This window comes from candidate division KSB1 bacterium, assembly GCA_034506395.1.
Taxonomy (GTDB): domain Bacteria; phylum Zhuqueibacterota; class Zhuqueibacteria; order Thermofontimicrobiales; family Thermofontimicrobiaceae; genus Thermofontimicrobium.
On record JAPDPQ010000010.1, the window covers coordinates 1 to 57,671 of the forward strand.

At 46.5% G+C, this 57,671-nt stretch carries 37 protein-coding genes (1 of these 37 running past the window's edge); 29 read left to right on the forward strand and 8 right to left on the reverse strand.

Annotated elements, in window-relative coordinates; genetic code table 11:
* Window positions 1-160: 160 nt before the first annotated feature.
* The 6 genes from ONB37_08265 to ONB37_08290 all read right to left on the reverse strand — a co-directional run bounded on the left by ONB37_08265 (window position 161) and on the right by ONB37_08290 (window position 8,018).
* Window positions 161-1,216 carry a 6-bladed beta-propeller gene (locus ONB37_08265; GenBank protein MDZ7400140.1) on the reverse strand — a complete coding sequence of 352 codons (1,056 nt, stop codon included), beginning with the start codon at window positions 1,214-1,216 and terminating at the stop codon, window positions 161-163.
* 111 nt (window positions 1,217-1,327) lie between these two features.
* Entirely contained in the window at window positions 1,328-1,573 is a 246-nt protein-coding gene (locus ONB37_08270) for a hypothetical protein (protein ID MDZ7400141.1), read from the reverse strand.
* A gap of 11 nt (window positions 1,574-1,584) precedes the next feature.
* Complete coding sequence (locus ONB37_08275) at window positions 1,585-1,818, reverse strand: hypothetical protein (GenBank protein ID MDZ7400142.1); 234 nt, start codon at window positions 1,816-1,818, stop codon at window positions 1,585-1,587.
* A gap of 50 nt (window positions 1,819-1,868) precedes the next feature.
* Window positions 1,869-2,282, reverse strand: a complete 414-nt coding sequence (locus ONB37_08280; GenBank protein MDZ7400143.1) for a hypothetical protein — start codon at window positions 2,280-2,282, stop codon at window positions 1,869-1,871.
* 600 nt (window positions 2,283-2,882) lie between these two features.
* Window positions 2,883-6,128, reverse strand: a complete 3,246-nt coding sequence (locus ONB37_08285) for an efflux RND transporter permease subunit (GenBank protein ID MDZ7400144.1) — start codon at window positions 6,126-6,128, stop codon at window positions 2,883-2,885.
* 606 nt (window positions 6,129-6,734) lie between these two features.
* Window positions 6,735-8,018: an efflux RND transporter periplasmic adaptor subunit gene (locus tag ONB37_08290; GenBank protein MDZ7400145.1), complete on the reverse strand. Its 1,284-nt coding sequence runs from the start codon at window positions 8,016-8,018 to the stop codon at window positions 6,735-6,737.
* A 989-nt stretch (window positions 8,019-9,007) separates the two neighbouring features.
* Here ONB37_08290 and ONB37_08295 point away from each other — a divergent pair.
* A complete protein-coding gene (locus tag ONB37_08295; protein ID MDZ7400146.1) occupies window positions 9,008-9,904 on the forward strand; it encodes a homocysteine S-methyltransferase family protein in 897 nt (298 codons plus the stop codon).
* Window positions 9,905-10,318: 414 nt separating this feature from the next.
* Here the strand turns inward: ONB37_08295 and ONB37_08300 are convergent, their stop codons facing one another.
* Window positions 10,319-11,254, reverse strand: a complete 936-nt coding sequence (locus ONB37_08300; protein MDZ7400147.1) for a Clp1/GlmU family protein — start codon at window positions 11,252-11,254, stop codon at window positions 10,319-10,321.
* Window positions 11,255-11,372: 118 nt separating this feature from the next.
* A complete protein-coding gene (locus ONB37_08305) occupies window positions 11,373-12,404 on the reverse strand; it encodes an SPASM domain-containing protein (protein MDZ7400148.1) in 1,032 nt (343 codons plus the stop codon).
* An 811-nt stretch (window positions 12,405-13,215) separates the two neighbouring features.
* Here ONB37_08305 and ONB37_08310 point away from each other — a divergent pair.
* The 28 genes from ONB37_08310 to ONB37_08445 form a co-directional block, all read left to right on the forward strand.
* Entirely contained in the window at window positions 13,216-13,866 is a 651-nt protein-coding gene (locus tag ONB37_08310) for a TetR/AcrR family transcriptional regulator (protein MDZ7400149.1), read from the forward strand.
* A 455-nt stretch (window positions 13,867-14,321) separates the two neighbouring features.
* A complete protein-coding gene (locus tag ONB37_08315) occupies window positions 14,322-17,114 on the forward strand; it encodes a TonB-dependent receptor (protein MDZ7400150.1) in 2,793 nt (930 codons plus the stop codon).
* Between the two features lie 237 nt (window positions 17,115-17,351).
* Complete coding sequence (locus ONB37_08320) at window positions 17,352-19,190, forward strand: T9SS type A sorting domain-containing protein (protein ID MDZ7400151.1); 1,839 nt, start codon at window positions 17,352-17,354, stop codon at window positions 19,188-19,190.
* A gap of 110 nt (window positions 19,191-19,300) precedes the next feature.
* Window positions 19,301-20,812, forward strand: a complete 1,512-nt coding sequence (locus ONB37_08325; protein MDZ7400152.1) for an alkaline phosphatase D family protein — start codon at window positions 19,301-19,303, stop codon at window positions 20,810-20,812.
* Between the two features lie 384 nt (window positions 20,813-21,196).
* A complete protein-coding gene (locus ONB37_08330; GenBank protein ID MDZ7400153.1) occupies window positions 21,197-22,120 on the forward strand; it encodes a dihydrodipicolinate synthase family protein in 924 nt (307 codons plus the stop codon).
* 28 nt (window positions 22,121-22,148) lie between these two features.
* Window positions 22,149-23,576 carry a hypothetical protein gene (locus ONB37_08335; protein MDZ7400154.1) on the forward strand — a complete coding sequence of 476 codons (1,428 nt, stop codon included), beginning with the start codon at window positions 22,149-22,151 and terminating at the stop codon, window positions 23,574-23,576.
* A 282-nt stretch (window positions 23,577-23,858) separates the two neighbouring features.
* Window positions 23,859-25,448 carry a hypothetical protein gene (locus ONB37_08340; GenBank protein MDZ7400155.1) on the forward strand — a complete coding sequence of 530 codons (1,590 nt, stop codon included), beginning with the start codon at window positions 23,859-23,861 and terminating at the stop codon, window positions 25,446-25,448.
* A 164-nt stretch (window positions 25,449-25,612) separates the two neighbouring features.
* Window positions 25,613-28,450 (forward strand): VCBS repeat-containing protein, encoded by a 2,838-nt coding sequence (locus ONB37_08345; GenBank protein ID MDZ7400156.1) that lies wholly within the window; start codon window positions 25,613-25,615, stop codon window positions 28,448-28,450.
* Window positions 28,451-28,746: 296 nt separating this feature from the next.
* Entirely contained in the window at window positions 28,747-30,420 is a 1,674-nt protein-coding gene (locus ONB37_08350; protein MDZ7400157.1) for a right-handed parallel beta-helix repeat-containing protein, read from the forward strand.
* 279 nt (window positions 30,421-30,699) lie between these two features.
* Window positions 30,700-32,280 (forward strand): sodium/solute symporter, encoded by a 1,581-nt coding sequence (locus tag ONB37_08355; GenBank protein MDZ7400158.1) that lies wholly within the window; start codon window positions 30,700-30,702, stop codon window positions 32,278-32,280.
* A 240-nt stretch (window positions 32,281-32,520) separates the two neighbouring features.
* Window positions 32,521-33,288 (forward strand): glucose 1-dehydrogenase, encoded by a 768-nt coding sequence (locus ONB37_08360; GenBank protein ID MDZ7400159.1) that lies wholly within the window; start codon window positions 32,521-32,523, stop codon window positions 33,286-33,288.
* 339 nt (window positions 33,289-33,627) lie between these two features.
* Window positions 33,628-35,058 (forward strand): sulfatase, encoded by a 1,431-nt coding sequence (locus ONB37_08365; protein ID MDZ7400160.1) that lies wholly within the window; start codon window positions 33,628-33,630, stop codon window positions 35,056-35,058.
* Window positions 35,059-35,232: 174 nt separating this feature from the next.
* Window positions 35,233-36,093, forward strand: coding sequence for a transketolase (locus ONB37_08370; protein ID MDZ7400161.1), 861 nt, complete (start codon window positions 35,233-35,235; stop codon window positions 36,091-36,093).
* 15 nt (window positions 36,094-36,108) lie between these two features.
* Complete coding sequence (locus ONB37_08375; GenBank protein MDZ7400162.1) at window positions 36,109-37,044, forward strand: transketolase family protein; 936 nt, start codon at window positions 36,109-36,111, stop codon at window positions 37,042-37,044.
* An 80-nt stretch (window positions 37,045-37,124) separates the two neighbouring features.
* Entirely contained in the window at window positions 37,125-38,165 is a 1,041-nt protein-coding gene (gene pdxA, locus ONB37_08380) for a 4-hydroxythreonine-4-phosphate dehydrogenase PdxA (GenBank protein ID MDZ7400163.1), read from the forward strand.
* A 256-nt stretch (window positions 38,166-38,421) separates the two neighbouring features.
* Window positions 38,422-39,981, forward strand: coding sequence for a sodium:solute symporter (locus ONB37_08385; GenBank protein ID MDZ7400164.1), 1,560 nt, complete (start codon window positions 38,422-38,424; stop codon window positions 39,979-39,981).
* Window positions 39,982-40,118: 137 nt separating this feature from the next.
* Window positions 40,119-40,904 carry a cupin domain-containing protein gene (locus ONB37_08390; protein MDZ7400165.1) on the forward strand — a complete coding sequence of 262 codons (786 nt, stop codon included), beginning with the start codon at window positions 40,119-40,121 and terminating at the stop codon, window positions 40,902-40,904.
* Window positions 40,905-41,032: 128 nt separating this feature from the next.
* The gene (locus tag ONB37_08395; protein MDZ7400166.1) at window positions 41,033-42,160 is read left to right on the forward strand and encodes a hypothetical protein; all 1,128 of its coding nucleotides are present in this window, start codon (window positions 41,033-41,035) and stop codon (window positions 42,158-42,160) included.
* 567 nt (window positions 42,161-42,727) lie between these two features.
* Complete coding sequence (locus ONB37_08400; protein ID MDZ7400167.1) at window positions 42,728-43,804, forward strand: uroporphyrinogen decarboxylase family protein; 1,077 nt, start codon at window positions 42,728-42,730, stop codon at window positions 43,802-43,804.
* A gap of 592 nt (window positions 43,805-44,396) precedes the next feature.
* Window positions 44,397-45,719 (forward strand): GntP family permease, encoded by a 1,323-nt coding sequence (locus tag ONB37_08405; GenBank protein ID MDZ7400168.1) that lies wholly within the window; start codon window positions 44,397-44,399, stop codon window positions 45,717-45,719.
* A gap of 233 nt (window positions 45,720-45,952) precedes the next feature.
* Entirely contained in the window at window positions 45,953-46,690 is a 738-nt protein-coding gene (locus ONB37_08410; GenBank protein ID MDZ7400169.1) for a glucosamine-6-phosphate deaminase, read from the forward strand.
* Between the two features lie 138 nt (window positions 46,691-46,828).
* Window positions 46,829-47,005, forward strand: coding sequence for a hypothetical protein (locus ONB37_08415; protein MDZ7400170.1), 177 nt, complete (start codon window positions 46,829-46,831; stop codon window positions 47,003-47,005).
* 105 nt (window positions 47,006-47,110) lie between these two features.
* Window positions 47,111-48,880: an SLC13 family permease gene (locus ONB37_08420; protein ID MDZ7400171.1), complete on the forward strand. Its 1,770-nt coding sequence runs from the start codon at window positions 47,111-47,113 to the stop codon at window positions 48,878-48,880.
* A gap of 55 nt (window positions 48,881-48,935) precedes the next feature.
* Complete coding sequence (locus ONB37_08425) at window positions 48,936-51,653, forward strand: HAD-IC family P-type ATPase (GenBank protein ID MDZ7400172.1); 2,718 nt, start codon at window positions 48,936-48,938, stop codon at window positions 51,651-51,653.
* Between the two features lie 52 nt (window positions 51,654-51,705).
* Window positions 51,706-52,767 (forward strand): hypothetical protein, encoded by a 1,062-nt coding sequence (locus ONB37_08430; protein ID MDZ7400173.1) that lies wholly within the window; start codon window positions 51,706-51,708, stop codon window positions 52,765-52,767.
* A gap of 305 nt (window positions 52,768-53,072) precedes the next feature.
* The gene (locus ONB37_08435; protein MDZ7400174.1) at window positions 53,073-54,254 is read left to right on the forward strand and encodes an acetylxylan esterase; all 1,182 of its coding nucleotides are present in this window, start codon (window positions 53,073-53,075) and stop codon (window positions 54,252-54,254) included.
* Window positions 54,255-54,547: 293 nt separating this feature from the next.
* Window positions 54,548-56,542 (forward strand): hypothetical protein, encoded by a 1,995-nt coding sequence (locus tag ONB37_08440; GenBank protein MDZ7400175.1) that lies wholly within the window; start codon window positions 54,548-54,550, stop codon window positions 56,540-56,542.
* Between the two features lie 227 nt (window positions 56,543-56,769).
* Window positions 56,770-57,671, forward strand: the 5' portion of a protein-coding gene (locus tag ONB37_08445; GenBank protein MDZ7400176.1) for an exo-alpha-sialidase. The gene runs 718 nt beyond the window's last position; only the first 902 of its 1,620 coding nucleotides appear in the window; it begins with the start codon at window positions 56,770-56,772; its stop codon lies off the right edge, out of view.

A 57,671-nucleotide genomic window follows, 5' to 3' on the forward strand; every position in this document is an offset into this window, starting at 1 on the left:
TTTTATAATCGGCAACGGCTGCATTCGGCGTTGGGGTATCAAACACCAGCCGAATATACCGTTTTAAAAAAAGCAGCCTAACTTAACTAACTGTCCATTTTTTTATTGCAATACCATATTAGCAATCGCTATTCAAGAGCAAAGCTTAAATAAAAGTTAGCTAATCTAAATAAGCTTCACAAACAACTACCTCTGGTCTTTCCTCTGCCTTTAAGATATAGAATTCATAAAAATTAGATTTGATTTTAATAACTTTAAAATCAGCGAGATAAAATGGATCTCCAGAATGGCTGAGCCGAAATCTCCGCAAAAATTCTCCTTCAAAATTAAATTGATCTATAATGATATCATCTGCATAGAGACCAAGAAAAATTCCTTCAGAATTTATATCAAAAGCGTTGAATAGAAACCTAAGCGATATTATTGTAGCTCCTCCTTTAATAATTGGCTTTACTTTATAATTATCAGATATTAATTTCTTATAATTAGCTTTCTCAAAATTATAACTATTAATAATTTTTCCATCTAAATCGTATATATTTAATTTGGGATAATACCTAAAAAGAACGTATAATTTATTATTATAAATTTTCAATAAACAGCTGCTTACAATCCAATTTATTTTCGTGTTAACAAATTCTATATATTCTCCGAATTGTCCTAGCTTTTTTCCCTCATTATCGTCAATGACCGAAATAAGAGCTGAGTTTCTGCCAACATCAGGTCCTGTCGCTAAATAAGAATAAATTTTGCCATCCTTATGAGCAATAGCTTCAGCGATATTTGGGGTCATAAAAGAAGATAGATATTGCCCTTCTTTATCAAATATCTGGATTCGACGATTTCCTTGATCAACGACAAATAAGCGTCCATTATTATAACAAAAAACATGCTGCCTATTAAATTCCCCAGGGCCTTGGCCTTTATGCCCTATTTGAGAGATAAATTTTCCCTCTTTTGAATACTTGAGAATCGAATTTAGCTTATAATCACAGATGTAAATATTATTTTGCTCATCAAAATCCATAGCCGTTGGATGCGCTAAGACGATTTCATCTCGTTCATTAGGAAACGAAAATTTTATTTTAAGATTATACTGTTTCATCCCTGCTATTGTAAATGCTTTTTCCCAAATTGGTAATAGAACAATAATAAAAAGAAGAACATTAAAAATGGTAAATAAATTCAAACCAACATTGATTTGCTTGATATTCATAACACATCTACCTATTCATTTATTTATTGGTTTTAATAAAGAAGTTATTAAATAACAAGCAATAATAGGCACCCAAAAGATGGGTGCCTATTTATTGCCTGTTGCCAATTACTACTCAAAATTACATAAAACTCTTGTTCCATCTTGACATCTTAGTATGCAAGAAGATTCCACTGAACCTTTACCGTTGCATCCAGCAGATCCTGTGCAACCAATAATATCATTACACCTTAGATCACCACGACTATCACACGCTAATGCCACCTTGGGCCCAAAATCGGTGAATGTGATGAATAAATTGAAGAAAACAATCATCAGCATAACCACCATCAAAGGCCAGGCAAATCTTTTATTCATAGCGTCCTCCTTCAGTTATGTCCTTTCTCATAAGCTAATTGAGGATAATTCCTTGTTAATTTATTCGACTCATAAAACCTTCTCGCCACCTCTCCCAAAAAATTGCTTCTCGGCTGGCCATGGGGCACAAGCTCTTGTCCCGTCTCTCGGTGAAGTAAGCCATAGCTGTACAACGTGGCAATGATCTCTGGCCGTGAGCTGATGTCATAACCCGCCCGTCTCCAACGCTGAATGATCTGCCTCATGTGAATGGCAGCTAACAGACAATTGGTCGAATCCGCTTTCAGTATGCGGATTAGATCCGCATCAGTTCGGTACTGAGGTGAGGCACCCAGCGATGATAGTAGCGCTCAATGCAATATTCTGATGAACTATCCAAGGCAGTTGCCACGATCCATTTCGCCGTATTGACCCTGATCTGAGCCAATCCAATGGAGGAATTGTGGCCTAAATACGCATAAACATCCTCAAACGAATCCACCAGGGTTACATTGAGCCGTTTCTCTGCATAGATGATGCTCGCTAATAACCGAGGGTCTATATCCAGTCGTTCGGCGCTGGTGCGGATCAATTCGGCTTTCTGACACAGCTCGGCTAAGATCTCCTGTTCAGGAGTACCAGTGAAAATAAAATATTCTTTGTATAAATACCACCCTCCGCCAAGAAAAAGACAAATGATGGAGAGCAATAGCCACATCGGCAGCTTCATAATGAGCTTTTCTATTTGAATTTACTATGAGATGGCGTTGTTTATTAATATGAAAACCAGAAAACCCAAATTGCACTCCTCACTCATAAAGGGACTGCAATTTGGGTTTTGTCAGGTGAATTTATTGTTATTCGCAACTATTTGATAAATAGATAAATGGGGGGGGGGTAAAAATGTACCCGCTGTTATCTGCTATTTGATTTATTTTTGCAAATGATTTGATCATAACCAAATTCCAAACACCGAATCAATTAATCGATCATTTCAGCTCTTTATTTGGAAATTTTCGAATGATAACCTTTGGGTGCTAAATTGCTTGGTGAGTTAATCAAATCAGGAAATGATGTTCAAGTTGCAAGATCAATCGCAGAACAATCATAATAAATTAGTTTTAAATTGTCAAGCAAAATTTGCAATGATTTAAAATATTTTGTATAAAATATTAGCGAATCTAACTAATTGATATATCAACTAAATAAACCCTGCTCAGTTGCGGCATAGGAACATCAAATTTGAATGAAATGTGCAATGACCAGCAAGAAACATTGCTTAAGTAACAGCTTTAGTTTATTATTTCACCTGCAGGTTGGCATTTGCGCTTTATTGCTTAATTTCCCTTGCCAGGAACGTATAAAATACGGGCACGGCCAATAAGGTGACAATGGTGGAAATGAACAATCCCAGGAGCATGGCGAGCGCCAGGGGCCGTTGCAGCTCGGCGCCTTCGCCGAAACCGATCGCCATGGGCAAGAGACCCAGAATCGTGGTGATCGAGGTCATGATGATGGGACGGAAGCGCTTCTCGCTGGCGTCAAAGATCGCCTCCCGAACCGAATAGCCCTCTCGTCGGCGCTGGTTGATGAAATCGACTTTGACGATGGAATCGTTCACGGCAATGCCTGCCAGAACGATCAAGCCGATAAATGAGATGACATTCAGGCCAAAGCCCGTGAGCCAGAAAATGATAGCGATGGAGGCTAAGGTCAAGGGGATGTCCAACAAAATAATAAATGGGTATTTTAGCGATTCGAATTGGGCGGCCATGATCATGTAGATCAGCACGACAGCCAGGATCATGGCGAAAATTAAGCTGCGGAACGAGCGATAGACCTCTTCCTGCTCGCCACCGATGACGACCTGGTAATCGGAGGGTAATTGTGTTTCCGATAGTATCTGGCGGATGTCCTGGATCACCGCGCTGAGGCTTCGGCCTTTGAGATTGGCCAGCAAGCTGATCTGACGGTGCTGTTCTTCGTGCCGGATTTCGCTCGGTCCGAATGATGGTGTAATTGAGATAAATTCCCGCAGGGGCACGCTAATCTTGCTGGCCGAAATAGGCAGATTCAACAGGTCATTTAAATTGTTGCGCTGAGCCAGGGGAGGGCGAACCATGATTGCGATCTTGCGGTCGAAGTCCTTGAATTCGGTGGCCTGCTGCCCAGCTAAATAATATTTGATGAAATTGGCGATCTGGGCCACGGAAAAGCCATAGCGCCCGGCCTTTTCGCGATCGATCTCAATGCGATATTCGGGTTGCCCTTCGATATAATCCGAGTGCAGATCTTTGAGTCCCCGAATCGTAGCTAATTTTGCCCTCATAGAATCCGCAATGGTTCGGCAGGCGGTGAGATCCGCGCTGCGAATTTTGATGACCACTGGTGGCGCCGAGGTACCGAGAATTTGCTGAATGATGTGTTCTCCGCTATCGATTGAAAATTCGAATTGGCGGATAGACTCGGCATATTGGCGCAGGGCAGCGATGACCTGGGCGGTAGATTGGGAACGGTTGGACTTTAAGCGGACCTGAATTTTGGCGCGATGGATGGCGGCCTCTTCGACCATTTGGGATGCTTGATCTTCGCTGATGCCAATGGTAGAGAAAACGGCGACGACATCGGGATGGGCGACCAGCCATTGTTCGATTTTCGAGGCAGCACGTTCCGTAGCTTCCAGAGTGCTGCCGACCGGCAATGACAGTCTAACGGTGAATTCGCCCTGATCGACCAGCGGCATGAGCTGACGATTCATGCGCAACATGCCAATGGTACCAGCGATGAAGATGAGCAGGACGGTGAGCAGGAACTTGCTGCGATTGGCCAGGGTCCAGATCAACAATTGATGATAGGAATCATAAATGCGCTTGAGCTGCCGATCGAAAAATTGGAATATTGGCTCGAACCATTGGCTAAGCCGTACATGGGTTTTATGCCTCACTTTTTGGATGCTCAAGACAATTTGCGTTTTTGCTGCTTTGAAAGAGTTGCTGAGATAATAAAAGACCGTCAAAATTGGGTTAAGTAGCCAACGCCAAGACCTTTTCTGAAATCGCTTCAGTTTTGTTGCTATTGAATCGGTGATGGTTGCATTGGGTTGTTGCCACTGAGCGCGGAAACGACAGCTCAACATGGGCAGCAACGTCAGCGCGATCACGAGGGATGCCAACAACGAAAAAATAACGGTGACTGCCTGGTCGCGGAACAATTGGCCAGCGACGCCATAGAGATAGACCACGGGCAAAAAAATGGCAATGGTGGTCAGGGTTGACGCAGTGATGGGCATGGCGACCTCTTTGGCGCCCAGAAAGGCGGCGTCGGCTAATGCCCGGCCTTCTTGACGATGGCGGAAGATGTTCTCCATGACAATGATGGAATTATCGACCAGCATGCCGACGCCCAGTGCCAATCCGCCCAGGGACATGATATTGAGCGTGATGCCAGCAAAATAGAGCAGGGCAAAGGTTGCAATGACGGAGATGGGGATCGAAAGGGCGATATTCACGGGATTTCTGAAGTCATGCAAGAAAACAAACAACACCAGAAAAGCGAGGATCGCCCCCAGGATGAGATTTTGGAGGACATTGCTGATGGCGCTGGAGATGAAGCGAGCCCCATCGTAAGCGACAGAGAGGTGGAGCGATGGATATTCACTCCGCAGTTGATCCAGAATGCGATGAATCAGTCTGGACACGATGACCGTATTGGCGCCAGCGTCCTTGCGAATGATGATGCCAATGCTCTCCTCGTTATTGAAGCGGGTGATGCTTTGGCGCTCCCGAAAACCATCGATGACGCGGCCGATATCGCTGATGCGGATTTGTGAGCCATCGGGATGATTGGCGACGACGACGCGCTCAATTTCCATGATGGATTGGAATTCGCCCAGGGTTCGGAGCGCATAGCGATAAAGCCCTTTTTTCACTGTGCCGCCCGCAATGCTGTAATTGGCCAATTCCAAGGCCTGAGCGATTTTCTCTGGGGCTAAATGAAGCGCAGTGGCTTTGGTTTGGTCGACTTCGACTTGAATTTCTCGATCGAAACCGCCAGTCACCGTTGCCATGGCGACGCCATCGATCTGTTCCAGCCGTCGTTTGAACACATTATGGGCCAATTCTTTGAGATGAACTAAATTGCTGCCAGAGAGAGAAATTGCCATGATCGGTTGGCTACGGGGGTCGATGCGAAGAATGTTGGGTCGTTCCACTTCCCTAGGCAAAATCCAGCGCAATTGATCCAGCTTTTCCCGGATGCTAAGCGTGGCAAAATCCATATTGGTCCCCCAAAGAAACTCGACGGTGACCAGTGATAGGCCGCTGCGGGAGATCGAATAGGTGCGCCGGATATTGGCGACCGTTCCGATCGCCTCCTCGATGGGATTGGTGATCATTTCTTCGACCTCACGGGGGCCCATTGCGGTCGCTGCGGTCCAAATGGTGAGACGAGGATAGGAGAGATCGGGCAGCAGATCAACGGGTAACTGAATTAGCGATATGATGCCAATGAGAATTACAGCCACGAAAAACATGGCTGTGGCGACTGGGCGATCGATTGAGAGTTGAGAGATGTGCATTTTTCTATGTTCAGCTCTGTTCTGTTTTTTTATCTTTTGAATTTTCTGTAAATGGGCAATTGGATATTTAGTTCTTAGATGGTAAAATCGTAATGCATCGGGCAAGAATACTTTGACCGCGAATTCCGCTAATTAGCTCTTGATGCAAAATCATCATAACCTGATAAATTGTCATGCCTATGCATGCAGACATCTCATTTTTTGGTTAACTTAAGCATCAGTCAAACAAGAGATTCCTGCATTCGCAGAAATGACATCGTTTCTTTTGATTTCCATTTTTGCAACAGAAACGAATTATTCGAATTACGGGACTCCGCCAGTTGGTTGATTAGCGAAATTGGCTTAATTCGCGAAATTAGCTTTTAAAAGCCTTTTTTGTTTTGGCTTGTCCAGCCTGATTCATCAGGTATTTGATTAATTAATTTTTATTGCAAAATGCGGAATAGGATTAAATCATGTCATTCCTGCGAATGCAGGAGTCTCTAAGCGGCTAACGTAATCATCCGAGGTGCCCGCTTGCGCAGATATGACAGTTTAACCTGCTTTTATTAGTTTCTCGAAAAAGCTAATGCGCGGTTAATATCACCATCCCCAAACATCCGACTCTTACTCGCCCTCATTTATTAGTTTCACTTCCGCATCGTGGGCGAGGGTGTAATGACCCGAAGTAATGACCAGGTCGCCAGCCTGAAATGGAAAATTGGTGTTCAGGATTTCGATATATTCATCATTTTCTAAGCCAGTTTCAACATAATTCCATTTGGCTAGCAGCTTACCTTCGTCATTTTTTTGGACCGCAAAAATTAAGGTTCGCTGGTCACGGGTTAAAACTGCCTCCCTGGGGACTAAAAGTCGATCGTGATAAATCTGGGCATCGATTTTAACGTAAGCGAACATTCCTGCTTTAATGCGATTGTTGGGATTGGGCATTTCGACGGTCACGCGACAGGTTTTATGGTCTGGATCAATAATGGGATTGATGGTGATGACGTTGCCCTCGAATTTTTCGCTTGGAAATGCGGGAAGTTCGATAGTAGCTTTTCTCCCAACTGCCAAATGCTGAACTTCGCTTTCGAGCACTCCGACATTGACCCGAAGCCGAGATAGATTGAGCAATTTGCAACATTCTTTCCCTGCTGAAATGAATTGCCCATTTCGAACTGAGAGATCTCCGATCTGTCCTGAGAATGGCGCTCGAATCTCGCATCGGGAGAGATTAAGCTGGGCCCGTTCATAATCGATGAGGGCAGATGAAAATCCAGTTCTACTCGCAACCATTTCTTCGTGGCGAACGCCGCGCAAAATTTGGGCGCTTTGATAATCCAGCCAGATTTTTTGATAGCTGGCTTCATCTAACTCACCGTCATGATAGCGTTGAAGGGCATCTTTCCACTGCTTTTCTAATTGTTCAGAGCGATTAATTGCAGACGAATCGATCAATTGATCGAGCGCTTTACGATCCAGTTTTTGCACCTCATATTCAGAACGCGCCTTCAGCAATTTTTGTCGTGCATCGTTCAGCGCGAGCTGATATTCTCGGTCGTCCAGTTTGATCAATAGATCTCCTGAGCTGACCAATTTTCCCTCATAAATGGGCAATTCGACGATTTCGCCGCTGATCTTGGGCATGATAGTGACTTGTTGAATCGCTTCAGTTTGACCAGACGCTGAAACGCGGATAATTAAGTCTCCGCGATGAGATGGCTTAGCAGAGACCATTACTGGAACGATCTCAGGTATGTTTCCTTCTTGGCTGCTTTGCTCAGCAGTTTTGTTCGATAAAGATGTGGAGTTCTTTTTCAATTTTGAGACGATAAATAGGGCAGAAGAAGCAAAAATTGCGCACAGCAACAGCACCAAAATAATAGAACGGAGGGTCTTTTTCGACATGATTTTCATTCCTATCAGCTTAATTGTCATTGAATTGATAAGGCAAAATATAAAATATTGCGAGCGATTCACTCAAAGCTTCATGGACAGAAAAGCATGCATTTTGTTTTTTTTTACTCATTTTGAGTAAATAGGTTTCGAGACATCTCTATTGTATTAGTGTCACAGGTTTACCCTCGGCATGTTCGGATCAGCTTGCCATGATCATCGCTATTCCTCACAATTTTGTTGATTGCGCGATTGAGCTATGGATTGAATTACCGAAAATTTTAGATGAATTCAATTTCAATTTAATAAGCTCTCTTGATTTGGTTTATTCAAAGATAAAAACAGGATCATAAAGCAAATCGACTTGACTTCTGAAAAAGGGGTGCTGATCCAATTGAAACGTTGATCTAAGGGATTAGAGCAACGGAATCAGCTTTTCGAATTTTTCCAAAATCAATTAGATGCGAACGTAAAATGCAATTGATTCTTTTAATTTCATTCGCGAATAGGATAGGGGAATTGGATTTGGTTTTTTGGTCTACCAAATTTCACCTTTTAGGACCAGGGATGAAATTTTCAAATTTTTTCTTGAAATTCTGATTTTATGAGTGTATATTTGCTGCAATTTTTTTGGGAATCCATGAGAAAAATGGAGAGGCTATTATTTGTTCAATACTTCAGGCTGGTAGGTTTGGGAGTGGCGAATAGCTTCATTGTATCGGAGGTTTATTTATTGCTTTTACCTTCATAGCTCTGATTGTGGTTTGAAAAATAAGATACTGAGTAGCGAGCTATATAGGGAGAGAATGCTATTTTTAGGATCCATCCTTTGTCTGATTGCTCGATCATGACCATCCAGCGCTTGTGAGTTCACAAATACTGCCAGTTGCCAAATTTAAAAGACGATTCTTTCGATTTGGCAGTATGTTTTAATGTAAATGCTGATTTCAAAATTGTAGATAAGAAAAAATTGTTTGCGAACAACAGAAGGGAGCATAATTATGAAGAGAGGGTCAATTGTCGCTGCCGTGAAAAGCGGCAAAATTCTCGTGTCCGATGGGGCTTGGGGGACGATGCTGTATAAAAAGGGATTGATGCCAGGGGATTGTCCTGAGCGGTGGTGTTTAGAGCGGCCAAGGGATGTGCTGGAGATAGCGCAAGGGTACATTGAAGCTGGGGCGGACATGGTGCAGACCAACAGCTTTGGTGGCACTCGGATCAAATTGGGCTATTGTGGTTTGGCCGATCGGGCGGCTGAGATCAATGAGATTGCGGCACGGCTTTCTCGGCAAGCGGCAGGGGATGATCATTGGGTCATTGCCTCGATGGGGCCGACTGGAAAGATGCTCCTCATGGGAGAGGTCACTGAAGAGGAGCTATATGATGCCTTTAAAGAACAAGCCATGGCGCTCGAGCGTGGCGGCGCGGACGCACTCTGTATCGAGACCATGATGGCGACTGATGAGGCTGCGGTAGCGATTCGGGCGGCGCGGGAAAATACCGATTGCGAAGTCATCTGCACATTTACCTTCGATCGAACTGTTTCTGGTGACTATCGGACGCTGATGGGGACGACTCCCCAAGAGGCGACTCGCGCTGCGCTTGATGCCGGCGCTCAGATCATCGGCACCAATTGTGGTAACGGATTCGAGCGGATGATCGATATTGTCCGAGCCATTCGGCAGGAAGCTCCAGACGCTCCGCTGCTGGTCCACGCCAATGCCGGTCTGCCCAAAAATATCAACGGCGTGGATGTCTTCCCTGATACTCCAGAACAAATGGGTTCGTTGGTCCCAGCCCTCATTGAAGCGGGAGCGAACATCATTGGTGGTTGTTGTGGCACAACACCAGATCACATTCGCGCGATTAGAGCCGCCGTGGACAGGTTGAAACGATGATTCTTTTGTTTGGGGAATCAAAAGCACTTCAATTTTAAACGTGCAAATGTTGCTTTCAATTTTGCATATTTTTATCTGATCCTTTCTCATGGGTCTGATGCTTAGAGAGAGATTGCTGCATTCGCAGCAATGACATCGTTTCATGGCATGGGAGGGGTTTTCTTTATCTGGTCGTTTCTCACGGGTCTGATGCTTAGAGAGAGATTGCTGCATTCGCAGCAATGACATCGTTTCATGGCATGGGAGGGTTTTCTTTATATGGTCGTTTCTCACGGGTCTGATGCTCAGAGAGAGATTGCTGCATTCGCAGCAATGACATCGTTTCATGGCATAAGTGAGTTTTCTCTATCAGGTCATTTAACATTTAAGGAGGCTTAGAAATTGAGCCGACTGGGAGTCATCAACTAGATCCGATCAGTTGCCTTTCTGAACGTTGGGGTTTTGATCGGCTGGCTTAGCTAATTCATGAATGCGCCAAGGAAAAAGCTGTTGTCCCTCAAGGTTCAAGTAGATCGAGCCAAATTGAAGGAAATGGATTTTCTCTGGATTGAGCTGGGGGGCATAAATTTGAATTTTTTTATTTACCAAATCAACGGATTGAATGATTCCTAGGGCTATCACAAAGTTATTGACATCGCAACACGCCACTAGCAGCGAGCGATACCGAGATGGGTCTTTTAAATTTGGAATTCGGCCATGAAAGCTGATCCCTTTTAGCGGAATATCCTGAGAGACGGCGGTTTCGAAGTAACGCTTGAATTTTAGCGTGCGGTATTCCTTTCGCATTGCTGGATTTCTCGAAATAATCGCTCTGGAAGGCTCGAGATGGAACAAGCGAATGGTGGGATGCTGTTGGTAGCTGTGCGTCCATCGGAGATCATTGTCAGGTCGTTGTAAGACGATGAGAAACCGAGGCTGCAGCACATCGATCACGCGAAATTGGAATTCTCGGGCGACTGGATCCAATACAAATCCTGAGGAATCGAGGACGATCCAATGGGCGCCAAGCGATTGGGCATGTTCGGTCAATTTCTTGATCCCAACCAAAGTTTGTAATAGGTGGCCTCGAGGTGTGGTCGATCCTACAAAGTACAGATAGATGCTGGGCGATGTATCCTTTGAATGAAACGGGATTTTTAGACCAATGGTGGTCGGCGGGCCAATGAGCGATTGTCCTGGATCGCAATCGATATAAGCGCTGAGATGGCGCTGAGCAAGGTTTTCAGCGAGATAAGTGCATAAGGTACTTTTCCCCGTATCATTGGCTCCGATGACGTAAATGATCCCGCCCCGTGATTCCTGTCTAATTTGATCAAGTAAGGCCTGCCAGTTTTGTTCGACAACGCCCATTGTGTTCTTCCAGCAAATTATTTCCGATGTGAATTTCGCTAGTAGTTGAGCAACTATGGCGCTTGGGCTATTTTTGAATTAATAATCGCTTCGTAGTCGTAGTGTAAGAGAATAATCCTCACTTCAGAAACAATTTGAAACTATTTGCCATGACTCCAAAATTGAACTCCCAAAACAATGATGATTCGATGACCCCGGAATCTACACAGCGCGAGCAATTTTCTGCCTGCTGCTGCAATTGTCTTAATTGAGGGGATTCGATAATGTCCCTGAGTGGTTGCTTATAGACATTGCCAAGCGGATGAGATCGGTTCTGGCAGTTAGTGACGCTGCCATCCGGCTCCACTCGGATGCTGATTTTCGGTGCATGGCAGCGATAGCGGACTTCGCCCCTAATGAACAAATTCAAATAAGCGAGCGAATTGTTAATAGCGTGGTGCTGTTTCTTGAGCAATAGAATCTCCCGAAATCGAGCGCGCTCCACTGGGACTGGTAGTCTCAGATCGACTGATGTCCGATCATCTTCCCGTGGAAATTCGACGAGTCCCTGGTTCACAGATTCGAAAGTGATGGAGAGATTCAATCGCTCCGCCAATTGGACTAATGGTTCGATCGCATCATCATTGAGGCGGCTGATCACCGAATTGATAAAGATTTTCAATCTGGGATTTAAGCGTTGCACCTGGTCGATTCCAGAAAGGGCGCGGTCAAATAGGCCAGGCACACTTCTCAATTCATCATGGCGCTGATCTGGAAGATCGATAGAGACGATCAGAAAGTCCAGATATTGAGACAAGTTGGGAGCTTGCTCGGGAAGAAAATAGCCGTTGGTGATCACCCCAGCCGCCAAACCAATGCGATGGCAATGCTTCAAGATGTCGACCAAGTCTTGACGCAGCAGGGGCTCGCCACCCCAAAATGTAGTTGCGATGAAGCCCAACGCCCGTGCCTGGGAGTAGAATTCGATAATTTTGGACGTATCGAACTGTTCGTGCGAGTGGCCGCGCCAGAGACAAGTTGGGCAATGGGCGAAACAGCGTGTGGTGATCAAATGGGAAATAAAGAATGGCCGATGGGTGCAAAATCGCGATCGAAGCACAGCGTGCATGGCGCAGGCAAATCTTCGCAAGCGATCAAAGCTTTTGGACATGACCTTCATCCCCAATTGATTATCTTGCGAACTATTTGAATTGTTCATAGATTTGAAAATGGCGCATTAGCGTAGTCATCAAAATAAAATTGGACAACTGAGAAACAACCAAATCTAAAACAAGGAGCTATTGCAGAATGATCCTTTTTTAGCACTGAGTTCACGCAAATGAACGGACAATTGAATATCGAAAATCATCCTTCTTTGATTTTCGCGCATGGCTAACCCAGCTTTATTGGAAATTCAGGTGATAAAAAAAAGACTTGACATTCAAGAAAAAATTATTATATTAATAGAGCATCGCTCTATTAAATATAGAGCGATGCTCTACTCCTTAAGATAACGGATCAATTCGAGATGAAGTTTGCAGACCTCGAACTGGAGAGCATATTTGATTTAGATATTTTCATCCTTGGAATTCCATCCGATCAAGATCGCTCGTAGGTCATGTTTCAGAGTTAATTGGCGTTTTGGACTTTCTTTTGAATATATTCGATGAAAAAAAATCGGATCCAAATTCGCTTTTCCTTCTTATGGCACCTAATTTTTTCTTTAAGCTACTCTACTCGTTTAACTGGCTATTTCATCAAAAGTTTTCCATCTCAACATACGCATTTAAATTTTTCTGGCAACAGGGCACAAAAAAGGGGCGAAATCATTCATCGCGAGCTCTTTCAAGCGCTCGAAGATGTAACAAATCTCTTTTCTTCATTCAACAAAAGGAGAGATCCGAACAACCGAGATTCTAATTTTGCGGATGAGGATTTTTTTCCAATAAATATCATTGGACAAATTCTTGGGAGAGATTCCTATGAAAAGGTCTGCTTCCAAAAAAAATCAGGACAAGTATGAAGATATCTTGATTGCTGCAAAAAGGTTGTTTTCGAAACAAGGCTACGAGAAAACTTCGGTGCGACAGATCGTTGAAGAAGCGAATACTTCAATGGGCAATTTGTATTTTCATTTCCCAAATAAATTGGCAATTTTGAAAACCATTTGCAAGAACTATATCAATATCCTTCGCCAACAAATTTATGAAGTCCATAAGCTATCGCTCCCCCCGGAAGTCGGCTTTGCATTAGATTTAAAGATCGGCTATATCAACACGCTCGAAAATCCCAAGCTTTTCCCACTCTGGTTGGTCATCCGTCGCATTCCTGAGATCCATAAGTACTCGCTGGAAAATAAAAAAATCCGATTGAAGACCTTCTTTGGGGATCAGATCCCAGCAGAGGAGTTGGATTTGCTGGCGATTGCGATTCAGGGGATTGCGGATTCTTTTTATGAACAGAAAAAGGCAGGAAAATTGCCGAAGAATTTAACGAAACCAGGTTACCAGATCATCGATTTTGCGTTGCGTCTGCTGGGCTATTCCCGGGAAAGGATTCGGGAAGTCATCGAACAGGTGGAAGATTATATTCAAAAAGAAAACATCACGATTGCCGATTATTTCAAGGATTAACGATGGCAGTTGATCGTGACCAAGCATCGAGCAAGAGGGGGTGATCATAGCACAGAGAATCAATGTCAAATCGTGCTGCTGTTACCGCTGGCAGCTATTGAGATAGGCGTGATCAGCCATTAGAAGCTTTCAAAGTGCTGATATTAAAAGCGAGTGGAGAAAGCGATTGTGACTTGTGATCAATGATAATTAGCGAGAGCGTAATACGGAGTCACGGCTCGAATTCGCGGAGAGCCAGACAGAACTGACCTCACGCATTGGATGATCGCATTGTTTTCTCTCGGGCGAGAATGGCCTAATTGAAGTTCGCGTTATATAGGTGTCTTCGGAATTAGCTGAGAAGGAGGTGAGGCAATCAAATCAAGAATGAATGATGGTCATAAAAAGTTACACTAAATAAGTCCCTAATCCAAGGATGTCTATCCACGCAAAAGCAGAAGGAGCAGGAGGATATTATGAGTCTGTCAAAATTAGCGATTTGGTTAGGCGTGCTTGTGATCGCTATTGGATTCTTTGTTGGCGATTTAAGCGCGCAGGTCAGCGGGAGAATTGTCGGTCGCGTGACCGATTCGAGCACTGGCAATTATCTTCCTGGCGCGAATGTGATGATCAAAGGGACCAATATGGGAGCGGCAACTGGGCGACAGGGAGAATTTGTGATTTCAAATGTTCCCCCAGGCAGCTATACTCTCGTTGTGAGTTACATCGGGTATGAGGAATTTTCGACATCGGTCAGCGTCACTGTCGGTGGTACCACGCGGCAGGATGTTGCGCTTAAGGTGAGCTATGTGGAGATGGAGCAGGTGGTCGTTGAAGGGATTCGGCAGGGGCAGGTGAAGGCGCTCAGCCAGCAGCGGACCTCAGCAACGATCCAGAACGTGGTAGCCCAAGAGATGATTGAGCGATTTCCCGATGAAAATACGGCTGACGTATTGAAGCGCATCCCTGGGGTCTATATTCAAAACAGCTTGGGTGAAGGAAGGTTCGCATTGATTCGCGGCACAGATCCGAGGTTGAATATTATTACTGTAAACGGCGAGAAATTAGCCACGAACCGCACCGAGGAACGGTATCCGCAATTGGACATTATCGGCTCTAGCCAACTGGCCTCAGTGGAAGTGACCAAAGCATTGACACCCGATATGGATGGCGATGCTATCGGTGGTTCCATCAATTTGGTCACCCGGAGCGCCTTCGATTATCCGGGTCGACGGATCGACATCACAGTGGGCAGTGGTTATGCGAACATCGATGCCAAGCCTATCGGTCAAGGCAAGATCCATTTCAGCAATGTATTCGGCGCCAATCGGAAGTTGGGCTTCAGTATTACTGCCAACTGGGATCAAAAAGAACGCGGCACCCATAATACCGAACCCCGCTGGGCGGATAAAGAGGACATCAACAAAAACAAAATCCCGTTCGCGTTGACCGAAGTGACCTTGATGGATTACAATTCCACCTTCACTCGATATGGTTTGGGCGGCAGCTTGGAGTATCGGCTGTCGGAGAACCATCAATGGAATTTACGCGGCTTGTACAGTCTATTTCGGGATGAGACTTTTCGTCCAAGAATGCGGCTGCGCGTCGATCGCGGCAAATACCTGAACCCAGAAGGAACGCTCACCCAGGATTCCCGGATCGTCCGGGATCACACCTGGCGGATCGAAAATTTGTACCAGCAAAATTACTCATTTGGCGGCCTGCATAAATTCGGCAACATGACGCTCGATTATACGGCGGCGTATAGTTATGCCGATGAAAAGCATCCCGACCAGTATCTTTCCGAATGGGATTTCGACAAAAAGGTCAACTTGGCCCTCGACCTATCTCTGCCAGAAGCCCCCAAATGGACTTTTGCTAATATCGCTGATTCATTACAGTACGATCCAACCCTCTATACACTAAGCCAGTTTGATTACCGCAGTACCACAGCTACGAATACCATCACTACGGGTGCTGCGAATTTTAAAATGCCATATAATCTCTTCAGCCTCCCTGCGGAATTGAAACTCGGCATCAAAGCGAATATGTCTAAAAAGGATCGGGATGAAGATCGCTGGCGCTATAAATGGACCGGCAAAACGAAGATCAAATTGAATCAACTGGCGAGCGATGAGGAAGAGAAAGATTTCTTCAATGGCGAGTATGAGATATTCGGACCTGTGCCTGATCAGAAGAAAGTGGCAGATTTCATCAAAGCTTACAAACCAGATTCAATATCAGCGGAGCTGCGTTATTGGGATTCTGAAGGGCAGAATTTTGTCGCCAATGAAATGGTTTATGCGTACTACGCTATGACAACGGTGAATGTGGGCAAATTCATGTTCCTCGGCGGCCTGCGCCATGAATTCACCCAGAACGAATACGATGGCACCCAACTCTTTTTCAATGATAAGGGTGCTTTCTCCAGTATGGAGCGGGTGAAAGCGAAGCGAGATTATAATAATATCCTGCCCATGGTTCATCTGCGCTATCGGTTGACCCCAATGACCAACGTCAGGTTGGCTTATACTCATGCGATTGCTCGGCCTAACTATTGGGATTATGCGCCGTACTTCTTCGTTGATCCCAGCGGCAAAAAGATCGATGCGGGCAATCCTGATTTAAAGCCTACTACTTCGAAAAACGTCGATTTGATGTTCGAGCATTATTTTGGTGGCATTGGTATCGCTTCAGGTGGCTTCTTCTACAAGAAGCTCGATGACATCATCTACGTGGAGACCTCCAAAGTCGTTGGCGGCACTTGGGATGGTTTTACCAAAGAGCAGGCCATTAACGGCGGTTCAGCCAATCTGTTCGGATTTGAGTTGAATTGGCAACAAGAGTTCTCCTTCCTGCCCGGTTTCTTGAGCGGATTTGGTATTTACGCCAACTATACCCATACCTGGTCCGATGCGGAGATGTTGGGACGGGAAGGCGTTCTGCCCGGACAGGCTGGCGATGTAGCCAATGCCTCATTGGCTTATGAAAAGTATGGCTTCTCGGCTCGGCTCAGTGCCAGTTATCGGGATAAATTTATTGTCGCTGTGGGCCAGGATAAACCGCGGGATGAGTGGATGGATAAGCATCTGCAAATCGATTTCTCCGCCACGTATAATATCCTACCGTGGATGCAGGCATATTTCGAAGCGATCAACCTCACCAACGAGCCCTCTTATAAATACTTGGGAGAGCGAAGCCGTCCATTGGTGGTGGAGTATTTCTCGTGGTGGATGAAAGGTGGGTTGAAGTTCAGATTCGGTAGCTAATTTATCAAAGGACCTTCACCTTAGCAGACCGTATCACAACAGATGATTATGTCATTCCGAACGGAGCGCAGCGGAGTGAGGAATCTTTATGTTCCAGAGACAAATTTGCTTAAAAAGATTCCTCGCTTCGCTCGGAATGACATTCTGAATGAAATCCTCAACGTTTTCAACCCTGCTGAAAGAGGTGACGGCCACGTTTGATGGAATACTCTATTCATGGCTTAGGAGGATCTTCCGATGAACCTGTTCAAGCGATGCCTCGCGTGTTGCTTGTGGCTGGTGATCATTTCGATGCTGGCGACAAAATCTTTTTCGCAGACGATCAATATTTCTCCGACCAGTCTGTACTTCGGAAAAATTCCAGAGGGCAAAGAAGCAGTAAGAGATTTGTTGCTCTTCAATATCAGCCTTCAGCCGCTGAAGATCAACAGATTGCGGATTCAGGGAACTGATGCTTCGTTATTTTCTCTGGTAACAGATCCTGGAACGGTGACGCTGAATCTGGCGGAGATGCTCATTGTGCCCATTAAATTTAAACCAGCCATCGAAGGGACGTTCTCGGCGCAAATTGTGGTCGAAAGCAATGCCAGCACGAGCCCGAACGTTATTGAAATGAACGGCGAAGGCACGGATCTCGATCGAGGAATGATCACGTTTGAACGGATCTTCGGAGGCCCGAATTTCGATGGCGCGGGCTCTGTCCGCATCACGGCCGATGGCGGTTATCTCATCGCCGGATCGACGATCCGAGTCGATCAGGAATATTCCGACGCTTTTTTGGCAAAACTGGATATTTATGGTCACATCGAATGGAGCGAATGGTACGGCGAAGAGGAATGGAGCGAAGGTTTTTCCCGAGCGATTAGTGCCCTGGATGGTGGCTATATTTGTGTGGGGTCTCACGCCAATAGCCAGGCAAAAGATGAACCCAACGTCTATATCGTCAAGACCGATGCCAAAGGAAAATTGCTTTGGCAAAAGTCTTACGGTCGCACACCTTTTAAGCCTGATGAGGGCTCGGATATTATCCCTGCCAGCGATGGAAATGGTTACATCATTGCGGGTCGATCGACCACGGCGCAGGATGAGAACGCTTATATCATCAAAATCGATGTAAACGGGAATCGCTTGTGGGATAAAGTCTATGGGGGGCCAGCGGGCGAAAATGCGGCAACGATTCAAGCAACTCTGGACGGCGGCTATATTTTTCTGGGATCGACCAGTTCCTATAAAACTGGAGGAGCAGGCGATTATGATTTTTATGTCGTCAAAATCGATGCTTCGGGCAATGTGATCTGGGAGAAAAACTATGGCGGCTCCGATTGGGATCGAGGTGGCTCGCTCATTTCTGCCGTTGACGGTGGTTATCTTTTATCAGGCTGGACCTCCAGCCCTGAATTTGGCGCGGCGGCTCGTGATATTTATTTGATAAAAATCGATGCCAATGGCAATAAACAATGGCAGAAGCTTTACGGCTGGGAACATCACGATTACGCTAACGACATCATTGCCACCCTGGAAGGTGGTTATCTCATGGTCGGAAGTTCGGAGCGCTATTACGATGCGCCAATGGAAACCTGGCGGGCAGATCTGTATATCATTAAAATCGATTTTGCGGGTAATGAACAATGGAGCAAACTCTATGGCGGTCTAAAGGGCGAGGGTGCTTCCAGCGTACGTCAGACCAGCGATGGCGGATATATCGTTGCTGGCGGCACGGGAAGTTATAGCAGGGATTCGGACATCTATCTGCTCAAATTGGATCGATCAGGTGGTTTTACACCAATCGTTAATTCACCAGAGGCCGTGCTTGGAAAATTTCATTTGGCGCAGAATTATCCTAATCCATTCAATAGCAGTACCAATATCCGTTATCAACTACCCCACAAAACGACGGTTCAAATTACAATCTACAATATTTATGGACAGATCATTCGGACTCTGATTCATGAATCTCAAACCGCAGGCTCATACCACATCCGAGTTGAAGCCGACGATCTGCCCAGCGGTCTGTATCTCTACCAAATCAAAACCAATGAATTTTCTGAGACGAAACGGATGTTGCTGGTGAAATAGTGAAAGATTATCCCTTGCATCAGGAGCGGAATGGAGTTTAGTCCTCAGGATTTTATTTCAAAAGCGAGAATAAAGAAATTTGTATATCAAGAGGAAATGCAATCATAATCATGCCGAGAATTTTGATCTTTATAATGACAGTGAGTTCCTGTTTCGTACTGCACCACGACGCCGCAGGAATTGATCGTAATGATGCTGTCTATTTTGCTACCGGATACAAGATTGGTGAAGTCACCTCAAATTCTGCCGTCGTATGGGCGCGCTTAACAGCCAGCCCTGAACGAAATTGGCATGGAATTGTCCCCAATCCCCACGAAAGTCCAACTCGAGTGATGCAGGATGTGCCCAATATCCCTGTGCGCCTTTGGGAAGGATCAGCCGCGGGCGCAGACGGAGAGGTTCGAATTATTTATTCAACTTCTCCTGATTTGAAGGGGGCTAAAATGAGCGCATGGAGAAGAGTAGATCCCAATGCAGACTTTACATATCAATTCAAATTAGATCAACTCGAACCCAATATGCGGTATTATTTGCAGCTTGAAGGACGCACCAGGGCAAATGGACCGATAACCAAGAGCGCTCCAGGTTCGTTTCGAACTGCCCCGGGTCCCGATGATATCCAAACAATCTGGTTTGCTGTTAGTTCATGCCAGATGTACTACCATCGGGAGCATCGTGACGGATTCACTATTTACCCGTCGATGATGCGGTGCTTTAAATCACTCCCCGATTTTATGGTGCGCATCGGTGATGCAGTGTACTACGATCGTGACAATCCGCGAGCTAAAAATGTGGAACTCTGTCGACTCCACTGGCAACGGATGTATTCCTTACCCTTTCTGAAAGAATTTCATTACAACGTTCCTTGTTACTGGATGAAGGATGATCATGATACGTTTTTCGATGATTGCTGGCGCACCTATGAAGCGCCCTGGATAGAACCGCTGACGTTCGAGGACGGTGAGCGTGTTTTCAGGGAACAAACTCCAGCATCTCCTAGTGGCGAATGGTATCGCACCGTACGTTGGGGAAAGAATCTTCAAATTTGGCTGTTAGAAGGCCGCTCTTACCGATCCCCCAACGAGATGCCAGACGGACCCGAAAAGACCATCTGGGGAACTGAACAAAAGTCATGGCTCAAGCGAACATTACTGGAGAGCAACGCTACGTTCAAGGTCGTTTTAAGCCCCTCGGCCATTGTCGGGCCAGACAATCCTGATCAGGAGGACAACCATTCGGACGATGCTTTTTTTCACGAGGGCAATGAATTCCGTCAGTGGACGAAGGAGAATCACCTCGACCACCTCTACATTATCAATGGGGATCGTCATTGGCAATACATGTCCACCGATCCCAAGAGCGGATTGCGCGAGTTTAGCTGTGGCCCTTCTTCGGACATGCACGCTGTTCAGGGTCCTGGATATAATATCAAGTACCATTCATTTTACCGTCCCAAAGGTGGTTTCATCAGTGTTACCGTATCAGAAGGTGAACAAAAAGTTCTGGCAAGGCCCCAGCGGATCGTTTTTGAAGCGAGTGTCCCAACAATCAATATCCGTTTTCATGATGTCGACGGGAACATCCTTTATGAATACCGCGATACCGCACTACCAAACCGATAAATGATTTCAGATAGGGTCAATATAATAGACTTCTGCAAAATACGCGAATCAGTCATTCCGAGCGAGGCGAGGAATCTCTTAATGATTTTAATAGTATTTTTCAGTTTGCTGGTAACTAATGTCAACCTAAGCGGATGATGTCATTCTGAGCGACCCCTGGGAGCGAAGAATCTCCTGTTTTAGCGAAATAGCGAGCATTTACCGGAGATATTCTTCGTCGCGTCGCTCCTCAGAATGACAGCAACTCCCCCATGTATTCGCACAGGTCGACGCCAAAGGCCTACTGCCAGATCCTCGCAATGAATGCTGAATCCTAAATTTGTGAATTTTCGCCCATATCACATTTGAATTGAGACTTGAATAACATAAAACAACGAGCGAGCATTGAAAAAACAAAAAAAATATTACGGCGTGATCGTCCCAATGGTCACGCCCTTTACTGAACAAGGCAAGCTGGATGAAGCCGCGACCATCAAAATTCTCGATCTCATTGTAAGCAATGGAGCCTTTCCGTTCATATTAGGGACGACTGGCGAGGCAGCCTCTATCCCGTTTCAAACTCGTGTGCAACTGAGCAAACTGGTTTTGAAACAAGTTGAGCAACGCACCACAATTTATGCAGGAATTTCTGACAACTGTTTAGAAAACTCAGTGACCTTAGCACAAGAATTATATAAACTAGGAATTCGTGTTTTTGTGGCCCATTTGCCCTCATACTACCCGCTCACGCCCGATATGATGCTTCGCTATTACGAAACTCTGGCAGAGCGATGTCCAGGTGAATTGATGATCTACAATATCAAATCCACCACCCACATGTCTTTACCGTTGGAGGTGATTGAGCGTCTCAGCCAGCATCCTAAAATCGTTGGGCTGAAAGATTCGGAACGTGACGTGGAGCGGTTGAATAGTCTCGCGGTAAAATTTAGTGGCCGTCAGGATTTCTGTTTGCTGTGTGGATGGACAGCTCAATCAACCAAGATGCTGCTGATGGGGTTTGATGGCATTGTTCCCAGCACTGGCAATTTGATCCCGAAAAAGTTTGTTGATTTGTATAAGGCGGTGCAACGAGGGGATATAACCATTGCAAACAAATTGCAAGCGGAAATCGCACCCATCGTTGATCTTCATCAAAAGGATATGCTCGGCAGTGAATCCATAGCAGCGCTCAAGGTGATGATGAGTGAATTGGGATTGTGTCTGCCATGGGTTCTGCCGCCATTGATCCGATTAAAACCTGAAAAAGAACAACAAATCAAAAACCAGATGCGAACCATCCTTTCAGGTAAACCCTTGCAAAAGTCATGAATCCTTTAAAGCGTGGTAGAACTGCACCATGAGAAATCTATCTATCAAGAATTTCAAATTAAGGTGCATCATCATTATTTTGATGCAATTCAATTTTCAAGTAGCTTTCACCCAATTTTCAAAAAATCCGATTCATTTAAAACCAGGCCCCCATCTTTTTATTGATGACTATCTCATCGAGTCGCAAATCTTCATCAGCCGAACCATAATCCACCCAGCGAAGCTGCCAGAGCCAATCATTACAGCCGGCAAAGATCGGGACCAATGTTTTCAGCCATACATGAGCGTGCTGCGTGATTCTGACACCAAACGCTTTCGCATCTGGTATAATACGCCTGAAACTGCCAGCCAATCGCACATCGGCTACATGGAATCGGAGGATGGGATCCATTGGATTCGGCCCCATCAGATATTGAAGGACCCACATCCGATTAAATTTGGCGTAACTGTCCTCGATCGTGGCAAAGATTTTGTCGATCCCAACCAGCGCTATGTGCTTGCTTCGTACTATAAAGATGGTGTAATGATCGCCACCTCGCCGGATGGCCTCAATTGGAAAGCGCTCGCTGACACTTCGGTGCTCAAACACAATCACGATATCACCTCATTGCACTGGGATCCGATTCACAAGCACTATCTTGCTATTGTCTCGGTCTGGCACCGAAGGGAGGACTGGCAGGATAACCAACGCATCCCGCATCAAAGCATCAGCCACGATCTGATTCATTGGGAGAAGCCCTGGCCCATCATCATGCCGAAAATCGGTGCCCCGATCGAGCAGGGTGAAATGCAATTTTATTCCATGTCGGGCGTCATTGCTCGGGGTGATCTGCTCATTGGATTGGTGAAAGTGCTCCGAGATGATCTGAACGCCACGCCTGGCAAAACGGCTAAGGAAATGGGTGATCTTGATCGCAAGGCAGCGGGCCTGGGCTATACCGTGCTCGCTTGGACCCGTGATGGTCGCACTTGGCAGCGGGATCACGAGCCGTTTCTGGATCGCACTTATGTGCCCGGTTCTTGGGATCATGCGATGGCCTGGGGCGATGAGCAAATCATCGTCGGCGATGAAACGTTTATTTATTACGGCGGTTATGCCCGAGGCCACAAAGTCGCCCGCTTCGATGAACGGCAGATCGGGCTGGCTCGGATGCCCCGAGACCGCTACGTCGCCCGAGAAGCGGATCTGAATCTGGGAACTTTGATCACAAAGCCTGTCATTTTGAATGCTGGCTCCATGACAGTCAATGCTAAAGTCATCGGCGAAATGCGGATTCGTTTGTTGGATAAAAATGCCAGTCCACTGCCCAATTTTGATTGGGTCGAAATCAAAGGCGACGGCGTTGCCCTGCCTGTAAATTGGAAGTGTGATCTCAGCGTGCTGAAAGGAAAACCCGTTCAGATAGAATTTCAAATGAAATTTGCCCAGTTGTTTGGGTTTGAGTTGCTTAATTAATTTTTCTGGAGAAGATATTTGGTAAGTCTACATTTTGACATTCTCCTCAATCACCTACCCGCTATTCGGCGGCTACTTCCTACAGTCGCTTCAAAGGGTGACTTTTTCAGTCTTTTCCCCTCTTTGAAGGGGGGTAAGGGGGATGTCGGTTTTTTCTGTGGAATGATTTTTTTCATCATTTCATTTTTTCTGCTTCAGTCAAACGTATGGTCAGGAAATCCAATACAAAATCCAATCATCACTATCCACCAGGATTTCAGCACCGACCCTGGCTGGGAGGGCGTGAACAATCGGGTGCAATGCCAGGATTGCCCGACCATCACGCAGGATTTTGGCTGGAAACCCACCAATCATAATGGCGATGGCATTGGCGAGATCAGTGGCGTCATCTGGCGATCAACTATCCCTGCTTATTACGCCATGCCCATTGGTCCGCTTTCGTTCAAAGATAGTTTCAGTGCATCGGGCAAATTAGCGGTGATCGCTCCGTCGGAGGAAGGCTTCGGTTTTTATATCGGCTTTTTCAATAGCGAGCGCCAGGGCTGGCGGGTCTGGTCGTCCTGTGGATTTCGAATGGGTGAAGTGATAAATGGAAGAGCACGCTTTCATCTGGATTACAAGACAGGAAAAGCGGCTGGCGCTATCCTCAATCCCGACATCGAAATCCCCTGCGATGGCTCAGTGCATCGCTGGGAATTGAGCTACGAACCTGATGTCACCGTGGCCGAGAGCTGGCCCGATCCTCGCCTGCCCAAATGGATCGGCAGCACCTCCAACGTTCATGAAGATGAAATTTTCATGCGAGCGAAAAAGGATGCGCCTTCGATAACGAAAACAGAATTGCACGAATTGCTTTTAAAAGCACGGGATGCGGGATTGGTGGATCACTGGTATCGCAAGGGCAGCTATCATCTCTGGAATATCGAAAAAGATGCTGCTCAGATGAAAGGTAGAATTACATTCAAATTTGATGATCATCCTGCTGTCAGCTATTTCCTTCTGCCAGGGCATCGGGGGCATCCCAGCGCCATTGACCGCTTTGGAGTGTACAACATGCAAATTTATCACGGCAGCATGGAATTTTATCTCTCCGATCTGATCGTCAACGGCGAAAGGATCGAATTGGCGCAAGACCCGCATTGGGTAGGGCTGAATCATCATATCACTTTCAAACAAACCGACTTTCATGCGGCGCAGAATTTCGGCTATTGTCAGACCAACTGGGCGGGAACAGGGCCAGGCGAGATCGGCGGCCGATTTTACGGCACCGAGGTGATCGATCCACTGCATGGCTATTACGCCGATGACATTGGTCATCTGACTCTCGATGATCCTATTTCATTTTCTGGCTGGATTAATTTTGTCGAAGGCGCTGTGGACGGCCGAATGCTGATCGGCTATTTCAATCGTGCAGCGAGGATAGCGGACATTCAAGGCGAATACAAAGGCAATCCTCCGCATGAGTTCATCGGCATCGAGGTGATGGATCAGACCAGAATTGGCTATTCTTTTACAGCGGTTTGCTCTCCCAGACAGGAAATTGCCATTGAACAACGAGGTCCGATTTTTATTCCCGATCGCATCAAGCGACCATTCTCATTTCAATATAATCCAGCCGCTGGACGAGCAGGCAGGATTACAATGACGCTGGCAGCAGACACATTTTCTGTGGATTTGACGCCAGAGCAACGAAAAATCGGGGCCTCGTTCGATCGCTTTGGTTTGCTCAATCCCCGCAAAGGCGGGAAGTATGTGGACGTCTATTTCGATGATCTGACCTATGTGACCAGGCGAGCTGTCGTTTTTCAGTCGAGGCTCTATCGACAGGAGATTACGATAGTTCCGTATCCGAAGATGGGGAGAAAATATTAGAGAAATTCCAAATGTCAATACTCAAAACCCAAATAATATCCAATTTCAAAATTTCAAAATTCAAATGATAATAGGATCGTCTAATATTCGCAGATCAAATATTCGATTTTAAGATTTCTTTGTATTTTGTCTTTTGATGTTGGAGATTTTTTCAGAGGGAAAAAGTGTCCAAATTCGCTTATATAATTTTTGCAGCGCTAATCACCTCATCAATCAACGCTCAAACGGTCTGGCGGGAAGCTACCTTTGAGGATTTCATCGACGGGACGTTCGATGATGCAGGCGCTAACATGTACGTCTCCAGAGCGGGCCGAATCCAGACTATCAACCGCTGGGATGTGAACGGCGATGGACATATCGATATCCTCTGCGTCAATTCTCACCCCCTGGTGGAGATGCTGGACATGTCCATTTATTGGGGCGATGGAAAAGATTTCAGCATTAAAAATCACAGCTACGTCCCTGCCGATGGGCCCATGTGGGTGGCTGCCGATGATTTGAATAACGATGGCGAGATGGATCTGGTGGTGGCGAATTATTCCAACGGTACATGGACCGAGATGGAGTCGTTCGTCTATTACGGCGGATTGAAGGATCGCAACTATCGAAAGAGGCCAGGCGAATGGGCGTTCTTTCCCTTTAAAGAATGCATCACGCTGCCCAGCGCCAATGCGCAAAAACCCGCCACAGGCGATTTCAATAATGATGGCTACAAAGATATCGTGCTCGCTTTTTCGGGCGGCTTCTGGGAGTATCGGGATAAGAATAAAAAGGATTTGTCGCCCTCCCGAATTTATTGGGGCAGCCAAAACGGATTTGATCGGGAACGATTCACCCATATTTGGACTAAAGGTGCTACAGATGTGGTTACTGCCGATCTCAACGGTGATGGCTGGCTCGACCTTGCTTTTTCTAATGGCGAAGGCGATGAATCGTTCATCTATTACGGCAGCGCCAGTGGATTTTCTGAATCAGCGTTGACCAAATTGCCGACCCGCAACGCCCATGCCGTCGAAATTGGCGATGTGAATAACGATGGCTGGCTCGATGTCGTTTTCGCCAATGAAGCTGGTGATGTTTCTTATGCGTATTTGAATCAAGCGGGAAAATTAACTCCTGATCACCGGATTGAATTTGAAACCCACACAGCCAAAGATCTGGTGATTCGAGATTTCAATAACGATGGCTACAACGATGTATTTTTCACCAATCATGAGCATTCGTTGACGGGCGATCCCAATCGGGCGAACCGCTTGATCGATTCCTATGTCTATTTCGGTTCGGCCAATGGTTTTTCCAATGACCATCGACAGTCACTGCAGACCATCGGCGCCTGGGGTGCCAATGCGGCTGATTTGAATTACGATGGCTGGATCGACCTGCTGGTGTGCAATTTTCAGGAGCATTATTCCTACGAAGTGCCTTCATTCATCTATTGGAATGGCCCCGATGGATTTCAGCTCACCCGACGCACCTGTCTATACGAGCACGGCGCCCAGGGCAATGCTATTGCAGATTTCGATGGCGATGGTCATCTCGACATTTTGATCACCTCGATGATGGGCAACTCCCGAGGCGATTACGATCCCAATTATCTCTATTTTGGCAATGAGCAAGGTTTGTACTCGTTCGAAAATCGGATCGAATTGCCGGGTCGGGAGGCGTATGAGCAGGCGTTCGCTGATCTGGATGATGATGGCCAAGTCGATATTCTGATCGTCAATCGGGGGGAGACGACACGGCTGGCCAATGAGGTCTGGATCTACTGGAATCAGGAGAATCGTTTTCACCCGTGGCGGATCACAGGGCTTCCAGCTTACGGCGGTATTGGCGCCGAGGTGGCGGATCTGGATCGCGATGGCTATCTGGATATCATCATCTCCAATTCCGATTCAAAGCAGAAATCCCCTGACGGCAAGCCGATCCCTGGCTCGTTCATCTATTGGGGCGATTCTGGCGGATGGTCTGTGACCGAGCGAACCGAATTGCCCATTGTGGAAACTCGTGCCATTGCCGTATGCGACATCAATAATGATGGTCATCTCGATCTGGTGTGCGGGCAGCAGCAGAATTGGGGGGATGCTTCGATATTTCTGGGCGATGGCACCCGAAAGTTTGGAGACGCCAGACGGATCCGCATCGAAGGCAGCAATGGCACAGGCACACCAGGCGTGGCCGATTTGAACAAAGACGGTTTATTAGATATCGCCTTTGCCCACGATAAAAATGTGCTGGTCTATTATCAGCAAAAGGATGGCACTTTTCCCAAAGCCAAATCCCAGACCATTCCTGTGCAAGCCAAAACCATGACCATAGCTGACGTGAACGGCGATGGCTGGCTCGATTTAGTTTGTCCGCTCTATAAAGAAAAAGGCAATCGATCGGGCTATTCGACCATTTTATTGGGAAACGAACGAGGGTACCATCTCAATCAATCCATTAAATTGCCCACAGATGGCGGCACGGGTTCAATTGTCAGCGATTTCAATCGGGATGGTTTTCAGGATGTTTTCTTCTTCTGCCACCGTGCCGATGGCAGCTTCGATGAGATCGGCAAGTTCGGCGATCATCACACCAATTCGTTTTTATATTGGGGCAGCGCCACCGGATTTGATGCAAACAATCGGCTGAAAATCCCCAGCATAGGCGCTCATTACGATGTCGGCGTCGATCTGGGACATATTCGGGATCGGAGTTTTGTGTTTGAGTATGTCTCTTCCGCTTTTGAATGCCAGGGCAAGAAGCCGATTCGATTGAAATGGGAAGGCGAAACACCGCATCGGTCGTCGATTAAATTTCAATTACGAGTGGCGAATTCGAAATCAGCGCTGGCAAAGGCAAAATGGCTTGGAGAAGAGGGCATTGGAACTTACTTTACGGAGCGGGATCAGACAGTGAAATCGATTTCTGCAGGAAAGTGGATTCAATACAAAGCGTTCTTTGATACCGAGAATGGGGCCTATTCGCCGATTTTAGAGACGGTGGAAATTGAGTTTGAATGAATTTGATTAAGGCATTAAAAGGCTAACGCCTTAACTCCATACATACGAATCTCAGTTTTCGGGGACTTATAACGGGGAGCATCATATGTATTACATTTGAATTGTCATTCCGAACGCAGTGAGGAATCTGGTTTTCAAGCAACTGTCGAATTTACAGATTTCTCCCTTCGGTCGAAATGACACCGATATGCTAACGCCTTAACTCCATACGCATAAATCTCAGTTTTCGGGGAGTTAAGTCGTAAGACTTTTATTAACGCCCAGCGATAGAGACTAAAAATTTAAATAGGAACATTATGAAAATAACCCTAAGCTCGATCTTGTTAATTCCAATTTTTTTTCTGTCGCTATATGCCGATGAAAGAAATTCACGGGACATCTCAAAAATTGGAGTTAAAACTGAGCCAGTAAATGGTGAGATTTATGAAAAGATTTACTATGTTTCAATCCAATCTGGCTCCGACAAAACCGGCGACGGCTCAAAAGCAAACCCCTGGCAAAGCCCAACATTTGCCCTCTCTATAATCAATGATGCTTCAGAATCAAACAAATATGCTATATTCGTAGCGGAAGGAATCTATAACTCAGGCACGATTGTCATGAAAGAATGGGTCGATCTCTACGGTGGGTTTGATCCGAAAAATTGGCAGCGGGATATTTTCAAGTATCGGACCATTCTTGACGGCGAACGAGTCCGTCGGGTCGTGGTCGGCTCCAACAATGCTCGCCTCGATGGATTTGTCATTCAACATGGCTTGAGCCGAACTCATGGCGGCGGCATCCTCTGCGATGATACGTCGCCGATCATTTCTAATAATTTCATTCTCGATAATTTCGTGCTGGAGCCAGAGGATTTCAATCACAACCGCATTCATCAGGCGGGACATCACGGTGGCGGGATCGCCAGCCTGTACAATGCCATGCCTGTGATTCGGAATAATGTCATTGCCAATAATAAAACATCCGTTGGCAATGGCGGAGGAATTGCTTTCTATGGCTGGCTGCGGTTATCGGGGGGTGCTGAGAAAACTATCAAAGGGAATCGATTGGAGATCGGCGTGCTGCAGCCAATAGTGGAAAACAATGTGATAATCGGCAATAGCGCTGGTGTGAACGATTGGAATCGCACCCGTAGCAGCAATGGCGGTGGCATCTCATGCGCTTATGAATCCCGACCGATTATTTGCAATAACATCATTGTCAATAACCAGGCAAAAGGCCGGGGCGATGGTGGTGGTATTTATAACGAATATTATTCCGATCCGCTCATCGAAGCGAATTGGGTCGTCGGCAATATCGCCGATGACGATGCGGGCGGAATTTACACCATGCGCATGGGTCAGCCGCTGATTCAGCACAATTTCATTGCGGGTAACTGGGCGCCCGAGAAAGGTGTCGGCGGCATCCGCCTGAGCAAAGAGGGGCGGGCTCGGATTATCGAAAATATGATTGTCAGAAATCTCTCTGGCGGAGGGATTCAGTGCGTCGATTCTTTCATGGAGTTAGAAAAGAATATCATCATGCACAATCAGGGCGGTGAAGCTGTGATGTTCGAAAACCGATTTTCCTATTTTATGCCAATTATCATCCGAAATAATATCCTGCGAGACAATGAGCAGGGGTCGATTTTGATCAAGAAGAACGACGGCCAGCCTCCCATCATTCAGGACAATAACATGCAGGGCGGCTTAGAGGGAGAGGGAAATTACGATCGAAAGCCCGAGTTTGTCGAGGACATGATCACAGGAAAAATCATTTCTGCTGACTTTGATCCCAGGCACTTTTTGACCATCTTTGTTCTTCAAAAGCCAATCGATAAAAACGATCAAGTGGCGGGACGGGTGATTCGATTGGGCGATCGTTGGAGCATTATTAACAATGCGGACAAAAAGAGTATCTCTGTGTGGGGTGATCTGCGGGATTTGAAAGATCAGGAGTTTGAGATTATTTCGGAATATCGATTAAAATAAGTGCGTGGGAATGCAATCCCTTTATGGATTGCACGTCCGGCCAATGACCATAGGCGTCAATTTAAGCGAATACATGGTGAGATGCTGTCATTCTAAGGACCCGCCAATTGACGGAGACGAAGAATCTCTTCAATAAACCCACCTAATTTCGTTAAATTGAGAGATTCTTCGCTCCCTGGGATTGCTCAGAATGACTTCTTACTCTTAAGTTGACACCAATTACCTCATGGCGGATAAAGGCGATGCACCCCGTCAATCACAAAACATTTGGAGGAAGGAATGACCCATCCAGGGCTACACACGATCGACATCATTATCGCTATCTGCTACATTTCGAGCATCATCAGCATTGGCATCTATTTGTTCAAAAAGAACAAGTCGACCAAAGATTTTATGCTGGCTGGCAAAAATATGGGCTGGCTCGCCATTGGCATGTCGCTGATGGCGACGCTGACCAGCGCCGTCGGTTACACGGCATTTCCCACCGGCATCATCAAATATGGTATCATCAATCTGTGGATGGCGATGGCGATCCCGCTTTCCTTCCCTGTTGTGGTATGGGTTTTTATGCCGTTTTATCACAAATTGAATTGCTACACGGCGTATGAATATCTTGAGCGACGGTTCAATGTTTCGGTGCGTGCATTGGCAAGTGGCATCTTTCTTTTGTGGCGACTTACCTGGATGGCGGCGGTGGTATATGTCCCTGCAATGATTTTGAATGTGGTTACCGATGGAAAAATTCCGATACTGCTCTCCGTATTGGTGCTGGGGATTATTACTACTATTAATTCAACGCTGGGCGGTATTCGGGCCATCATGTGGTCGGATGTGGTGCATTCGTTCGTTATGTTTTTGAGCATGATCGTTGGCGTAGTTGTCATTATCCTGGCAATTCCTGGCGGACTGCCTGAGATCTGGAGCAGCCTGGCAGCGGCGGGAAAAACCTCGATGACTGCCAATATCCCGGGCTTCAGCGAGGCAAATCTCTTCGGCAAAATGAAATTTTTTCTATACACGGACATCACGGTGCTCTCGTTGATCGTGACTTACACGATCCAAAAGATGGGGAATTATTGTGTGGATCAGGCGATGGTGCAGCGCTATCTCACCGCTAAATCGCTGAAGAAAAGCCGTGAAGGATTTCTCGCTAATTGTATCGCATATTTATTTTATATCTTTTGTGTTTCGGCGATCGGCGCTGGTTTGTTTGTCGTCGCCAAATATCATGCGTTTCCCGCCAGCTTAAAAAGCGATCAAATCTTTCCCTACTTCATCGCCAATATGATGCCCATTGGGATCACAGGTTTGATGATCGCTGCCATCTATGCCGCCTCTATGTCAAGCCTGGATTCAGGACTCAATTCATGCATTACGGCCATATTGAATGATTTTTATTCCAGGTTCAGGCTGAAAAAATATAATCTGGACGAGGGAAATCTCCAGGAGGCGGAACGATTGCGGCGCTTGCGCATCGCCCGTTTTTCAACGTTGATTCTTGGAGCGCTCATTACCTTCTTCTCGCTTTATGTGGGCAAGATGGGTGATATATTCGAGTATTCTCAAAAGCTGATTAATATGTTTACAGGCCCGCTGTTCGGCGTTTTCTGTCTCGGCATGTTCAGCAGGCGAGTCACCGCGCCAGCAGCGTTGGTCGGCGGATTCATCGGCTTTGCCATCGGCTCATTGAGCGTCTTTGCTAAATTCATTCACATCAAATCGCTCATGGTCGGCGTGCTCTGGCCTGCCACAATTGCTTTTGTGGTGACGCTGATTCTGGGATATGTGCTGAGTTTTGTGATTGGCAACAAAAATCCCGAAGCACCGAAATGGACTTGGCGAGGGGTGATGACGTCGTAAATCGCAAAATGCAAAAAACAGATATGAAATGAATGTCAAAATTAAAAATTTAATTTTCATTATACAGGTAGAATAACATCCCCCCTGCCCCTTACCCTGGCGGGTACCTCCTTCGGTCGCTTCAAAGGGGGGAAATGAAAAAGTCCTCCTTTGAAGGGGAATTTAGGGGAATGTCAAAATAGAATCTGACGGAATAGCCTTGGGATTTGTCTTTCAATTTTAAAACCAGGAAGCAAAAATATGTCCCAAACACTATTTGACCTCACGGGAAAACTAGCTCTGATCACAGGCTCGGGCAGGGGGATAGGATTCACCCTGGCAAAAGGATTAGCCCAGGCGGGCTGCAAAATAATTTTGAATGACATCGATAAGCAGAGACTTGACGAAGCTGTCTCACAATTAAGAAGTGCTGGTTTCAATTGTCATGGAGTTCTTTTTGATGTCCGAGATGAAAATTCGATCAATGAACAAGTTCAACACATTGAAAAAGAAATCGGCAGCATCGACATCCTGATCAACAACGCAGGCATTCAGATTCGAGGGCCATTGGAAGAGTTTAATAGCGATGACTGGCGAAAATTGATCGACATCAATTTAACGGGTGCTTTTCTCGTTGCCAAAGCCGTGGTGCAAGGAATGATCAAACGGCGGACAGGCAAAATCATCAACATCTGCTCGATTCAAAGCGAATTAGCCCGACCGACAATTGCGCCGTACACTGCCGCTAAAGGCGGACTCCGAAATCTGACCAAAGGCATGGCAACGGACTGGGGCAAGTTCAACATTCAGATCAATGGCATCGCCCCAGGCTATTTCAAAACCGAGATGACCAAAGCGCTGTACGAAGATCCGAAATTCGATGCCTGGCTCCGCTCCCGTGTGCCCGCCAATCGCTGGGGTGAGCCAGAGGAACTAATTGGGGCTGCAATTTTTCTGGCATCGAAAGCGTCGGATTATGTCAATGGGCACATTCTCTTTGTGGATGGAGGGTTAATGGCGTGTGTTTAGTTGATTGGGTGATTTGGCGATTAGGGAATAGGGTAATTCGCTGAAGAGCTAATGAAGCAATTAGTGCCTAAACGGAAAATCACCTCTCTGTCATTTCGACCGCAGGGAGGAATCTGTAAAAATTCAATGATTTGAAAATTTAGATTCCTCACTTCGCTCGGAATGACAACTTTTAACAAAAAAAGATTGGGTCAAAAAAGAATCCGTTGGGTTGTTTCAATCCGTTGGAAAAAAAATTGCTCACGAAATACACCGAATGACACAGAAAATAAATTTCTGTTTTTCTGTGTGCTTCTTGGGAAAGTCCAAATTGGATTAAATGAAGGAGATAAAAATTCAATGAAACGCCGAGATTTTTTGAATACCATGGGCAAAGCCACTGTTGCTCTGGCTGGCAGTAACGCTTTGTTCAATCTCATACAGGGCTGCTCAACCAGTCAAAACAAGAGATGGAACATCGTATTTATTCTATCGGATGATCACGGTTGGAACCAGGTGGGGTATCACGGGTCGGAGTTTTATGAGACGCCGAATATCGATCGCTTGGCGGCGGAAGGGATGCAATTTACTGAGGCATACGCTGCTGCTCCAGTGTGTTCCCCCACGCGAGCAGCGATTATGACCGGCAAATACCCTGCGCGGCTCCATTTGACCGATTATATCCCAGGCAGTCCTTATCCTTATGCTAAAGCAAAGACGCCCCAGCAGGTGCCTTGTTTGCCCTTGGAGGAAGTGACCATTGCCGAGGTCCTTAAAGACAATGGTTATATCACTGGTCATTTTGGGAAATGGCATTTGAGCACGGATTACAACTATCAGCCCGGTCGACCTTTTGATCCTGGCTCACAGGGATTCGATGTGGTATTGACGAATGTGAAGCCCGAGGAGAACGCTGATCCAGAAAAAGATGCGCATCATGTGGTGGAGATTACCACCCACGCGATAAAATTCATCGAGGAAAACAAAGATCGACCGTTCTTCTGCTATGTGGCGCATCATGTACCGCATCGCCCGATCATGGAGCAGGCAAGTCTCATCGCGAAATATCGGGCGAAACCTGGAGCGGATCTGCCCCAAAACAATCCCATCATGGGCGCCATGATCGAGCGCATGGACTGGGGAATTGGACAAATTTTGAACAAATTGGACGAATTGAAGTTAACGGATAAAACGATTGTGGTATTCGTATCGGATAACGGCGGGTTGGCGCAATTGCAAAGCCAATATCCACTGCGAATGGGCAAAGCGACCATTTTTGATGGTGGATTGCGGGTACCCATGGTGATCCGTTGGCCTGGAGTGGTGCAGCCTGGCTCAAAATGCACCACGCCAGTTATTTCTATTGATTTTTTCCCAACGTTACTGGAGGCTGTTGGGATTCAACATCAGGTGAAGGATATCGATGGAATCAGCCTGGTGCCAGCGCTTCGAGGAACTGGTGATATCAAACGGGATGCGATCTATTTCCATTATCCGCATTATCATCATCAGGGGTACAAGCCCGCTGGGGCGGTTCGCGCTGGTGATTACAAGTTGATTGAATGGTATGAGGCCACGCTCTGGGATGAGGAAAATCAAGTCAGTTTGTATAATGTTCGTGAGGACATGGGAGAGACTAGGGATTTGGCCAAGGAAATGCCAGAACTGGCTGCCAAGTTGCGGGAGCAGCTTCGTCAATGGCGAAAGGCAGTTGCGGCTCAGGAAATGACCAGAAATCCCAACTATGATCCTGACAAGGCTGATTGGAGATTTGTCGATCGAAAGGAATAAGATCAAAGGGCTCAAATTCTGGTGGCTCTTTCGAAGAAGACAAGGATCGAATTGAATGGGATCATGAGAATATATTTGATCAAGGGATAAACGCTTCCTTTTGGCAATTCAAATTCAATGCCAACCAAGCTCGATCTATACACGTTATCACTATTACAAAGAAAGGCGTTGAGCATGAGTATTGACAAGTTACAAGTTAAGCAATTGGAGGAGCGAGCCAATCGGCTGCGGATCGAAATAATCAAGATCATGGGCCGATATGGTTACGGACACATTGGCGGCTCGCTCTCCATTGCTGAGATGATTGCGGTTTTATATTTTCACGAATTAAAAGTCGATCCGAAGAATCCAAAATGGGAGGATCGTGATCGTTTCATCCTTTCCAAAGGACACGCTTGCTTTACCCAGTACGTGGCTTTGGCAGAACTGGGTTTTGTTTCTAAGGATGTGTTGCGTCATCCATACGAGGTTGATAGCCCGATGCAAGCCCATCCTGAGTTGGGCGAGTTTCCTGGCATCGAGATGACCACCGGGGCTTTAGGGCAAGGGCTGTCGGCTGGGGTGGGGATGGCCATTGGTGCTAAATTGCGCAATCGGGGCTTTCGCATTTATGTGCTTTTAGGGGATGGCGAGATGAATGAGGGACAAGTCTGGGAGGCAATCATGTTGGCCTCAAAATATAAGCTGGACAATCTCGTGGCGCTGGTTGATTACAACAATTTTACCCTATCCGGAAAAACCACAGAGGTCATGCCATTAGATCCGCTAATGGAGAAGTTTCAGGCCTTTGGTTGGTGTGCAATGGAAGTAGATGGCCATTCTGTGGAACAGTTAGTTGCTGCTTTGGATTCAGCACGACAGATAAAGGACAAGCCAACAGCGATCATTGCCCATACGATTAAGGCGCGCGGTTTTGTGCCGCTTGAAAATAAAACCGAAAGCCATGCTGCGAACATCAAACAGGAGCAAGCGATGGAGGCGCTGCGCGCTCTGGGCTGCTCAGAATCTGAAATTCAGCAAGCGTTTCGAGAATGATAGGAGAAGATAGTGATGTCAGAACAAATTGCACCTCGGGATGTATTGGGAACCACACTTATCGAAGTGGCACAAAGAGATCCAGATGTAGTTGTCTTAGATGCTGATTTTCACCCAGCTTCGAAATTAAAACCATTTAAAGAACACTTTCCGGAGCGGTTCATTGAAGTCGGCATCGCCGAGCAAAATATGATGGGCGTGGCCGCAGGATTGAGCACGTTAGGCTTCAAACCGTTTGTTTGTACTGTGGCTGCCTTTTGCAGTCGACGCGCATGCGATCAGGTGATGGTCTCCATTGCCCTGCCCAGGTTGAATGTTAAGATTCTGGGAGTCTATCCCGGCATCTTTGTTGGCTTAAACGGCGCTACGCATCAATCATTAGAAGATATCGCCATCATGAGAGCGCTGGCTCACATGAATGTGGTCCATCCATCAGATGCGTGGGAATTGCAGCAAGTGCTGGCCTTTGCCGCAGAGTTTGACCAGCCTTTATACGTGCGAGTTGCCCGAGATCCGGCGCCGCGGTTTATTCCGCAGGGACACCAGTTTCAATTAGGGCGATCGTTCACTTTGCGCGATGGGAATGACGTTACGTTGATCACCTACGGCGAGCTGATCGGCGATACGTTGGAGGCAGCAGCGCTGTTGGAAAATAGGGGAGTGAGTGCTCGCGTGATTGTCATGAGTTCACTGAAGCCGGTTGACACAGAAGCTATCGTCCAAGCTGCGGAGGAAACCCACTACATCGTCACTGTGGATAACCACAGCGTCTATGGAGGATTGGGCTCAGCCGTTGCAGAAGTGGTGTGCGAGCGCGCTCCGGCAAAAGTGAAACGGCTCGGCCTGCGCGACAGGTTCGGCCGCTCTGGTTCCAACGAAGCAATGAAACGAAAATTTGGCCTGACGGCACAGGATATTGCTCGGGAGGCGATGGATTTTATTCATCGATAGCTTAATTATAACATCAATTTCAGCTTTCATGAATTTGCTTTATTCAGAGATGTCAAGGAAGACATAATAAGTGAATCGAAATGAAACGATCAAAACCAATTATTGGAATCTCCATGGGCGATCCCGCTGGGATCGGCCCTGAGGTGGCTGCCAAAGCGCTGGCGAAACCAGAAATTTATGAAATCTGTCGTCCATTAATCATTGGCGATGCCAGCGTGATCCATCAGGCCGTTTCAATCGCAAAGGTCAACTTGGGGGTCCGCGCTGTCCCAACTGTTGCAGAGGCAAAATTCGAATTCGGCATCATCGATGTGTTCGATCTAAAAAATGTGGAGCTCGCTCAACTTGAGCATGGGAAGGTTTCCGCCATGGCTGGCGAAGCTGCTTTTCAGGCGGTCAAAAAATTAATTGAATTGGCTCTGGATCGGCAAATCCATGCCACCGTCACAGGGCCAATTCATAAAGAATCGATAAACTTGGCTGGACATCATTTTGCAGGTCATACCGAGATTTATGCCCATTATACCAACACGAAGGATTACGCGATGCTGCTTGCCTCGGAGAACTTTCGTGTAATCCATGTTTCAACTCATGTCCCAGTGAGGCAGGCCTGTGATTTGGTGAAACAAGAGCGCATTGTGAAAGTTATTGTTCTCTTGAATCGGGCTCTGAAACAATTTGGATTTGAATCGCCTCGGATTGGCGTGGCTGGACTAAATCCTCACGCTAGCGATGGTGGCTTGTTCGGTTGGGAAGAGCAAAATGAGATCATTCCGGCCATCCAGCAAGCGCGGCAAATGGGAATTCATGTAGAGGGGCCAATGCCGCCAGATATTCTTTTTCCCAAAGCAAAAGGGGGGTGCTATGATGGCTGTGTCGCCATGTACCACGACCAGGGACATATCGCTTTTAAATTGGATGGTTTTGTATGGGATTGTGAAACAGGCAGCATGAGGACCGTTAAGGGCGTCAATATTACCCTTGGAATTCCCATTATTCGCGTATCGGTCGATCATGGCACAGCGTTCGAGATCGCAGGCCTGGGAAGAGCCAGCCCCGATAGCATGATCATGGCAATTGAGTATGCAGCAAAAATGAGTAGCGGTGGAGCGCTAGAGTAATGGAGTTATGGAGTAGTAAAGACCTGAGATGAGATTCTGTTAACAAAAAACATCTCCCGAAATCCCTTTTCCAATGGGGATTCTAAAATTAAAAGTTCTCCCCTCTGAAAGGAGGCAAGGCGAGATGTCTGGCTCTGGAGGATTATCATCGAGCATTTCCAACCAGTTTTCTTTTCGTCCAATACTTCATCACTACAAAAATCCATTGGCTTCATCGATCAATTAGACGCAAAACAGCAAAACACAGGAGAACCAGATGCAGCAGCAAACTTTACCCGTGTTGGACTACATTGTGATCATCCTCTCGTTGGTGCTCTCGATCGGTGTGGGCGTCTATTTCGCGAAGCGACAGAAAGACACTGAAAAATACTTTAAAGCCAGCGGCAATATCCCAGCTTGGGCGGTAGGCATGTCCATCTTAGCGACGCTGATTAGCAGCGTCACATTTCTTGCTTATCCAGGGGCTGGATACAAATCCAATTGGATCCTCCTTGTACAGGGATTAATGGTGCCAGTGGTCCTGATCTTTATGATATGGTTTATTGTGCCGCTCTATCGGAAGGTTATTCGGCTGAGCGCCTATGAATATTTTGAGAGACGATTTGGCTTTTTCGCCCGACTTTACAGCTCGTTGGGTTTTGTTCTCGCACATTTTTCGAAGATGGGGACGGTGTTCTTTCTGTTGTCCCTGGCTCTGGCTAATTTGACTGGCGTGAATGTTTATATCGTTCTTTGGGTTTTGGGCATTTCGATCGTGGTGCTTACCTTCCTTGGTGGCATCGAAGCGGTGATTTGGCTGGATGTGATACAGGGATTTTTGCTCATTTTGGGAGGTTTGTTAAGTGTGGGGATTATTCTGTTCAAACCAGCAGGTGGACCAGGTTCAGTTCTCCAAGCCATCTGGGAATCGGGCAAGGTTGATTTTGGCCCCTATGATTTAAGCTTCGTGAAATTGACTTTTATTGTGATGGCTCTCAATGGGATTTTTTATGCCATTCAAAAATATGGCACGGACCAGACTATTGTCCAACGTTATCTGACGGCGAAAAGCGATAAATCAGCGATTAAAGCGTCGCTGATGGGGGTGCTGCTTTGTGTTCCTGTCTGGACATTGTTCATGTTTATTGGCACAGGGCTATATGCCTTCTACAAAATCACCAACGCTGGATTGCCGCCAGACATCACCGCCGAAGGGGTGTTCCCCCATTTCATTTTGACCCAAATTCCCGTGGGATTAACAGGCTTGATCATCTCCGCCCTGATCGCTGCGGCGGTTTCCAGTCTGGATTCGGATTTGAATTGTCTCTCCGCTATCGGCGTCGAGGATTATTATATCCGCTTCAAACCAAATAGCACAGATAAACAGCGCCTTTGGATGGGCAAATTTCTGGTGATTGTTTCCGGATTGGCGGCAATGTTTGTGGCCACCCTTTATATCATGGCAGGCAGTGAAGGAGTGCTGGGAATCGTGTTTGAATTATATGCGATTTTCTCTGGCGGCATCGCAGGGATGTTTCTATTGGGACTGTTCAGCAAGCGGGCGAATAAACAGGGGCTATATATCGGCATTGCTGCCTGCGTGCTATTTACCGCCTGGGCCATGCTCACCTCGACCAAATTCGATATTGAAGGACAGAAAAAGCTTTTGCTTGATCTGGGAAATTGGAATTTCACCCATCATAAATATATGCTCGGAGTGTACAGCCATCTTGTTCTTTTTGGCGTGGGTTACGGAGCCAGCTTTTTCTTTCCTGCCAAAAAGGTTGATGAGAATTTGACGATTTATGGCTGGTTTAAGAAAAGAGGGAACCCTTAATTGGAAAAACTGAAGACCCGCTACCATCTTCTTCATGAACTTTTGTTGCTTTTGACAAGCATTTTCCACCAGTCCGAAAATTGAGAACTCAAGCTTGAAGTTTTCTTTTGAATAGACACAAATGAGGTTATCAAAAAATGATCCATAGATACTACAAAGAAGGCCAAAAGCTAAACGTCGCTGACTTGAATGAAATAATTGTGCTGATCGACCGAACCGAAACCGAGTTGACGGAGGTCGCTTTGAACACCTGGCGACCAGGATTGATCGGTCCGCCGCATCGACATGATCAGAAGGAACAGATTTTTTATGTGACTTCTGGGACTGGTACTGTCAAAGTCGGAGCAGAAATTTTTCAGGTAAACCCAGGTGATTTGATTTATATTCCATTAGGGGTGGAGCATCAGACCATTGCATCAAAGAATGAAGCCTTGCATTATATATTGTTCAATGTGTTCATAGATCCCGAGAAAGAGGGGCATGGCACGTTTGCTGAGCATATTGAAAAAGTCAAAAATATCCGCAAGCGGCAAGCGGAGACGGGCAGGGCTACGGTTGAAAATGCTGAGCGGTCAGCTTTTTCGAATAAACAGCCCAAGTATATCAGAGATTTAAATAAAGGCGATTCAGGTCCTTCGAACTCCGTCACCAGCCGAATCGTGTTGGATCGAAGTGAGAGCGAGCGGTCTGAAATGGTCGTTGTTAGCTGGCCTAAAGGCAATAAAGGAGCGCTGGAGATGCACCCAGAAAAAGAGCAAACCTTTTTTGTGCTCGCAGGTTCGGGCATTATCAAAATATCTGAAGAGCAGGCATTGGTCAAACCAGGGGATATTATTTTTGTGCCCAGAAATGCTTACCATTGCGCCGAGGCAAAAAGTGAGGATTTGAGGTATTTGTGTTTAAATACGTACGCCCGATGGTGAATCATCAGGCTAAGAAATGCAAACACCACAAATGGAGCTCAGACTTGAGAGTGATTTATCATTCCCATATTTTGGCGCTATTATTTTCATCATAGGGCGGTTATTTTGAATTTTGAAAAATCATGACTATGACAGCACGAGAACGTTTCATCGAAACTCTAACCTTTGGCTCTCCTGACAAAATCCCTTTCGAGCCAGGAAAGCCTCGGGAGAAAACCCTGGCTCGCTGGCATCACGAAGGATTGCCTGAACATCGGGATTGGTTTGAATTTCTCTGCGAGATGATAGGCATCGCTGCTCCGGCGCCGAGCTATCCGCCGTTCGAGGGACTGGTTAATTTCCGCATGATCCCAACCTTTGAGGAGGAGGTGCTGGAACATCGGGATGGGCATTACATCGTACAAGATTGGATGGGCAATATTGTGGAGATTTCGGATGAATATGATTACACTTACCTCCGCCATCCCAAAGATTTTGTCACCCGAAAATGGCATAAATTCCCTGTGACAAATCGTCAGGAATTTGAGGCGATGAAACGGCGCTACAACCCCGATGATCCATCGAGGTATCCGAGCGATTTTCATGAGATAGTCAAAAAATTGAAGGGGCGGGATTATATCATCACGTTGCAATTTTCAGGACCGTTCTGGCAGTTGCGGGAGTGGTGTGGTTTTGAACCGTTGTGTATGATGTTCCTCGAAAATCCCGATTTTGTGCAGGAGATGATCGAGTTTTGGACCGAGTTTGTCTCGAAAACCATGGCCCGTGCCCTCGATGCAGGCATCGTCGACCGTATCTGGATCAACGAGGATATGGCATACAAAGAGAAAGCCATGATCAGCCCTGAGATGACCAGAGAATTTTTGCTGCCAGCCTGGAAGCGCTGGGCTACCGAAGCAAAGCAAGCTGGCGTACCGATTATCGACGAGGATTCCGATGGCTATATCGGCGAATTAATTCCGATCTGGATCGAGGCGGGATTCAACGTCTGCGATCCCATTGAAGTAGCTGCTGGCAATGATATGGTTGAGTATCGAGCACAATTTGGAAGAAAGATTGCCTTTCGCCAGGGTGTGGATAAACGTTGTATCGCCAAAGGCGGTAAGGCGATCGAAGACGAATTGGCTCGATTGGCGCCAGTGGTCAAATCGGGTGGCTTTATTCCTGGTTGCGATCACGGAGTGCCGTTTGATATTTCCTGGGAAAATTTTGTTCATTATTCACGATTGTTGGCTGAGCTGACAGGTTGGCTTTAGCCCACGAAATACACGGAAAGACCCGAAAGTTTTAATATTCTAGATGACAAAAAATAATTACCACTTAGTGTCCGTCCGAAAACTAAAGATTTTTAAAAAGAATGTCATTCCGAGCGGAGCGAGGAATCTATCAATGATTGAAAGCATCGGACTTGCAGATTCCTCACTTCGTTCGAAATGACCGCTTTTAAGAAAAATCGATAATTTTCGCACAGACTCTACTTAGGCAGATTTAACTCAATGATGTCATTCCGAATCCTGACTCATCTGGATGAGGATTCTGAATTTTTCTATATATGTTAGATTCATAAACAGATTTCTCGCTTCGCTCGAAATGACACATATTTATTGATGAAGTTTGAAAATCTGACCCAGTAAAGCAAAATACAAATAACTTTTAAAAATCAAATTTTGAAATTTCAATCACACCCTTTGCAAGGTTGTCAACCATAGAAAGGGTGAGGCTGTTTGTTTGAGATCTTGAATTTGAGGTTTGAATATTATCCACCACAGTCTGATAGGTTTGATATTTGTTTCTTGAGTTTTGAGATTTTTAGTGATTAAAAGATGGCTCACAGACAACGCTTCCTATCCGCTCTCGAAGGAACGATGCCAGACCAGATTCCCATGACGATCTGGAACAACAAACTTCCGGGAGGGAAGCTGAATGATCGATTGCTGGATCTGGGCGTTCTGGTGATCCATAAAAGCTCGGTCTGGCGACGTCGATTGGAAGGAATTCAGGTCGAGTCTCGGGATGAAACGACAGCCGATGGAAACACGGTTCGACATACGAGTTATTTCACCCCTGCTGGGAAATTGATAACAGCCGAGCGGGTTTTTCCCAACACAATCTGGATCGAGAAATATCTATTCGGTGATCCTGGTGATTATGATGCGCTGGAGGCGTTAATTGTGAGTCGGAGTTACCAGCCCGATTTCGAACGCTTCATGACAGACGACGAGAAGCTGGCTGATCAATCCATTGCCCGCCCGATGACCATCCATTCGCCGATGCATGAGTTGATCTATGAATTCATGGGCATCGAAAATTTTAGTATCGAATGGGCAGAACGTCGAGATCGGGTGCTGCATCTGTGCGATGTTTTAAAACAGGACTGGCATAAACGGTTAGGAATAATCGTTGCCTCGCCGACAAAATTTGCCGTTATCGAAGGAAACATCCAGCTTCAGGTGATCGGCGAGGAGCGATTTCTCAAATATTATTTTCCAAATATTCAAGAAGCATGTGAAATCTTGCACGAAAAGGGCATCTTTGCAGGTGCTCACTTGGATGGGAACAATCGAAAATTAGCACCGCTGATTGCGCGAACCTCACTGGATTTTATCGAATCTTTTACGCCACCGCCCGATTGCGATCTCTCGGTGGCGGAAGCACGGCAAATATGGAAGGATAAATCACTGCTGGTTCATTTCCCATCCTCCGTTCATCTGTTTGGTGCTGCCGCCATCGAAGATCATGTGAAAGAGATTCTGAAACAAGCAGCGCCTGGAGATCGATTTGCCATCGGTGTCTCTGAAGATGTGCCCAATGGGGGAATTGAAACATTGGTGCCTTTATATGAAGCGATAAGAAAATATGGCTGGGGAAATTCGAAATTACAATTAAAAAATCCCAAATAAATTCCAAATTCAAATTATAAAATTTCCGTTAATAACAATTAAATTGTTTACATATCAATGCCAATTTGACCAGCCAGTTGGCTAGTGGCCTCAATGTAAGATATGGAATGCTATTTTAAGCGATCCGCCAACTGGCTATTAGCGCCCATACAGAATATTTTGGTTTGAGAATCCGCTGAAGCAGTCAATAGCTATTGTTAATTTGTCACTAATGCCCGAATGAATACAGGCATTAATGACAAACTCGTGTCGCTTTCAATAACCGTTTTGCGGTTTTTAATACTTTTTTAGCTCAAGTTAACGGTGATGGCCAGTCGGCTGATGCTCGCAATGACAATTTTTACTCATTCATTCGCTTAGGTTGACGCCAAAAAGATGTTGATGGCGATAGAGATGTAAATTCAAAAGTCACTGAGTCAGATTCCTTTCCGTGCTTTAGCATATCAGAATGACAGTTAAATGACTTAACCCTTTCAAAGCCTATAGACCTTTGAAAGGATACTGGTCGATTGGAATTTTGAATTTTAAAATTGAAATTTATTTGGATTTTGTTTTTTGTGATTTGGGATCTTTTAATCAGGAGTTCCAGCAGATGCTTGTTTTTTTCCTTCTGGTCATTGTCATCCTTTCAATAATATTTGCCACAACCAAATTCAAATTGCATCCATTTCTCACCCTATTGCTGGCGGGAATCATAATGGGGTGGCTGGCTGGTTTGAATACCAATGATCTTCTTGCCAAATTGACCGAAGGATTTGGCAGCACGCTCAAGAGTATCGGCATCGTGATCGCCTGCGGAACAGTGATCGGCACTTTCCTCGAAAAGAGCGGCGGTGCGGGAGCAATGGCATCGAGCGTGCTGAAACTGGTTGGCGCGAAACGCTCGCCGCTGGCAATGTCCATCACGGGATACATTGTCTCCATCCCGGTGTTTTGTGATTCGGGATTTGTGATTTTATCGGCATTGAATCGGGCGCTCAGCAAAAAAACTGGCATCTCGCTGACGGTTCTGGCAGTCGCTTTGGCCACAGGACTTTATTCGACCCATGTCTTTGTGCCGCCAACACCTGGTCCCCTCGCTGCGGCGGCAACCATTGGAGCGGATATCGGCCTTGTTATTTTGCTTGGTCTGGTTGTTTCCATCCCTACGGCGGGCGTCGGATTGCTCTGGGCAAATTTTTACAGTAGGCGGTTTAAAATCACTCCCAAAGATATGTCCGATGCTGTTGAGCAAGAAAAACAGACGCCAGCCGCTCTGTTCTCGTTTGCCCCACTCATCGTACCCATCGTTTTGATTGCCCTCAAATCCATCGCCGATTCTCCCTCAGCCCCATTTGGCGATGGATTTCTCAAAGATCTCTTCGGTTTCATAGGGCATCCTGTCATGGCGCTGATCATCGGTGTTTTTCTTGCCTTTGGTTTGAAACGGGAGATATCCACTGAATCTTATTTGGACTGGGTTTCTATCGGATTGAAGAATGCAGGGGCGATTATTTTGATTACGGGTGCAGGTGGAGCATTTGGCAATGTGCTTCGAGCCACAGGTATCGGGGATTCGTTGGGGCAAGCCATGTCCGAGTGGCAGATCGGTATTTTTCTGCCGTTCATCATCGCTGCGGTTCTGAAATCGGCCCAGGGATCGTCGACAGTTGCCCTCATTACCACGGCAGCGCTGGTCTCACCGCTTTTGGATCCAATGGGATTCACATCTCCGTTGGCAAAAACCCTGGTGGTGCTGGCAATCGGCGCTGGTTCAATGACCGTTTCGCATGTGAACGATAGTTATTTTTGGGTCGTGTCCCAATTTTCGGAAATGGATACAGCGACTGCATTACGGACTCATACAATGGCAACTTTGTTCCAGGGCATTGTGGGAATTGTTGTGATTGCCATATTAGGTTGGATTTTTGTTTAGATAAAACTGTGTGAAAAGATTGATGCCCATGGAAAAAGTGTTTGATCGAAAATTTGATGCATGCTAAAAATTATTCTCCAACGGATAGAAACAGCCCAACGGATATTTTTTAGGCTTTTATCCATTGGCTTCATCTATTCTTTTGGCAAAAATAGAAAACAGAATTGAAACAGACATGGACAAAATCAAACTATCATTTACCTGAATCAAAATTTTAGTTAAAAGGAATCATAATGGACATCTTCATTTTCAAAACTAAAAACGAGTTGGGCAAAAAAGCTGCCAGCGATGGGGCCGAATTCATTCGCCAGGCAATCGCAGAACGAGGAAGTGCCAATATCATTCTGGCCACAGGCGCATCCCAATTCGAGATGCTGGCCGCATTGGTGAAAGAGAATGTGGATTGGTCTCATGTCACAGGCTTTCATCTCGACGAATACATCGGCATGCCAGAGACCCATCCCGCTTCATTCCGAAAATATTTGAAAGAGCGATTTGTTGAGCAAGTCCCGATCAAAGCGTTTCATTTTATCAACGGCGAGAACGATGCAATAGAAGAATGCAAACGGGTGGGAGCAATCATTCGAGCACATCCCGTTGATGTGGCGTTCATTGGGATCGGCGAGAACGGGCATTTAGCGTTCAACGATCCGCCCGCTGATTTCGAAACAGAAGAACCCTACATCATCGTCAAGTTAGATGACGCCTGCCGACGTCAACAACTTGGCGAAGGCTGGTTCAAAACTTTTGCTGACGTACCCGATCGAGCGATCAGCATGTCGATTCGCCAGATCATGAAATCACGGGCAATCATCTGCACGGTACCCGACGCCCGCAAAGCTGAGGCGGTCAAAAAAGCGGTTGAAGGATCGGTATCGCCATTGGTGCCTGCTTCGATCTTGCAGCAACATCCGAACGCAAAGCTTTACCTGGACGAAAATTCAGCAGCGCTTCTAACAGCGAAGCGTTAGAATCTTTGCCATGATCTTGGCCCTTTCTTAGCTTGAAATCGAAATTTTCGGATATATTTAAAGCAGGTTGAGTTTAACTGATTAGCAGACGGTTCGGCAACTGTGGCTAAGAATTGAACAACAGAATATCCCTGCCGAGTGGATGAAACGAGGATACATCTCACGCCAGCAGACGATCCCGCCGCATCTGATGTGATCGATGACGCAGTGGATGAAATTATCGAAACCGTGCTGAGTAACCAAGGCCAGGTTGTATTTGTCGATAACGGCAGTCTGGCTATGCACCAGCGGATTGGGCTGATTCTACGATATTGATCAAAAAAGGTCTGTGTTTAATAATCTGAAACCGATGCTTGATGTACTGGAATAAGTCACGGCGCTGAATGCGAGAAGCGAAATCAAATCGATTAGAAAATCAAAATGGAACAGATACTGGTTTTTATCACTCTTGGTACAATTCTGATCTTATTTGTCTGGGGCAAGATTCGCTATGACCTGGTCTCGATGCTTGCCCTCGTGTTTCTGGTTATTTGCGGGGTTGTTCCCGCCAGTGAAGCGTTTGCCGGGTTCGGACATCCAGCGGTCATTACGGTCGCTGCGGTATTGATTATCAGCCAGGCATTACAAAATTCAGGCCTTGTCGATGTGATCGCCCGCCTATTGGAAAAGCTCGGCAGTAATTTCATCTTGCAGCTCATGGTCCTTTGTTCTGTCGTTGCCATTGCCTCTTCTTTCATGAATAATATCGGCGCCCTTGCCATTTTAATGCCAGTAGCGATTCATTTGGCGAGAAAGAATGGCTATCCTCCTTCTTATATTTTAATGCCAATTGCCTTTGCCTCGCTGTTGGGAGGAATAACGACCCTGATTGGTACCCCTCCGAATATTATTGCTGCCGCTTTCAGAGCCGATGTTTCGGGTGAACCATTCGGCATGTTTGATTTTACCCCAGTGGGTTTTTTTGTGGTGGTGATAGGAATCCTCTATATCACACTGCTTGGTTGGAGATTGTTACCGACCCGTGAGCCTCAAGGTTCGGCTGAGGAACTGTTTCAAATTCAAAATTACCTCACGGAAGTCCAGGTCACCAAAGAATCAAAACTGCAAGGGATGAGAGTGGCAGATTTGCGCCAAAAAACCGAAACCGATATTTTGATTTTGAGCCTGGTGCGCAACGGGACCCATCTCTATGCGCCTGCCCCAGAGATGGAGCTCAAAATTGATGATATTTTGCTCATTGAGGCTGAAGCGAATGATTTGAAAAAGTTCATTGACAAGACGAAGGTGAAACTGGTCGGCAGCGGGAGATCTCATGAACAGGGGCAAGGGACGGATGATATTGTGATACAGGAAGCTATTGTTCAGCAGAATTCGCCGCTCATTGGAGAGACCGCAGTTAGCCTGCGGATGCGATCCAGATTTAGTATCAATCTTCTGGCCATTGCTCGCCAGGATCAACAACTTCATCAGCGCATCGATCATGTCCCATTCAAGGCGGGGGACGTCTTGCTGTTGCAGGGACGACGGCTTAATATCCATGACGCTATCGCCAGCATGCACTGCCTTCCCTTAGCGCAGCGCGGATTGACGATCGGCAAGCCACGGCGCACCGTTTTTGCCCTTGGCATCTTTGTCACCGCAATTATCATGGTCATTGCAGATCTAATTCCAGCTCAGATTGCTTTCTCACTCGCAGCAGTATTGATGGTCCTCTCGGGCAATCTTCATCTCAATGAACTATACGATAGCATCGACTGGCCAGTGATTGTTTTATTGGGTGCGATGATACCGATCGGCGTGGCATTCGAAACGAGCGGTGGTGCCAATCTCATCACCCATCGGATCGTGGAATTGGGGAATCATCTTCCCATTTGGGCTTTGCTTGGTATTCTGATGACGGTCACCATTTTGATTTCAAGTTTAATCAATAATGCTGCAACCGTGGTACTTATGGCGCCCATCGGTATCAACATTGCCCGGGAATTAAAAGTCTCAGCCGATCCATTTTTGATGGCCGTGGCGATTGCCGCTTCGTGCGCATTTCTAACCCCAATTGGACATCAGTGCAATACGCTAGTCATGGGACCGGGAGGATACAAATTTAGCGATTACTGGCGCATGGGGTTGCCGCTGGAAATCATCATTATTGCGATCAGCATCCCATTGATTTTGATTTTCTGGCCAGCTTAGGCATGACTGTTTTTGATCACAAAATTTTAAAAAGCTAGAAGGACACTGGAATCTTATGGCAAAAACGAATAAGATCATCAACGACAATCGATCTCAAGCCTGGCACGCCATGCCGATCGAAGAAGTTCTCTCACGACTCAATTCATCGGAGAATGGTCTTTCGCATGACGAAGTGAATCGACGGCTCGAGCAATTTGGCTTTAACACGCTGCCAGTTCAGGAACCGCCCGGGCTGCTGAAAGTCTTTCTGCTGCAATTTCTCCATCCGCTCATTTACATTTTGCTGGCGGCAGCAGTCGCCTCGCTGGTCATTGGAGAAGTGGTCGATGCCGCATTCATTATGATCGTCATTCTTTTGAACTCTTCGCTGGGAGCATATCAGGAATGGAATGCTGAAAGAAGCGCTGCGGCCCTGCAAAAACTCATTAATGTCAAGGTGAGGGTGAAGCGCGACGGCAAGGAGCTGGAAATAAGCTCCAAGGAATTGGTGCCAGGCGATGTTGTATTGCTCGAATCCGGCAACAAAATCGCTGCGGATCTACGTTTGATATCCGCTGCTGGCCTGACGGTTGACGAATCCTTTTTAACTGGCGAATCAATTGCTGCCGAGAAAAAGGCTGGCAAAATTGCCGCCGATCATGGCGTTAGTGAGCGAAGCAATATGTGTTTTGCTGGTGCTTCGGTTTTATCAGGACGCGGCATGGCCATCGTCGTGGCTACTGGGCTGCATACCCAGGTGGGTGAGATCGCCCAAAATGTCAGCCTGGCTGAAGCCACAAAACCGCCACTGATCATTCGCATGGAAAAGTTTACCAAACAGATCAGCTATCTCGTGATCAGCATCGCCGCCGTGCTGGCTGGCTTGCTGATTTATAAGCAGTATGCCGTGCATGACGTTTTCTTTTTTGTCGTGGCGCTGGCGGTATCGGCAATTCCAGAAGGACTGCCGGTCGCGCTCACCGTGGCATTATCCATTGCAACTTCTCGCATGTCCAAACGCCATGTGATCGTGCGCAGGCTCAGTGCGGTGGAGAGCCTGGGGAGCTGCACCGTGATCGCCAGTGATAAAACTGGCACGCTCACCGTAAACCAACAGACCGTACGCCAGGTGGAGTTGCCCGATGGCCCGGTTTTTTCAGTTAGCGGGGAGGGCTATAATGGCGTTGGTGTAGTTGAACCTGCCAATGAGCTGGCCAAATCTGCTGAGGCAATGCGACGCCTACATCAACTGGTTGAGGTGTCTATCCTCGCCAATGAGGGTCATTTGGAACAACAGGATGGGGAGTGGCGACATCATGGTGACGCCATGGACGTGGCATTACTGGCATTGGGCTACAAAGTCCAACAAAATCCTACAGACGTCCGTCAATCGATAAGACAGGTTGGTGCGATCCCCTACGAATCGGAGCGAAAATTTTCTGCGGCATTTTACCAGAAAAATGGCACGGTCTTCATCGGCGTCAAAGGGGCTGTTGAGACGTTGCTGAACCTGGCGACGACGATGAACGTGTCGGAAGGAATGGCTCCCATTGCTCGTGAGCAGATTCAGCATCAAGAAAGTAGGCTGGCAGCCGAGGGATATCGGGTGCTGGCCGTTGCCACCGCTGAGCTTCATAATTTTGTCCCCAAAGAAGACTACGATCTGAATGACATCCCCAAGCTGAATTTGCTGGGATTGGTCGCTTTCATCGATCCATTAAGGCCGGAGGTGATTGAAGCGGTTGACAAGAGCCATGCCGCCGGCATTGATGTTTTGATGATTACCGGCGATCATCCAGCTACGGCAGCCAGCATTGGCAAAAAGCTTCACATCATCAGCTCAGATCATGAGGTGGTCACGGGCGCTCAATTGGATGAAGCCTGGACAAAGGGCGAGGCAGAGTTTGATCGGCTGGTCTATTCGGCCCGGGTGTTTGCCCGCGTATCGCCGGTACAAAAGAAAAATATTGTGGATTCGCTCCGGCGCAAAGGCGAATTCGTTGCCGTGACCGGCGATGGCGTCAACGATGCGCCGGCCATGCGCAGTGCCAATATTGGCGTGGCCATGGGTTCTGGTACCGATGTGGCCAGAGAAACCAGCTCAATGATCATTACTGATGATAATTTCTCATCCATTGTGGCTGGCGTCGAAGAAGGCCGGTTTGCTTATGATAACGTGAGAAAGGTAATTCTGCTACTCATCTCTACAGGCGCCGCAGAAGTGATTTTCTTTCTCCTTGCCATTATTTTCAATCTGCCGCTGCCGTTGCTGGCCGTGCAAATCCTGTGGCTCAATTTAGTGACCAACGGCATTCAGGACGTTGCGCTGGCGTTTGAGGGCGGTGAGCCTGAGGCCATGAAGCGCAAGCCCCGAAAACCCACTGAAAAAATATTTAATCCCCTAATGGTCCAGCAGATTGCAATTTCAGGGCTAACAATTGGACTGATCGTTTTTGGGTTTTGGTTTTATCTGATCAACTACCTTAACATGGAAGAAACGGCGGCAAGGAATCTCGTTTTACTGCTCATGGTCTTTATGCAAAACGTCCACGTTTTCAACTGTCGTTCAGAACATGCTTCGGCGTTCAGGGTGCCACTGAAGAGAAATGTGATGCTAATTTTCGGTGTGCTTTTGGCGGCTGGGTTTCATATTTTGTCCATGCATTTGACTTTTATGCAGCAGATATTGCGCGTCCAACCCATCCCTTTGTTGGATATGCTAAGAATTTTCGCCCTGGCGTTGCCGGTGCTGCTCATGATGGAGATTTATAAATCGATCAAATTTTCCCGCTGACCTGGACAAATCAAATAGTTTTAAATTAACTTTAACTCTTCGAATGAGCGCTATGGTTACAAGAGAACGTCACTTTCGAATCCGCAATTTTGATGCGGGAAATAATTTGGAAATTTTTCTCGTAGCAGCAGTCGCTTCAATTTTGATCATTCGGCTCTATCTTGAATTGACCAATTATCCAAAGCTCGGCGGAGAGAGCCTGCACATCGCTCACATGCTCTGGGGTGGCCTGCTGATGCTTGTGGCAATCATTATTTTGCTTTCCTACTTGAGTAAAGCTTGGCAGCTTTGGGCTGCAATTATCGGCGGAATTGGTTTTGGCACCTTTATCGACGAAGTGGGTAAATTTGTGACCCATGACAATGATTATTTTTATAAACCCGCTGTGGCACTGATGTACATCACTTTTATTCTGATTGTCCTTGGCATCAGAGCAATTCATAAAAAGCGCGAATATTCGCAGCAAGAATATATCATGAACGCGCTAAGAGAAATGGAAGAGCTGGTCCTGCATGGCCTCGATGAAAGGGAAAAACTTCGCATCCAATCGTACCTCAAAAAATGTCAGACAAACGAGCCATTAGTTAGCGCCCTGAAAAATTTGCTGAATGAAATTGCTGTTGTTCCTGAAAAGCCACAGGGCTTCATCTTGCGGCTAAAACAATCAGCGAGAAGCTATTATTATAAAATCGTCCAATTTCCAATTTTCCCAGCAGCCATTATCACGTTCTTCCTCGTTGATCTCGCCATCAAACTAGGCTATATTCTTGTCCTTATCTTTTTTAAGGGATTTGGGATTCAACAAATAATAAACATCGGCATCTTCTATCAGCTTGCCCAAAGGTTGGATCATCTCACGTTCGTTGAATGGGCAGAATTCGCGTCCTCTTTGCTTTCTGCTGTTTTTGTGCTATTAGGAGCTATCAACATCTATCGCTCCCGATTAACCGCTTACAAGATGTTTGAGCGGTCAATTCTTGTTTCAATCTTTTTAACCCAAGTGTTCATGTTCTATCAACAGCAATTTGCAGCACTCGTTGGGTTGACTTTAAATCTTTTGATCTGGATGGCGCTGCGATATATGATTCATAAAGAAGCTTTGGTAATGCATTAAATTTGACTCATTCGAAATTCAATGATCAAGATGTAATGAAAAAGGTCGCTACTCGACGAATTGATAGTCGCTAGAAAGCTAAAAAAATCGTCTTGATCAGAGCTTTCTAAAGAAGCTACTCATAGCTTGTTACAATCAAGAAAACCGATTTTAGCTGATTTTTAGATTACGAAAAACGAGATTCGGAATTCAAAATGGAACACATTTGGATTCATTGATTCGCTTTTTTTAAGTTGTGTATCAAGAACAATCCTTCCAACACTGATTCAAAGCTTTAGACTCACAGAACTAACGGAGCTGATCAAATGCATTTCATCAAAATTGGTGTCTTTTTCCTTTTTGTTGTCACTGCTTGTTATTCTCAAGAGAAAAACCTCACCATACAACTTCGCCAGGGCAACTTTCTCACTGAACAGCAGGCGAAGGAGGAATTGGCGACCATCGCCCGCAGCTATTCTAATGTGACCGAATGGCAAGCTCGCGCCGCCACCATTCGGGAGGGAATACTTCGGGGCATGGAGCTCTGGCCTTTGCCTGAAAAATGCCCTCTTCGTCCGATTATCCACAGCAAAAGAAAGTACAACGGCTACACCGTGGAAAACGTGGCGTTCGAAAGTCTGCCGGGATTTTTTGTGACAGGAAATCTGTATCGACCCACCAAAGGGAAAAAGCCGTATGCGGGGATCCTCTGTCCGCATGGCCATTTTAAAGAACCCAATGGCGGCGGTAGGTTTCGGCCCGACATGCAATACCGCTGCGCAACATTAGCCCGAATGGGTGCTGTGGTTTTCGCCTACGATATGATCGGATGGGGCGAATCGACTCAATTTGATGATTATAAGTTTCCTGACTCGCACAAGAATTTCAAAAAAGCGGCTAAGCTGCAAACCTGGAATAGCATTCGAGCTGTTGATTTTCTCGTCTCACTGAAAGATGTCGATCCCCATCGCATCGGTGTCACTGGTGCTTCAGGCGGGGGAACTCAAACCATTTTATTGACAGCAGTCGATGATCGGATCACTGCCTCGGTCCCCGTCGTGATGGTTTCCGCCCATTTCTTCGGCGGCTGCATTTGTGAAAGTGGCATGCCGATCCACCAGAGCGAAAATCACCTCACCAACAATTGCGAGATCGCTGCGCTGGCAGCCCCTCGTCCCCAATTGATCATTTCGTGTGGAAAAGATTGGACCAAAAATACCCCGGAGGTGGAATTCCCATACATTCAAAATGTCTATCGCTTATTTGGTGCTGAGGATAAAGTCGAGAATCTGCATTTGCCAGATGAGGGGCATGATTACGGTTATTCCAAACGGGTTGGGATGTATCAATTTTTTGCCCGGCATTTCAGCCTTTCGTTGGAAGAGATCCAGTCTTCGGATGGCAGGGTCGACGAGAGCTTTGTCGTCATCGAACCAAAAGAGAAGCTGCTGGTTTTCGATGCCACGCATCCCAGGCCGAAATATGCGGTGAAGTCGATTCAATGGTGATGAAACCGTCTGAGTTGTATGGACACAGCAATAGAACTGCCGCTGAAAGTCTTTTCAGGCTTCCGTCAAGTGGAGGATTCAGGCATTCCGACGATAATAATGAGAATTGCTTGCACATGCCTGGTACTCAGGCTTCGGCTAAATACATTATTCAGTCATTCCGAGCGAAGCGAGGAATCTCATAGATTTCGATATAATGGATCCTGTAATCGCTTCGCTTCTTGAATTAACTTATTTCTCACGATTCTGAAGATCGCTAAATTTATTCACCTTGGGGAAGAGGAGCATAAATCATGCGTATCTCACGTTTGCTAATTAAACACAAATTCAAATTCAGCAGTCTGCTGATGATTTTTATCTTAAATCATCTTCTGTACTCATCAATTGGCATAGCGCAATATCCGCCATCCATCAAAGAATCGGCCAATGAACCAGTGAAATATATTGGCGAGCGCCAGCCTGATAAGCGATTTTTCGATGGCGGATTGCCTCATGCGGTTGGCGTGCATCATTACCAGGCGTTTCGGGCCAATCGGAGTCATCCATCCGAAGGCGGCGAGGTCGGCTGGACATATAATCATCAGCCCTACTTGGCCTATTGGAAGGGTAAATTTTATTACCAATATTTGAGCAATTTGATCGCTGAGCATGATCCGCCAGGCAGGACTTTGCTGATGACTTCGGAAGATGGCCGCCACTGGTCCAATCCCGTTGTTATTTTTCCAGAGTACGATCTGCCAGAAATCAAAGGTGAAGATTATATCATTCCCGCGGGGACTAAAGCCGTCATGCACCAGCGCATGGGATTTTACGTGGCGCCCAATGGCCGATTGCTGACCTCGGGCTTCTATGGCTTTTGTGCCACGCCCCGGCATTCGCCAAACGCTGGGAACGGCCTGGGCCGCGTCGTTCGGGAAATTTATGAAGATGGCAGTTTCGGTCCGATCTATTTTATCCGATACAATCGCCATGCTGGTTGGAATGAGACCAATACCAATTTCCCATTCTACAAAACGAGCAAAGATAAGGGATTTGTCCAAGCTTGCGAGGCCTTACTGAATGATAAATTGGTCACGCTGCAATGGTGGGAAGAAGATCGGGGAAAAGACGGATTTTATGTCATCGATCCAGGCGAGGTGGCAGGTGCGGATTATTTTTCAGCCAATGTGGTGACCTCCAAAGGGGCTGGCAAGGCGTTCTGCTTTTATGAACGGCCCGATGGCGTTATCGTTGGTTTGTGGAAAAATCAATATTCTGCCCTGAGTCCCGACCGTGGGAAAACCTGGACCAAAATCGCCCAGAACAAAACGCTATGGACCTGCGGCGCCAAGACTTGGGGACAGAGGACCGATGATGGGCGCTATGCCATTGTCCATGATCACTCGGCCACGCGTCGCAATCGGTTTCCGATGATTGTCATCACCAGCCACGATGGGCATCTTTTTGACGATATGCTCTGCCTGCGAGGCGAAGTCCCGCCGCGGCGCTATCGAGGCATTCATAAAAATATCGGACCGCAATATTTTCGTGGCATCATCCCTGGGAATGGCAATCCACCTGGCAATGAAATGTGGATCGTTTACAGCGTGAACAAAGAGGATATGTGGATCGCCAGGGTGACGACGCCAATTACAGGTAAGGTCAAAGAACATATTATTGAAGATTTTGAAACGGCGAGGTCTGAACTGGATTTATCGCAATGGAATCTTTATATCCCCATCTGGGCACCGATTAGTATTGTCAAAGATCCTGCCACGAACACAAAATGTCTGGAATTGCGGGATGAGGAGCCCTATGATTATGCGCTGGCAGAACGCATTTTTCCAGAGAGCAAGGCGGTTGAAATCAGCTTTCGATTCAATGCCAAGGATGTGCCCCAGGGATATGCGCTGGAGATCGAGGTGCAGGATCAACGGGGGACACGACCGATGTGCCTGCGCATCGATAATAAGTGGCTCGCTGCGGATCATCGTGCCGTTGATCCGACCCCAGTCCGAATCGAATTAAATCGCTGGTATGATGTGACGCTTAAGTTTGATTGTGATGCCCAAAAATATGATGTCATTCTGGACGGGAAATTAGCCATTGCGGATATCCCTTTTGCTGAAAAAACTGAATCACTGGAACGAATCGTGTTCCGAACCGGGCCTTATCGGGGGTACGTTCCACCAGAGGTGGTGGACGAAGGCGCCCCGCGAGCGACTGGCCTGGATTCCGAAGATCTCCCCGGTGCGGATGAAAAATCGCCATTATGTCAGTTTTGGATCGATGATTTGAGAACGAGATGAAACCATGGTTCCAAATTCTAAGGTAAGTGCCTATGATGAATTTCCAACGGATTTAAACAACCCAACGGATATAATTTTGGATGTTTATCCGTTGGCTTCATCTATCCGTTGGGCAAAAAGAGAGAACGAGGGCAAATGGATCAGGAAAATACAAGGCAGCATTTCTTTGATCGTTCTTTTTTCGTGATCAAACTCTATTACTTCGAAAGCAATTAGCGGAGGTTTTGATGAACCAGCTCAAAAAAAATTTTATTCTTTTTCTATTGGTTATCATACTTTCGGTTATGAATCTCAGTTGTCAGAATCAAACTGACAGATTTCATCCAGGCCTGGTCGGCGCTCATTTTGGGAATCCCGATTTGACGGGAATCAAAGATTTTTCGCTGCTGGAAAACCTCAATCAAAGCTGGGGTGAGGCCAATGGTTTCAGCATGGAATGGTCTGGCATCTGGGAGGGGCTGGTAACGGCTCCAATCAGCGGTGAGGTCACATTTCATTTGTCAACCAACAAACATGCCTTCTTAAAGGTGGGGAATGCCATGCCAATTGAAGTGAGCGGCGAGGCCAATGAAGGAAGGCTGCTGCTGATGATGTGTAAAGGGGAGCGATATCCCATCGAATTGCGCTATCGGCATGAGGTGGATGGCGAGGGTTTTTTCAGCGTGCAGTGGAGCTGGAACGGGATGCCGAAATCGCAGATTGCTCCCCAATATCTGTTTCACACCTCAGAGCAAGCCAGCCATTGGAACTGGTTGATTGAGCCTGATCCGAAAACGATCGACCGCAGCCAGTTTATTACGATCTCTGCCAAACATGTGATCGTTTGTCATGAACCTGGCCTGTTTTTCGGCTGGCCAGCCAATAACGGCGTATGGCAGTGGGGCGACGAGATTCTGGTCGGATTGGTGAAGGCGCATTATAAGATGGATCGGTTGCACCATTCCCGAGATAAGTCGAGGCCGTCCTATTATTTGCTCGCCCGAAGCCTAGATGGTGGCGAGAGTTGGTCGTTGGAAGACCCAGAGAATTTCGCTGGCGACGGCGGCAAACCGATGTCAGTGAAAGATAAAATTCATTTCAGCCATCCCGATTTCGCCATGCGCTGCTGGGCCAATGAGTTTTTTGTCTC

What these genes read in the sequence shown, in the direction of transcription:
- ONB37_08315 (MDZ7400150.1), top strand. Translation starts at nt 14,322, where the DNA reads ATGAGTCTGTCAAAATTAGCGATTTGGTTAGGCGTGCTTGTGATCGCT.
- ONB37_08300 (MDZ7400147.1), bottom strand. Translation starts at nt 11,254, where the DNA reads ATGGGCGTTGTCGAACAAAACTGGCAGGCCTTACTTGATCAAATTAGA.
- ONB37_08265 (MDZ7400140.1), bottom strand. Translation starts at nt 1,216, where the DNA reads ATGAATATCAAGCAAATCAATGTTGGTTTGAATTTATTTACCATTTTT.
- ONB37_08335 (MDZ7400154.1), top strand. Translation starts at nt 22,149, where the DNA reads ATGAGAAATCTATCTATCAAGAATTTCAAATTAAGGTGCATCATCATT.
- ONB37_08385 (MDZ7400164.1), top strand. Translation starts at nt 38,422, where the DNA reads ATGCAGCAGCAAACTTTACCCGTGTTGGACTACATTGTGATCATCCTC.
- ONB37_08420 (MDZ7400171.1), top strand. Translation starts at nt 47,111, where the DNA reads ATGGAACAGATACTGGTTTTTATCACTCTTGGTACAATTCTGATCTTA.
- ONB37_08435 (MDZ7400174.1), top strand. Translation starts at nt 53,073, where the DNA reads ATGCATTTCATCAAAATTGGTGTCTTTTTCCTTTTTGTTGTCACTGCT.
- ONB37_08375 (MDZ7400162.1), top strand. Translation starts at nt 36,109, where the DNA reads ATGTCAGAACAAATTGCACCTCGGGATGTATTGGGAACCACACTTATC.
- ONB37_08355 (MDZ7400158.1), top strand. Translation starts at nt 30,700, where the DNA reads ATGACCCATCCAGGGCTACACACGATCGACATCATTATCGCTATCTGC.
- ONB37_08275 (MDZ7400142.1), bottom strand. Translation starts at nt 1,818, where the DNA reads ATGAGGCAGATCATTCAGCGTTGGAGACGGGCGGGTTATGACATCAGC.
- ONB37_08360 (MDZ7400159.1), top strand. Translation starts at nt 32,521, where the DNA reads ATGTCCCAAACACTATTTGACCTCACGGGAAAACTAGCTCTGATCACA.
- ONB37_08295 (MDZ7400146.1), top strand. Translation starts at nt 9,008, where the DNA reads ATGAAGAGAGGGTCAATTGTCGCTGCCGTGAAAAGCGGCAAAATTCTC.
- ONB37_08290 (MDZ7400145.1), bottom strand. Translation starts at nt 8,018, where the DNA reads ATGTCGAAAAAGACCCTCCGTTCTATTATTTTGGTGCTGTTGCTGTGC.
- ONB37_08400 (MDZ7400167.1), top strand. Translation starts at nt 42,728, where the DNA reads ATGGCTCACAGACAACGCTTCCTATCCGCTCTCGAAGGAACGATGCCA.
- ONB37_08440 (MDZ7400175.1), top strand. Translation starts at nt 54,548, where the DNA reads ATGCGTATCTCACGTTTGCTAATTAAACACAAATTCAAATTCAGCAGT.
- ONB37_08280 (MDZ7400143.1), bottom strand. Translation starts at nt 2,282, where the DNA reads ATGAAGCTGCCGATGTGGCTATTGCTCTCCATCATTTGTCTTTTTCTT.
- ONB37_08310 (MDZ7400149.1), top strand. Translation starts at nt 13,216, where the DNA reads ATGAAAAGGTCTGCTTCCAAAAAAAATCAGGACAAGTATGAAGATATC.
- ONB37_08425 (MDZ7400172.1), top strand. Translation starts at nt 48,936, where the DNA reads ATGGCAAAAACGAATAAGATCATCAACGACAATCGATCTCAAGCCTGG.
- ONB37_08270 (MDZ7400141.1), bottom strand. Translation starts at nt 1,573, where the DNA reads ATGAATAAAAGATTTGCCTGGCCTTTGATGGTGGTTATGCTGATGATT.
- pdxA (MDZ7400163.1), top strand. Translation starts at nt 37,125, where the DNA reads ATGAAACGATCAAAACCAATTATTGGAATCTCCATGGGCGATCCCGCT.
- ONB37_08365 (MDZ7400160.1), top strand. Translation starts at nt 33,628, where the DNA reads ATGAAACGCCGAGATTTTTTGAATACCATGGGCAAAGCCACTGTTGCT.
- ONB37_08320 (MDZ7400151.1), top strand. Translation starts at nt 17,352, where the DNA reads ATGAACCTGTTCAAGCGATGCCTCGCGTGTTGCTTGTGGCTGGTGATC.
- ONB37_08390 (MDZ7400165.1), top strand. Translation starts at nt 40,119, where the DNA reads ATGATCCATAGATACTACAAAGAAGGCCAAAAGCTAAACGTCGCTGAC.
- ONB37_08350 (MDZ7400157.1), top strand. Translation starts at nt 28,747, where the DNA reads ATGAAAATAACCCTAAGCTCGATCTTGTTAATTCCAATTTTTTTTCTG.
- ONB37_08305 (MDZ7400148.1), bottom strand. Translation starts at nt 12,404, where the DNA reads ATGTCCAAAAGCTTTGATCGCTTGCGAAGATTTGCCTGCGCCATGCAC.
- ONB37_08430 (MDZ7400173.1), top strand. Translation starts at nt 51,706, where the DNA reads ATGGTTACAAGAGAACGTCACTTTCGAATCCGCAATTTTGATGCGGGA.
- ONB37_08285 (MDZ7400144.1), bottom strand. Translation starts at nt 6,128, where the DNA reads ATGCACATCTCTCAACTCTCAATCGATCGCCCAGTCGCCACAGCCATG.
- ONB37_08325 (MDZ7400152.1), top strand. Translation starts at nt 19,301, where the DNA reads ATGCCGAGAATTTTGATCTTTATAATGACAGTGAGTTCCTGTTTCGTA.
- ONB37_08395 (MDZ7400166.1), top strand. Translation starts at nt 41,033, where the DNA reads ATGACAGCACGAGAACGTTTCATCGAAACTCTAACCTTTGGCTCTCCT.
- ONB37_08410 (MDZ7400169.1), top strand. Translation starts at nt 45,953, where the DNA reads ATGGACATCTTCATTTTCAAAACTAAAAACGAGTTGGGCAAAAAAGCT.
- ONB37_08370 (MDZ7400161.1), top strand. Translation starts at nt 35,233, where the DNA reads ATGAGTATTGACAAGTTACAAGTTAAGCAATTGGAGGAGCGAGCCAAT.
- ONB37_08405 (MDZ7400168.1), top strand. Translation starts at nt 44,397, where the DNA reads ATGCTTGTTTTTTTCCTTCTGGTCATTGTCATCCTTTCAATAATATTT.